This is a genomic window from Ensifer sp. ENS08, assembly GCF_014852195.1.
GTDB lineage: Bacteria > Pseudomonadota > Alphaproteobacteria > Rhizobiales > Rhizobiaceae > Ensifer > Ensifer adhaerens.
Window position 1 is genome coordinate 964,886 of record NZ_JACVBF010000001.1, and the last position, 55,378, is coordinate 1,020,263.

The 55,378-nt window shown below is 63.2% G+C and carries 56 protein-coding genes, 2 tRNA genes and 1 pseudogene (1 of these 59 only partly in view); 24 read left to right on the top strand and 35 right to left on the bottom strand.

Going from position 1 to position 55,378, the window contains the following annotated elements:
- Positions 1-418 carry the 5' portion of an OmpA family protein gene (locus IB272_RS04590; RefSeq protein WP_029742421.1) on the bottom strand. 245 nt of this gene lie to the left of the window's left edge, so only the first 418 of its 663 coding nucleotides appear in the window; its start codon is at positions 416-418; its stop codon lies off the left edge, out of view.
- A 203-nt stretch (positions 419-621) separates the two neighbouring features.
- On the opposite strand from IB272_RS04590, the gene IB272_RS04595 reads away from it, so the two are divergent.
- Positions 622-1,260, top strand: coding sequence for an exopolysaccharide biosynthesis protein (locus IB272_RS04595; RefSeq protein WP_034804677.1), 639 nt, complete (start codon positions 622-624; stop codon positions 1,258-1,260).
- A gap of 112 nt (positions 1,261-1,372) precedes the next feature.
- Here the strand turns inward: IB272_RS04595 and IB272_RS04600 are convergent, their stop codons facing one another.
- The 4 genes from IB272_RS04600 to IB272_RS04615 form a co-directional block, all read right to left on the bottom strand.
- A complete protein-coding gene (locus IB272_RS04600; protein WP_029742419.1) occupies positions 1,373-1,720 on the bottom strand; it encodes a hypothetical protein in 348 nt (115 codons plus the stop codon).
- Between the two features lie 99 nt (positions 1,721-1,819).
- Positions 1,820-2,845 (bottom strand): histone deacetylase family protein, encoded by a 1,026-nt coding sequence (locus tag IB272_RS04605; RefSeq protein WP_060580588.1) that lies wholly within the window; start codon positions 2,843-2,845, stop codon positions 1,820-1,822.
- A gap of 263 nt (positions 2,846-3,108) precedes the next feature.
- Positions 3,109-3,636, bottom strand: coding sequence for a GNAT family N-acetyltransferase (locus tag IB272_RS04610; protein ID WP_060580587.1), 528 nt, complete (start codon positions 3,634-3,636; stop codon positions 3,109-3,111).
- Between the two features lie 2 nt (positions 3,637-3,638).
- Complete coding sequence (locus IB272_RS04615; protein WP_082566367.1) at positions 3,639-4,217, bottom strand: helix-turn-helix domain-containing protein; 579 nt, start codon at positions 4,215-4,217, stop codon at positions 3,639-3,641.
- Positions 4,218-4,435: 218 nt separating this feature from the next.
- On the opposite strand from IB272_RS04615, the gene IB272_RS04620 reads away from it, so the two are divergent.
- Both IB272_RS04620 and lepA read left to right on the top strand, forming a co-directional pair.
- Positions 4,436-5,677, top strand: a complete 1,242-nt coding sequence (locus IB272_RS04620; protein ID WP_029742415.1) for an MFS transporter — start codon at positions 4,436-4,438, stop codon at positions 5,675-5,677.
- A 61-nt stretch (positions 5,678-5,738) separates the two neighbouring features.
- Entirely contained in the window at positions 5,739-7,574 is a 1,836-nt protein-coding gene (gene lepA, locus IB272_RS04625) for a translation elongation factor 4 (protein WP_029742414.1), read from the top strand.
- A 176-nt stretch (positions 7,575-7,750) separates the two neighbouring features.
- Here the strand turns inward: lepA and IB272_RS04630 are convergent.
- Positions 7,751-9,217: pseudogene (locus IB272_RS04630) on the bottom strand (MFS transporter).
- 145 nt (positions 9,218-9,362) lie between these two features.
- Between IB272_RS04630 and IB272_RS04635 the strand changes: the two are divergent.
- On the top strand, positions 9,363-9,965 hold the full coding sequence (locus tag IB272_RS04635; protein ID WP_246810300.1) for a helix-turn-helix domain-containing protein: 603 nt from the start codon (positions 9,363-9,365) through the stop codon (positions 9,963-9,965).
- Positions 9,966-10,156: 191 nt separating this feature from the next.
- Here IB272_RS04635 and IB272_RS04640 read toward each other — a convergent pair whose 3' ends face one another.
- Genes IB272_RS04640 through IB272_RS04655 form a run of 4 tightly spaced genes read right to left on the bottom strand, consistent with a single transcriptional unit; the run spans position 10,157 to position 12,486 of the window.
- Positions 10,157-10,669 (bottom strand): GNAT family N-acetyltransferase, encoded by a 513-nt coding sequence (locus IB272_RS04640; protein WP_060580584.1) that lies wholly within the window; start codon positions 10,667-10,669, stop codon positions 10,157-10,159.
- Between the two features lie 25 nt (positions 10,670-10,694).
- Entirely contained in the window at positions 10,695-11,258 is a 564-nt protein-coding gene (locus IB272_RS04645; protein ID WP_060580583.1) for a sugar O-acetyltransferase, read from the bottom strand.
- Positions 11,255-11,734, bottom strand: coding sequence for a GFA family protein (locus IB272_RS04650; RefSeq protein WP_060580582.1), 480 nt, complete (start codon positions 11,732-11,734; stop codon positions 11,255-11,257). The genes IB272_RS04645 and IB272_RS04650 overlap by 4 nt, the downstream gene beginning before the upstream one ends.
- The gene (locus IB272_RS04655) at positions 11,731-12,486 is read right to left on the bottom strand and encodes a type 1 glutamine amidotransferase (RefSeq protein WP_060519873.1); all 756 of its coding nucleotides are present in this window, start codon (positions 12,484-12,486) and stop codon (positions 11,731-11,733) included. Before IB272_RS04655 ends, IB272_RS04650 begins: the two co-directional genes overlap by 4 nt.
- Positions 12,487-12,840: 354 nt before the next feature.
- Here IB272_RS04655 and rnk point away from each other — a divergent pair, with 354 nt between their 5' ends.
- Positions 12,841-13,245, top strand: a complete 405-nt coding sequence (gene rnk / locus IB272_RS04660; protein ID WP_192444222.1) for a nucleoside diphosphate kinase regulator — start codon at positions 12,841-12,843, stop codon at positions 13,243-13,245.
- A 95-nt stretch (positions 13,246-13,340) separates the two neighbouring features.
- Here the strand turns inward: rnk and IB272_RS04665 are convergent, their stop codons facing one another.
- Complete coding sequence (locus IB272_RS04665; protein WP_029742404.1) at positions 13,341-13,796, bottom strand: DoxX family protein; 456 nt, start codon at positions 13,794-13,796, stop codon at positions 13,341-13,343.
- Positions 13,797-14,010: 214 nt separating this feature from the next.
- On the opposite strand from IB272_RS04665, the gene IB272_RS04670 reads away from it, so the two are divergent.
- Both IB272_RS04670 and IB272_RS04675 read left to right on the top strand, forming a co-directional pair.
- Complete coding sequence (locus IB272_RS04670; RefSeq protein ID WP_029742402.1) at positions 14,011-14,292, top strand: SelT/SelW/SelH family protein; 282 nt, start codon at positions 14,011-14,013, stop codon at positions 14,290-14,292.
- Positions 14,293-14,375: 83 nt separating this feature from the next.
- Positions 14,376-14,720, top strand: coding sequence for a YqaA family protein (locus tag IB272_RS04675; RefSeq protein ID WP_082566375.1), 345 nt, complete (start codon positions 14,376-14,378; stop codon positions 14,718-14,720).
- 14 nt (positions 14,721-14,734) lie between these two features.
- On the opposite strand, the gene IB272_RS04680 is transcribed toward IB272_RS04675, so the two are convergent.
- Positions 14,735-15,361 (bottom strand): ribonuclease D, encoded by a 627-nt coding sequence (locus IB272_RS04680; RefSeq protein WP_060580681.1) that lies wholly within the window; start codon positions 15,359-15,361, stop codon positions 14,735-14,737.
- 107 nt (positions 15,362-15,468) lie between these two features.
- Here IB272_RS04680 and IB272_RS04685 point away from each other — a divergent pair, with 107 nt between their 5' ends.
- From IB272_RS04685 to IB272_RS04695, 3 genes are all read left to right on the top strand, one after another.
- Positions 15,469-15,780, top strand: coding sequence for a hypothetical protein (locus tag IB272_RS04685; RefSeq protein ID WP_029742399.1), 312 nt, complete (start codon positions 15,469-15,471; stop codon positions 15,778-15,780).
- 208 nt (positions 15,781-15,988) lie between these two features.
- Positions 15,989-17,017 (top strand): hydroxyacid dehydrogenase, encoded by a 1,029-nt coding sequence (locus IB272_RS04690; RefSeq protein WP_060580580.1) that lies wholly within the window; start codon positions 15,989-15,991, stop codon positions 17,015-17,017.
- Between the two features lie 149 nt (positions 17,018-17,166).
- Positions 17,167-19,173: an adenylate/guanylate cyclase domain-containing protein gene (locus IB272_RS04695; protein WP_083523744.1), complete on the top strand. Its 2,007-nt coding sequence runs from the start codon at positions 17,167-17,169 to the stop codon at positions 19,171-19,173.
- 3 nt (positions 19,174-19,176) lie between these two features.
- On the opposite strand, the gene IB272_RS04700 is transcribed toward IB272_RS04695, so the two are convergent.
- From IB272_RS04700 to IB272_RS04710, 3 genes are all read right to left on the bottom strand, one after another.
- Positions 19,177-20,124, bottom strand: a complete 948-nt coding sequence (locus IB272_RS04700; protein ID WP_192444223.1) for an adenylate/guanylate cyclase domain-containing protein — start codon at positions 20,122-20,124, stop codon at positions 19,177-19,179.
- Positions 20,125-20,403: 279 nt separating this feature from the next.
- Positions 20,404-20,490: transfer RNA gene (locus IB272_RS04705), tRNA-Leu, on the bottom strand.
- A gap of 77 nt (positions 20,491-20,567) precedes the next feature.
- Positions 20,568-21,995 carry a phosphomannomutase gene (locus IB272_RS04710; protein ID WP_192444229.1) on the bottom strand — a complete coding sequence of 476 codons (1,428 nt, stop codon included), beginning with the start codon at positions 21,993-21,995 and terminating at the stop codon, positions 20,568-20,570.
- A gap of 223 nt (positions 21,996-22,218) precedes the next feature.
- Here IB272_RS04710 and IB272_RS04715 point away from each other — a divergent pair, with 223 nt between their 5' ends.
- Both IB272_RS04715 and IB272_RS04720 read left to right on the top strand, forming a co-directional pair.
- Positions 22,219-22,746 carry a BA14K family protein gene (locus IB272_RS04715; protein ID WP_113135476.1) on the top strand — a complete coding sequence of 176 codons (528 nt, stop codon included), beginning with the start codon at positions 22,219-22,221 and terminating at the stop codon, positions 22,744-22,746.
- A gap of 233 nt (positions 22,747-22,979) precedes the next feature.
- Positions 22,980-23,735: a hypothetical protein gene (locus IB272_RS04720; RefSeq protein ID WP_060580577.1), complete on the top strand. Its 756-nt coding sequence runs from the start codon at positions 22,980-22,982 to the stop codon at positions 23,733-23,735.
- Here the strand turns inward: IB272_RS04720 and IB272_RS04725 are convergent.
- Positions 23,724-24,065 (bottom strand): DUF6665 family protein, encoded by a 342-nt coding sequence (locus IB272_RS04725; RefSeq protein WP_060580576.1) that lies wholly within the window; start codon positions 24,063-24,065, stop codon positions 23,724-23,726. The genes IB272_RS04720 and IB272_RS04725 overlap by 12 nt on opposite strands.
- 340 nt (positions 24,066-24,405) lie before the next feature.
- Between IB272_RS04725 and IB272_RS04730 the strand changes: the two genes are divergently transcribed.
- Complete coding sequence (locus IB272_RS04730) at positions 24,406-25,998, top strand: hypothetical protein (RefSeq protein ID WP_162732961.1); 1,593 nt, start codon at positions 24,406-24,408, stop codon at positions 25,996-25,998.
- Between the two features lie 136 nt (positions 25,999-26,134).
- On the opposite strand, the gene rpsA is transcribed toward IB272_RS04730, so the two are convergent.
- The 4 genes from rpsA to aroA form a co-directional block, all read right to left on the bottom strand.
- A complete protein-coding gene (rpsA, locus tag IB272_RS04735) occupies positions 26,135-27,859 on the bottom strand; it encodes a 30S ribosomal protein S1 (protein ID WP_082005877.1) in 1,725 nt (574 codons plus the stop codon).
- A 149-nt stretch (positions 27,860-28,008) separates the two neighbouring features.
- Positions 28,009-28,647, bottom strand: a complete 639-nt coding sequence (cmk, locus tag IB272_RS04740) for a (d)CMP kinase (RefSeq protein WP_060580574.1) — start codon at positions 28,645-28,647, stop codon at positions 28,009-28,011.
- Complete coding sequence (locus IB272_RS04745; RefSeq protein WP_060580573.1) at positions 28,644-29,450, bottom strand: hypothetical protein; 807 nt, start codon at positions 29,448-29,450, stop codon at positions 28,644-28,646. Before IB272_RS04745 ends, cmk begins: the two co-directional genes overlap by 4 nt.
- A 23-nt stretch (positions 29,451-29,473) precedes the next feature.
- Positions 29,474-30,820 (bottom strand): 3-phosphoshikimate 1-carboxyvinyltransferase, encoded by a 1,347-nt coding sequence (gene aroA, locus IB272_RS04750; protein ID WP_060580572.1) that lies wholly within the window; start codon positions 30,818-30,820, stop codon positions 29,474-29,476.
- 297 nt (positions 30,821-31,117) lie between these two features.
- On the opposite strand from aroA, the gene IB272_RS04755 reads away from it, so the two are divergent.
- Both IB272_RS04755 and IB272_RS04760 read left to right on the top strand, forming a co-directional pair.
- The gene (locus IB272_RS04755) at positions 31,118-31,510 is read left to right on the top strand and encodes a TIGR02300 family protein (protein WP_029742385.1); all 393 of its coding nucleotides are present in this window, start codon (positions 31,118-31,120) and stop codon (positions 31,508-31,510) included.
- 200 nt (positions 31,511-31,710) lie between these two features.
- Positions 31,711-31,786: transfer RNA gene (locus tag IB272_RS04760), tRNA-Ala, on the top strand.
- Positions 31,787-31,818: 32 nt separating this feature from the next.
- On the opposite strand, the gene IB272_RS04765 is transcribed toward IB272_RS04760, so the two are convergent.
- Entirely contained in the window at positions 31,819-32,349 is a 531-nt protein-coding gene (locus IB272_RS04765; RefSeq protein WP_162732960.1) for a hypothetical protein, read from the bottom strand.
- Here IB272_RS04765 and IB272_RS04770 point away from each other — a divergent pair.
- The 3 genes from IB272_RS04770 to IB272_RS04780 all read left to right on the top strand — a co-directional run bounded on the left by IB272_RS04770 (position 32,318) and on the right by IB272_RS04780 (position 34,376).
- The gene (locus tag IB272_RS04770; protein ID WP_060580571.1) at positions 32,318-33,103 is read left to right on the top strand and encodes a YdcF family protein; all 786 of its coding nucleotides are present in this window, start codon (positions 32,318-32,320) and stop codon (positions 33,101-33,103) included. The genes IB272_RS04765 and IB272_RS04770 overlap by 32 nt on opposite strands.
- A 107-nt stretch (positions 33,104-33,210) precedes the next feature.
- Positions 33,211-33,846 (top strand): trimeric intracellular cation channel family protein, encoded by a 636-nt coding sequence (locus IB272_RS04775; protein WP_034804739.1) that lies wholly within the window; start codon positions 33,211-33,213, stop codon positions 33,844-33,846.
- Positions 33,847-33,950: 104 nt separating this feature from the next.
- The gene (locus IB272_RS04780) at positions 33,951-34,376 is read left to right on the top strand and encodes a plastocyanin/azurin family copper-binding protein (RefSeq protein WP_034804743.1); all 426 of its coding nucleotides are present in this window, start codon (positions 33,951-33,953) and stop codon (positions 34,374-34,376) included.
- Positions 34,377-34,421: 45 nt separating this feature from the next.
- Here the strand turns inward: IB272_RS04780 and irrA are convergent, their stop codons facing one another.
- Positions 34,422-34,844: an iron response transcriptional regulator IrrA gene (irrA, locus tag IB272_RS04785; RefSeq protein ID WP_029742380.1), complete on the bottom strand. Its 423-nt coding sequence runs from the start codon at positions 34,842-34,844 to the stop codon at positions 34,422-34,424.
- Between the two features lie 321 nt (positions 34,845-35,165).
- On the opposite strand from irrA, the gene fabA reads away from it, so the two are divergent.
- From fabA to fabI, 3 genes are read left to right on the top strand one after another with little or no spacing between them, the layout of a single operon-like run.
- A complete protein-coding gene (gene fabA / locus IB272_RS04790; RefSeq protein WP_029742379.1) occupies positions 35,166-35,681 on the top strand; it encodes a 3-hydroxyacyl-[acyl-carrier-protein] dehydratase FabA in 516 nt (171 codons plus the stop codon).
- Between the two features lie 47 nt (positions 35,682-35,728).
- Entirely contained in the window at positions 35,729-36,952 is a 1,224-nt protein-coding gene (fabB, locus tag IB272_RS04795) for a beta-ketoacyl-ACP synthase I (RefSeq protein WP_029742378.1), read from the top strand.
- Positions 36,953-36,956: 4 nt separating this feature from the next.
- Positions 36,957-37,763, top strand: coding sequence for an enoyl-ACP reductase FabI (gene fabI / locus IB272_RS04800; RefSeq protein ID WP_029742377.1), 807 nt, complete (start codon positions 36,957-36,959; stop codon positions 37,761-37,763).
- Positions 37,764-37,876: 113 nt separating this feature from the next.
- Here the strand turns inward: fabI and IB272_RS04805 are convergent, their stop codons facing one another.
- Positions 37,877-39,382: a winged helix-turn-helix domain-containing tetratricopeptide repeat protein gene (locus IB272_RS04805; protein WP_060519517.1), complete on the bottom strand. Its 1,506-nt coding sequence runs from the start codon at positions 39,380-39,382 to the stop codon at positions 37,877-37,879.
- A gap of 139 nt (positions 39,383-39,521) precedes the next feature.
- Between IB272_RS04805 and IB272_RS34845 the strand changes: the two genes are divergently transcribed.
- The gene (locus IB272_RS34845; protein ID WP_060519868.1) at positions 39,522-39,773 is read left to right on the top strand and encodes a DUF1127 domain-containing protein; all 252 of its coding nucleotides are present in this window, start codon (positions 39,522-39,524) and stop codon (positions 39,771-39,773) included.
- A gap of 13 nt (positions 39,774-39,786) precedes the next feature.
- Positions 39,787-40,986, top strand: a complete 1,200-nt coding sequence (locus IB272_RS04815; RefSeq protein ID WP_060580679.1) for an MFS transporter — start codon at positions 39,787-39,789, stop codon at positions 40,984-40,986.
- A 36-nt stretch (positions 40,987-41,022) separates the two neighbouring features.
- Here the strand turns inward: IB272_RS04815 and IB272_RS04820 are convergent, their stop codons facing one another.
- The 3 genes from IB272_RS04820 to pnp form a co-directional block, all read right to left on the bottom strand.
- On the bottom strand, positions 41,023-41,244 hold the full coding sequence (locus IB272_RS04820) for a hypothetical protein (protein ID WP_029742372.1): 222 nt from the start codon (positions 41,242-41,244) through the stop codon (positions 41,023-41,025).
- Between the two features lie 157 nt (positions 41,245-41,401).
- Positions 41,402-42,418, bottom strand: coding sequence for a class I SAM-dependent methyltransferase (locus tag IB272_RS04825; protein ID WP_060580570.1), 1,017 nt, complete (start codon positions 42,416-42,418; stop codon positions 41,402-41,404).
- Positions 42,419-42,499: 81 nt separating this feature from the next.
- A complete protein-coding gene (pnp, locus tag IB272_RS04830; protein WP_029742370.1) occupies positions 42,500-44,653 on the bottom strand; it encodes a polyribonucleotide nucleotidyltransferase in 2,154 nt (717 codons plus the stop codon).
- A 65-nt stretch (positions 44,654-44,718) separates the two neighbouring features.
- On the opposite strand from pnp, the gene IB272_RS04835 reads away from it, so the two are divergent.
- Positions 44,719-45,003, top strand: coding sequence for a hypothetical protein (locus tag IB272_RS04835; protein ID WP_162732959.1), 285 nt, complete (start codon positions 44,719-44,721; stop codon positions 45,001-45,003).
- A gap of 5 nt (positions 45,004-45,008) precedes the next feature.
- On the opposite strand, the gene rpsO is transcribed toward IB272_RS04835, so the two are convergent.
- The 9 genes from rpsO to rimP form a co-directional block, all read right to left on the bottom strand.
- Positions 45,009-45,278 (bottom strand): 30S ribosomal protein S15, encoded by a 270-nt coding sequence (gene rpsO, locus IB272_RS04840; RefSeq protein ID WP_029742369.1) that lies wholly within the window; start codon positions 45,276-45,278, stop codon positions 45,009-45,011.
- Positions 45,279-45,548: 270 nt separating this feature from the next.
- Positions 45,549-47,261 carry a sensor histidine kinase gene (locus IB272_RS04845; protein WP_162251849.1) on the bottom strand — a complete coding sequence of 571 codons (1,713 nt, stop codon included), beginning with the start codon at positions 47,259-47,261 and terminating at the stop codon, positions 45,549-45,551.
- Positions 47,262-47,444: 183 nt separating this feature from the next.
- Positions 47,445-48,380 carry a tRNA pseudouridine(55) synthase TruB gene (gene truB, locus IB272_RS04850; protein WP_034804752.1) on the bottom strand — a complete coding sequence of 312 codons (936 nt, stop codon included), beginning with the start codon at positions 48,378-48,380 and terminating at the stop codon, positions 47,445-47,447.
- A gap of 8 nt (positions 48,381-48,388) precedes the next feature.
- Complete coding sequence (gene rbfA / locus IB272_RS04855; RefSeq protein WP_029742366.1) at positions 48,389-48,796, bottom strand: 30S ribosome-binding factor RbfA; 408 nt, start codon at positions 48,794-48,796, stop codon at positions 48,389-48,391.
- A gap of 79 nt (positions 48,797-48,875) precedes the next feature.
- Entirely contained in the window at positions 48,876-49,328 is a 453-nt protein-coding gene (locus IB272_RS04860) for a hypothetical protein (protein ID WP_034804755.1), read from the bottom strand.
- Complete coding sequence (gene infB, locus IB272_RS04865; RefSeq protein ID WP_034804758.1) at positions 49,328-52,039, bottom strand: translation initiation factor IF-2; 2,712 nt, start codon at positions 52,037-52,039, stop codon at positions 49,328-49,330. The genes IB272_RS04860 and infB overlap by 1 nt, the downstream gene beginning before the upstream one ends.
- A gap of 105 nt (positions 52,040-52,144) precedes the next feature.
- Entirely contained in the window at positions 52,145-52,852 is a 708-nt protein-coding gene (locus tag IB272_RS04870) for an RNA-binding protein (RefSeq protein WP_060580569.1), read from the bottom strand.
- A gap of 5 nt (positions 52,853-52,857) precedes the next feature.
- Complete coding sequence (nusA, locus tag IB272_RS04875) at positions 52,858-54,477, bottom strand: transcription termination factor NusA (RefSeq protein WP_029742362.1); 1,620 nt, start codon at positions 54,475-54,477, stop codon at positions 52,858-52,860.
- Positions 54,478-54,523: 46 nt separating this feature from the next.
- On the bottom strand, positions 54,524-55,144 hold the full coding sequence (gene rimP, locus IB272_RS04880; protein WP_029742361.1) for a ribosome maturation factor RimP: 621 nt from the start codon (positions 55,142-55,144) through the stop codon (positions 54,524-54,526).
- Between the last annotated feature and the right edge of the window lie 234 nt (positions 55,145-55,378).

Here is a 55,378-nt window from a genome sequence, read left to right on the forward strand (position 1 = left end):
ACTTGCGCAGCACGATCGCCACCGAGTTCAGCGTGTCGTAGAAGGCCGGGATCACCTGGTCGCGGTCGGTCGCGAACGTGATGTTGGACGGCATGTTGAGGATGATGCGGTCGCCGGCGCGCGTGACCGATACGCCGGTGCCCTGCAGCTGGGCGCGCAGTTCGGCTTCCTGGTTGTCCATGTAGTTGCCGATCAGGCCGCCGCCGAGACCGCCGATTGCGGCGCCGACGAGTGCGGAGTCACGCCGTCCTGCGGCACTGCCGCCAACCAGCAGACCGGTCGCCGCGCCGAGGCCTGCGCCGATCAGCGCGCCACCGGCCGTGTTCGACATCTTCTGCTCGCCCGTATAGGGATCGGTGGTGGTGCATCCCGAAAGATAGATGGCCGCGACAGCCAGAATGGCGCATTTCTTGATCATGGAATCAGTTGTCCCCATTGGTGCTCGAAGTTGCTTCATACTAGCGATTGCGGCAGGAAGATGAAGAGGCGTCCCATTCACGCCAAGGTTTACCGGCAAATCCAGCTTCGCCAGCGGCTGGCGTGGCCATCAGGGCACACAATAACCGATCCTTCACACGCTCTTGATAGGACGGGCACCAAAGAAAAGAGAGGCAAGCTCCAATGGCAATCGAGTTCGGCGACACGCAACGCAGTCTCAGCGACACGCTCAACGGCATGATTGCCTCGATCCGCGGCGAGACGATCACGCTACGCGAGCTGATGACGGAAATCGGCGAACAGGGCTTCCTGCTGCTGTGTGCCCTGCTGACACTGCCGTTTCTGCTGCCGGTGTCGATCCCCGGCGTCAGCACCGTCTTCGGCGCAGCGATCATCCTGATTTCCGTATCGGTCACGCTCAATCGCCTGCCGTGGATGCCGCAGCGCATTCTCGATCGCCGGATCGAGACCGAGAAGCTGGTGCCGACGCTGCAGAAAGGCGCGAATCTCGTTTCCAAGCTGGATCGTTACGTCCGTCCGCGTCTCGGCTTCCTGACGAAGGGCGCGCTGATGAACCGCTTCAACGGCCTGATGATCATGGCCGGCGGCATTCTCCTGATGTTCCCGCTCGGCCTGATCCCGCTGTCGAACACGCTGCCGGGGATCGCGATCCTCTTACTCTCGCTCGGTATCATTCAGCGCGACGGACTGATGGTGGCCGGGGGCTATCTCTTCCTGATCGCGACCACGGTCTACTTCACCGTGCTTGCCTATATGGCCTTTGCCGCCGGTCAGGGCCTGTCGTCGTTCTTCGTCTCCTGACACCTCATCAGGCGTGTGGATCGGCCCGGCCAACTGCCGGGCCTTTTCGTTCTGACCATCTGTGGCACGCAATTCCGGACCGAAACCGCTGTACACGTTTCCTGGAATTGCTCTAGGCAGCCAGACCGCCGAAAGCCCGGTAGCTGGCAAAGTCGGTGCGGATGCCGAGCATCTTCATCAGCGCCTCGCGATCGAGGCCGAGCTGGCGGTCGAACTCGACAAGCGCGGCTGCGACCTTCGGCGCGACGTCAGCATTGGCGAATTCGATCATGGTGATGAAGTCAAACTGGCCAGGACCGGCGTGCTGCTCCAGGAACAGGTCCTTCACATATCCGTCCTGCTTGCGGATGACGGCCAGCGTCTTGTCGACCAGCTCGACGAACTGCGGCCGCGCTTCCGCCGGCACGGTGTATTTGTTGATGCGGTAAAGCGGCGCCACGCTATTTGATTGACTGCTCATAGCTCTTTTCCTCTCATCTCTTTTTGAACGAGAGCAGTCGTACGACCTCAAGTATAGTTGAGGTCAATAGCGGCAAAACGCTTTTCCGATGACGGAATCCTAGCCGGAAATACCTCTCAGCACGTTGGCGACGTTGAGGCCGATTTCCGGCACGCCGTAGCCCCCCTCCATGCAGACGACGACCGGCAGGCCGGTGCGCCGCAACGCCTCGCCCATGCGCAGATAGTCTTCGGACTTCAGCTGGAAGAACGAGATCGGGTCGCGCTCGAAGGTATCGACGCCGAGCGAGACGACCAGGGCTTCGGCACCGAAGGCCTCGATGCGCGAGAGCGCGTCGGCCATGGCGCCCGACCAGGCATCAAACAGGGTGCCGCGCGGCAGCGGATAGTTTTTCGTCGTGCCGAGCCCGGCACCGGCACCCTCCTCGTCGGCAAAGCCGAGGAAATGCGGGAAGGCCTCGACCGGGTCGCCATGCAGCGAGGCGAAGTAAACGTCGCCGCGTTCGTAGAAAATATCCTGAGTGCCGTTGCCGTGGTGGAAATCGACATCGAGCACGGCGACCTTCTGGGCACCATGATCCCGCAAGCGCTGCGCGGCACAGGCGGCATTGTTGATGAAGGAATAGCCGCCATAGAGATCGATCGCCGCATGATGGCCGGGCGGGCGGCAGAGCGCGAAGGCGGCACGGCTCCCGGTGTGGATGTGGTCGGCCGCCGAGATGGCGCAATCCATCGCCGCGCGGGCGGCGGCGTAGGTACCCTCAGTGATCGCCGTTTCCGCGGCGAAGGAATAGTAACCGAGCGCGCCGTCGATGTCCCTCGGCGGATGCTGGCGCATGCGCCGCGCCGGGAAGCAGGCCGGGATCGCCTCCCCCCTGTAGCCATCGGCAACCCAGCGCGACCAGGCGGTTTCGAGGAAGTCGAGATAATCGGGCGCGTGCAGCTTGAGAGCGACATCGAGACCGTGACGCTCGGGTGCCACGACATCAAGGAAACCCGCTTCCTTCACCGCCGCCAGGATCCATTCGGCGCGGAACGGCGCCTCGAAAGGCGGCACGAGTTCGCCGCCGAAAAGCTCGGTCTTGGCGTCGCGGAGCTTATGGTCTTCGGAGTAGTAGATACGCATGGGGGTATCCTGAAGGGGCAACAGATGGGTGCCGGTACCCTACCCGCGGTTTCAGGCTTGGCAAGTTGCCCCTCATCCGGCCTGCCGGCCACCTTCTCCCCGCAAGCGGGGCGACGGAGACGCGCGGCACCCGCTCGCCTCGACAACAGCACCTCTGAAGGTCCAAAGCTCCGCTCGGCAGCGTCGCTAAGGGGACGCCCCTCTCCGCGCCTGCGGGGAGAGGGTTAGGGTGAGGGGCGATTGCGCCGATCGAAGACCATTCGCTAGGCCGCAATCCGCTTGTAGAAGAATGTCGTGGCGCAGAGGCCGCCTTCCGGCCACATCGCATAGTCGGGGATGACGCCGACGCGCTCCCAGCCCAGGCGCGGATAGATCGCCTCGGCATCGCTGCCGGTCGCGGTGTCGAGCACCAGCAGCGTCTTGCCGCGGGCTGCCGCCTCGCGCTCGACCGCGTCCATCAGCCGGCGCGCCAGCCCTTTGCCGCGGGCGTCGCGATGCACCAGCAGCTTCTTCAGGTCGCCGCGGTGCGGCTGGTTCGGCATCTGCGCGACACCGACCTGCACGGTGCCGAGGATGCGGCCTGCAACCTCGGCCACCATCAGCAACGTCTCGCCGCCAGCAACCGCCTCGGCGACGCCGCGCCAGTAGGCAAGCGCGCTCTCGGGCGGATAGGGCTGCATGAAGCCGACCGAGGCGCCACCCTCGACGCAATCGGACAGCACCTCGGCGAGCGCAGGGATGGCGGCCAGCGCTTCATTCGCAGACAGCAGGCGGATCTGAATATCGGACATGGTCAAACCTTGGTGCGGCAGAGGATGACGGCGTAGTGAGCCGGCTCATCGTGGGGGTTGTGAAAGATGTGTCCCGCCTCCAGCCCCATGAACAGGCAATCGCCTGGCTCGAGCGAATGGAAGCCGGATTCGGTCGTCATTTCGAGCCGCCCGGAAAAGAGCCAGAGGTGCTGGGTAATGCCGCGATCGGAGGGTTGCCTCTCGAAGACGACACGGGCACCGGGCGGAAACTCGACCTCGACGATATCGATCGGCGAGCCAAGACCATCTGGCGAGACGGAGCGGCGCAGATAGCCGGATTCCGGATCGCGCCAGAGCCGCTGGTCGGCGCGCCTGGCAAGCGGTGACGCCTCCTCGGCATCAAAGGCAAAGAGTGCTGAAAGCGTGGTTGAGAGCGCGCTGCAGAGCTTGGCAAGAAGCTGGGCGGTCGGGCTCGCCTCGCCGCGCTCGATGCGCGAGATCATCGCCCGGCTGACACCGGAACTTGCGGCAAGCTCGTCGAGCGTCAGGTTCTGTTGCGTCCGCAGCGTGCGAATGCGCTCGCCGATGGCATGTTCGAGGGGATCGGTGACGTTTTCCATTATTTGAGATTGCATTTCTCATATAGTGGAGTCAAGACTGCGAAAGACCGAAAATACAGGCATGCGATGCCGCTTTGGCGACAGCGCAACAAGGGTATTTCGGCTAAGGTGGCAGCTTCGGACGCAGAAACGAGAAAAGCTTTCACTTCAATACTTTAGACAGCCCTCATCCATCACGCCAGCGCACCCGCACGGGCGGCCTCATCGACAGGTTGGACATGACAAAGCAGCCCTCCTCGCTGACCTCGATCGCCAGTATCGTCGCCTCGATGACGGCGGTGGCGATCGGCAACGGCATGATGCTCGCCTATGTGCCCTTCGCGCTGACGCGCTCGGACGCGCCGGACTGGGTGCCGGGTGCTGCGGTCACGATGATCGCCTTCGGCGGGCTGATCGGCTGCGTCATCGCCGGACCGATGATCCGTCGTGTCGGCCATGCGCGCGCCTTCTCCTGCTCGATGGCGCTCGTCATCCTCTCGGCGCTGACGATCGCGCTCGGCATGCATCCGCTCTTGTGGGTACTGGCCCGCGGGCTTTATGGCGCGTCCGGCAACACCAATTTCATCATCGCCCAAAGCTGGCTCAACCATGCGAGCGAAAACCACTGGCGCGGCAAGGCGATGGCGCTGTTCTACATGGCCTATGTCATCGGGCTCGGCACCGGCGCCTGGCTGTTCGGACAGATCCCGGCCGACGGCAACCTGCCGCCGCTCGTCACCATCTTCTTCACAGCGCTCGCGCTCTTGCCGATCGGGCTGACGCGGCTGCCGACGCCACCGCCGCCGGCCAAAGTGAGCATCGACATCCCGATGGTCTGGCGCAATTCCCCCGTCGCCTTCATCGGCGTGCTTGCCGCCGGCGGCCTTTCGATGGTGGTGCAGGGCTTCACGCCGATCTATGCGGCCGCCAACAATGTCAGTCAGAGCGACGTCGCCAATCTGATGTTCGTCATGCAATTCGGCCTCATCGCCATCCAGTATCCTATGGGAACATTGTCGGACCGGATCGACCGGCGCCTGGTGTTGATCGGCACGTGCCTGTTGATCCTTGCTGCCGGCTTCTTCGCGCTTTCGGCGTCGTTCAGCAATCTGCTCCTTCTGATGCTGGTCTTCGCGCTCTTTGCCGGCGCGGTCGAGACCGTCTATTCGATCGCCAATGCGCATGCCAACGACCGCACGGATCCCGCCGATTTCGTGCCGCTTGCCAGCACCATGCTGGTCGCCTGGTCGATTGCTGCGACCGTCGTGCCGATGCTGGTGACGCTGCTGACACCGGTGTTCGGGCAGCGCACGTTCATCTATGCGGCGATGGCCGTTGCCGCGCTTTATGCCTTCTTCGTGCTGCTCAGGTTGCGCAAACGTGATGAGGTGCCGGCGGCCGAGCGCGAGAGCTTCGAGATCAGGAGCGCGCAGGTGCCCAATGCCGGCGCGCTCGTCGATGCGGAAGCGGGGGCCGAATAGGCCGATTTATAGTGAACGAAGCCTTCATTTCCCGCTTTGCGGCGGTTGAAGGCACTGCTATATGCGGCCCATGAGCACAACATCTTCGAAGACGCCCCTTTCGCATATCCGCAACTTCTCGATCGTGGCCCACATCGACCACGGCAAGTCGACGCTTGCTGACCGGCTGATCCAGTCCACCGGTGGCCTCGCCGAGCGCGAGATGTCCGAGCAGGTGCTCGACAGCATGGATATCGAGCGTGAGCGCGGCATCACCATCAAGGCCCAGACGGTGCGCCTGCACTACAAGGCCAATGATGGCGAAACCTATGTGCTGAACCTGATCGACACCCCCGGCCACGTCGACTTCGCCTACGAAGTCTCGCGCTCGCTGTCGGCCTGCGAAGGCTCGCTGCTTGTCGTCGACGCGTCGCAGGGCGTGGAAGCCCAGACGCTCGCCAACGTCTACCAGGCGATCGACAACAACCACGAACTCGTCACCGTGCTCAACAAGATCGACCTGCCGGCGGCCGAACCGGACCGCATCAAGGAGCAGATCGAGGAAGTGATCGGCATCGACGCTTCGGACGCGGTGCTGATCTCGGCGAAGACCGGCCTCGGTATTCCCGACGTGCTCGAAGCCATCGTCACCAAGCTGCCGGCGCCGAAGAGCGACGGCGGCGATGCGGCGCCCTTGAAGGCGCTGCTCGTCGACAGCTGGTACGACACCTATCTCGGCGTCATGGTTCTCGTGCGTATCATCGACGGCACGCTCAAGAAGGGCATGACCATCCGCATGATGGGCACCGACGCCAAGTACACGATCGAACGTGTCGGCGTGCTGACCCCGAAGATGGTGGCGATGGATGCGCTCGGCCCCGGCGAGATCGGTTTCATCACCGCCTCGATCAAGGAAGTGGCCGACACCCGCGTCGGCGATACCATCACCGAGGACAAGCGCCCGACCGCAACCGCGCTGCCGGGCTTCAAGCCGGCACAGCCGGTGGTCTTCTGCGGCCTGTTCCCGGTCGATGCTGCCGACTTCGAGGACCTGCGCTCGGCGATGGGCAAGCTGCGCCTCAACGACGCCTCGTTCTCGTTCGAAATGGAATCCTCGGCAGCACTCGGCTTCGGCTTCCGTTGCGGCTTCCTCGGTCTGCTGCACCTCGAAATCATCCAGGAGCGTCTCGAGCGCGAGTTCGACCTCGACCTGATCGCGACGGCCCCGTCGGTCGTCTACAAGCTGTTCATGACGGACGGCTCGGAACGCGAGTTGCACAACCCGGCCGACATGCCCGACGTCGTCAAGATCGCAGAAATCCACGAGCCGTGGATCCGCGCGACGATCCTGACGCCCGACGACTATCTCGGCGGCATCCTCAAACTCTGCCAGGACCGCCGCGGCATCCAGATCGAGCTGACCTATGTCGGCACCCGCGCGATGCTGACCTACGACCTGCCGCTCAACGAAGTCGTGTTCGATTTCTACGACCGCCTGAAGTCGATCTCCAAGGGTTATGCCTCGTTCGACTACCAGATCACCGAGCACAAGGAAGGCAACCTTGTGAAGATGTCGATCCTCGTCAACGGCGAGCCGGTCGATGCGCTGTCGATGATGGTGCACCGGATGGCAGCCGAAAAGCGCGGCCGCGAAATGTGCGAAAAGCTCAAGGAGCTGATCCCGAAGCACATGTTCAAGATCCCGATCCAGGCGGCGATCGGCGGCAACGTCATTGCCCGCGAAACCATCTCGGCGCTGCGCAAGGACGTGACCGCCAAGTGCTACGGCGGCGACGCCACCCGCAAGCGCAAGCTGCTCGAAAAGCAGAAGGCCGGCAAGAAGCGCATGCGCCAGTTCGGCAAGGTCGAGATCCCGCAGGAAGCCTTCATCGCCGCCCTCAAGATGGGCGACGAGTAAGCGGCAGCGCTGCATGTTTCAACGTTTGTAAAGGGCGGCCCTCGGGTCGCCCTTTTTGGTTTGTGAAGGTGAGGCGATGCTGGAGCAGCAGGATTGGTCGCACGCAGGCGTGGTTTCCCGGACTAGCTACTCCGTTATTCTGGGCCACGGCGTCTCACAGTGACCTCTCACGACGGTTACTCCGGCAGCTTCTTCGGCAACCAGAGCCAGGCGATGATGCCCAATGCGAGCAGCGACAGTGCGCCGACGCCGGCCGCGATGTGAAGACCGGTGAGGAAGGCGTCCTTGGCCTGCAGCACCGTTTCAGAAGCAAGGCCCGGCTGATCAAGGGTTTCGTTCAGCGTGCCGGCCACGCCGGGGCCGAGCAGCCGGAAGCTGAGTGCCGCCAGTCAACCCAAAAGCGTGATACCGAGTGCATTTCCGAGTTCGTTGCTGGTCTCGGCGATCGAGCCCGCGGCACCGGCGCGTTCCGCAGGCACGGCCGACACGGCGATCTCGGCGACGAGGCTGAAGGAGAGGCCGTAGCCGATGCCCGCAACCACAGTCGAGGCGATGAGGGCTGCCACGCCCGCCTCGGTGCTCGTGAGGAGCAGCAGAAAGAGGCCGGCTGCGATCAGGAGATGCGTCGCAACAAGCGCCGTCTTGCGGCCGACCGCATCGACGATGCGCGCTGTCCCGATGCAGGTCGCCATCAGCACGACGGCGCCGGGCAAGGTCAAAAGTGCTGCGGTAAAAACATCGAAGCCCAGAACCGATTGCAAATAAATGCCCGAGAGGTAACCGACGGCTGACCAGACGACCAGCGGCAGGAGGCCGGTGAGAATGGCGATGGAAAAGATGCGGTCCCGGAACAGACCGAGGTCGAGCAGCGGATAGGCGATCCGCGTTTGCCTGCGAAGAAACAACGCGATGGCGAGGACGCCGACGATCCCGGCAAGCGTCTGCAGCGGCGTGAAGCCGTAGGCGGCCGCGGTCTTCAGCGAATAGGTGGTGAGCAGGATACCGGCAAAGGACAGGACAAGGCTTGGCAGGTCAATGCGGCCATAGGTCGTGGAGCGCACCTCGCGAAGCAGAATGGGTGCGGCGACCAGGAAGCCGAGCACGACGGGAACGTTGATCAGGAACACCACGCCCCACTCGAGCCGCTGCAACACGATGCCGCCGATAACCGGACCGATGGCGAAGCCGGCTGCAAAGGTGGCGGCGAAGATGCCGATCGCCTGCGCCCGCAGTCGCGGATCCGGAAACAGCGCGCTGACGATTGCCAGCCCCGAGGGCAGCAATGTCGCGCCGCCGAGCCCCATCAGTGCCCGGGAAGCAATCAACGCCATGGGCGACTGCGCATAGGCCGCACCGAGCGATCCTGCACCGAAGATCACCGCGCCGATCATGATCAGCTTCAACCGCCCGTAGCGATCGCCGATATTGCCGAAGGCAATCAGCAGCGAACCGACGACGAAACCGTAGATATCGAGGATCCAGAGCGCCTGGTCCGCGGTGGGCAAGAGAGCCGACGTCACGCGCGGCACGGCGAGATAGAGGATGGAGCCGTCCATGGCCACGATGAGGACCAGCGGCAGCACGGCGATGAGGCCGAGCCATGCGCTTCGGCCTTGGGAGTGAGGGAGTGAGACGTCAGTCATTGGGTACGAATCCTTTGCAAACGGCATGCGTCGGCATGCCGCTTCGCCGCCGCCCGTCAGGCAGGCAGGCGGATGGTTGCGGTTAGGAGATATCTTCTATATACTTAAGGTAAGTTACTTTTGGTATATAGTGATGTCAAGCACCATGGAAACAGACACGGTCACCGCCAAACGCGTTCGCCTCACCCGCGAGCAGCGGCTACGCCAGCTGCTGGACGTCGCCTGGAGGCTCGTTCGCGAGGAAGGGACCGATGTGCTGACGCTGCCGCGCCTGGCCGAGGAAGCGGCCGTCGCCAAGCCGGTCGTCTATGATCATTTCGGAACACGCAACGGACTGCTCGCCGCGCTCTACCAGGATTTTGATGTGCGCCAGACGGTGGTGATGGACGCTGCCATTGCCGCGAGCGACCCAACGCTGGAAGCGACAGTCAGGACGATTGCCGCCTCCTATGTCGACTGCGTGCTCACGCAGGGTCGCGAGATGCCCGGCGTGCTGGCGGCCCTCGCCGGCTCGCCCGAGCTTGCGGCCGTCAAACGGGACTATCAGCTGGTCTATATCGAAAAGTGCCGAAAGGTGCTGGGCCCGTTCATCGGGCAGAGGGGCATCGCACAGGCCGGTTTCTGGGCAATGCTCGGTGCAGCCGATGGCTTGTCCCACGCTGCAGCGACGGGCGAAATCACCGCCGACGAGGCTCAGGACGAGCTTTACGAGACGATCATTGCCATGGTGAACAGAAGCAGCCGTTAGAGCGGCACGCTTTCAAGAGGTGCCCTTTGCGAGCGTCGGCGCTCTTTTATCGCCGACGCCTCTCGCCAAGGCGTGGGGCCGATCTCCTCAAGACCGATCCACCCTATGATGTCAGCTGCCTCCCCGGACTGAACTTCAGGCCCGGGGATGAAGACCGGGAGGGTGGCGCTGCCAGAGCGGCAGTGCTCGCCTCATCCGTCCTCAAGCACGTACCGCTTCGAAATGCGATCCACCAACTGCCCGTCCTTCAGCGGCACCGCCTTGTCGACCTTGTAGTCGACGAAACCCATCTTGCCGTAATAGCTGAGCCCGCTGACATTGTCCGCACGGATGGTGGCGTTGAGGGCTTTCAGGCCGATCGAGCGGGCGAAGTCGCAAGTGGCATTAAAGAGCGCCGTGCCGGCGCCGGGCACCTTGTTGTCGGGGCGCGAGAACGTGCCGATGTCGGCCCAATCCTTGGGTATTCCGTCCCAGCGGTCCAGCGCCTGGAAGGCGCAAGGCTCACCCGCATCGTCCTCGGCGACGAAGCAGCTGACGAAGCCCGGGCCGGCGAGATAGTGCGCCACGAAGCTCTCAGGCGTGAACGGCGTCTGATGGGCCGTGGTGCCACCGATTGCGATGATCTCGTTGAGGAAAGCGCACAACGCAGGCGCATCTTCTGGCCGCGCCGGGCGCACGTGGATCGTCTTCATCTCAATCGTCATCAAAAATCGTCCTTCTCCAATCGTCTTACGTCGACGCGCGGCGGAGCGGCCGCGCCGGGTTGCCGGCGACCACGGCGCCGGCCGCCACGTCCTTCGTCACCACCGAGCCCGCACCGACGATCGCGCCATCCCCGATCGTGACACCGCCGAGAATGATCGCGCCGCCGCCGATCCAGACATCGGCACCAATCGTCACCGGCTTGGCGACTTCGAGGCCTTGGCCGCGAAGCACGGCATCCCTGTGGTGCTCGGCGCAATAGATCTGCACGTTCGGCCCCAGCATCGTCCCCGCCCCGATCGCCACGCGGCCGCTGTCGAGGATCGTGCAGCTGGCATTGAGATAGACGCGGGCGCCAAGGTGGATGTTGATGCCGTAGGAGCAATGGAACGGCGCCTCGATGAAGACGTCGTCAGCGACCGCACCGAACAGCACCCGCAGCGCCGACGCCATGTTTCCACGCTCGATCGGCGCCATGGTGTTGTGCTGATGGACAGCAACGCGTGCCGTCATCCGAAGTGCCTCGAGTTCGTCGACGAGGCAGGAGTACCATTCTCCGGCTGCCATCTTGTCGCGTTCGCTGGCTGTCACGCTTTTGCTTTCGCTTCCGCGGCTTCGCGCCGTGCCAGGCTTTCCGGCGGCCACATCGTCTTCATGTCGTAATAAATCTCGAAAGCCGGTGCGCCGCCCTCGAGCGACAGCCAAGAAACCTTGGAGCGGGTGAAGATATGCGCATCCGGCGGGAAGTCCGACGGGCGGTCAAGGCTTGCGATCCGGATGAAGGAAAGCCAGCCGCGCCGGCCGTAGTCGCTCCAGAGGGCGGTCTGGCATTCGGCACAGCGGTAGACATCATGCGGACGGCCGCTATCCGTCGGAAGCGTCACGACGACCGGCTCGCCCTCAATGAGTTCGATATTGTCGCGCTCGATCACGCCGTTGACGACGAAGGCGCTACCGACCTGGCGCTGGCAATCGCTGCAATGGCAGCAGTTGACGAACATCGGCGCCGCCTTCAGCCGATAGCGGATCCGGCCGCAGAAGCAGCCGCCGTTTAGTGCCTCGCTCATCCGGTAACCTCCTCCAACGCCGGTTCCTCATTCACCGCGCCGCCCTGATGGCGAACGATCGTCGCGACCCAGGCGCGAGCAAGAGACAGGCCCGCGGCATCCGCCTGGCGGCCGTGGCGCGCGGCGTGTTCGCGATAGCGCGCAAGCCAGGTCGGATCGAGCCGCTTGATGGTGTCCGGGAAAGCCCGGTTCCAGTCTTCGACCAGGTGTGTGTCGGCCTCGAAGTGGAATTGGGTGCCGTAGGCGGCGCGGCCGACGCGGAACGCCTGATGTCGGGTGACGGCGTTTTCGGCGAGATGGACAGCCCCCTCGGGCAGCGTGAAAGTATCTCCGTGCCACTGGAAGATCGGGAAGCTCTCACCGACGCTGGAAAGGACCGGGTCCTCGGCGCCTTCGCCGCGCACCTGCACCTCGCACCAACCGAACTCCTTGGCCTCGCCCAGCAGGTTCCGGCCCCCATAGGCGCGGGCGAGAAGCTGGCTGCCGAGGCAGATGCCGAGCACGGAACGGCCGCTGTCACCGAAGCGGCGCATCAGCGCGGCAAGATCAGGCAGATAGGGATAGGCGGCATCGTCGAGCGCGCTCTGCTCGCCGCCAAGCACCACCAGTGCGTCGTATCCTTCCGGTGTTTCAGGAACGGCCTCGCCGAGATAGGCGCGGCGGATCTCGATCTCGGCCTTTGCCTCGCGAAGCGCCGTGCCGACCTGGCCGAGCTCGGTCTTCGCCATGTTTTCAACCACCAGCACCCGCATCATCGCATTCCCTTCGCATCGACCGTGGAGATTGACCACGAGCGCGGCCACTGTTCAAGAGGTCACATAGCGATGCGATGATGCGGACGGGTTCATGCGGGCCTTGACTTCGTGAGCGAACTTTCCGACCCTTGGGGCATGATGATGCCGACGATTTCTTCTCATTGCTGCTTCCGGGTGTGCCCGATCGCAGGAACCTGACCCCAGCCCGGACGCTTGCGCTCTCCGGGTCAGGGGAGCCTTTCGCGTCGGCAGAAGAAATTTCCGAGCGCGGCTGAACGAGCGCCTAATCTCCAGAAAACCTATTCGATTGCGCCCTGTCGTGCGCTTCGATTGAACGTGTCAGGTCCCATCATGGCGGCAACCCACAAGAAACTTCCCCCGATCATCATCAATGCCGAAGACCACAAGCGGCTGACGGCGCTCGCCTCCTCCGCGCTCGAGCGCGTGCCTGATGTGGCCGAGGCACTGCTCTTTGAACTCGACCGCGCCCGGGTCGGCGCGCCCGACGCGCTACCCGCCGACAGCGTGCAGATGGGCTCCACCGTCGCCTTCGAGGCGGACAATGGTTTTGCCAAGCAGGTGACGCTCGTCTATCCCGGCGAGGCCGATATCGAGGCCGGCCGCATCTCTGTGCTGACCCCTGTCGGCGCGGCGCTGATCGGGCTCTCCGTCGGCCAGTCGATCGACTGGCACGACCGGACGGGCAAGGTCCACCGGATGACCATTCGCAGCGTGACGGCGAAGGAAAGCGCCTGAGAGATCGCGACGGCGAAAGCCTCACCAGCTGCAAGACGAAAACGGGGAGGCCGGTTTTCACCGCCTCCCCGTTTTTCTAAGCGTCGTTCGTTCAATCAGAACTGCTTGCCGAGCTTGGCGTCGACAGACTGGCTGTTGGCGCCGCGGATGGCGAAGAAGAACAGGATCGCTGCCCAGAGGATCGACTTCTCTGCGCCGAAGAGGCCCTCACCCTGCACGATGCCATGGAAGTAGACGGTGACGAGCAGAACGATCATGCCGGCAAAGGCGGCCGGGCGCGTCAACAAACCGATCGCGATCAAAATGCCGCCGAAGAATTCGGTCGCGGCGAGCAGCGGCGACCAGAAGACGCCGGGATAGAAGCCGAGGCCCTCGACCATGCCAATCGCGCCGAAGGGATTGGTGATCTTGCCAAAACCGTGAACCGCAAGCAGAGCGCCGGCGAGCACACGCAACAGCGTTTCGGCGGATGTATTGAGCGGCAGATAGATCTTTTCCAGCGCCGGCAGGATGGCGCGCGGGCGGGAACTGGAAACGGTGACGTCGGTCATTAAGGGGCCTCTCCGGCGGTTGGGTGCGACAATTTGTGCAATGCCGCATTGTCTCGCCGCGACGACCGCGCAAAGCAAGCTATCCGCCGATAAAAACATGACTAAATTGGTTGACAATCGTGTGAGCGCAGCGTGAGCATGAGCCCCGGAACGCAGTTGTTTCCAACTGAGGCGACCGCTATGGTCGCCGCCCGAAGCACATCCGAGACACCCGATGGACCAGAAGCCGCGCATCACCATCCTTTACTGCACCCAGTGCAACTGGCTGCTTCGCGCCGGCTGGATGGCGCAGGAACTGCTGCAGACGTTCGGGCAGTCGCTCGGCGAAGTGGCGCTCATTCCCGGCACCGGCGGCAATTTCGAGATCCGCGTCGATGACGCGCTCATCTGGGAGCGCAAGCGGGACGGCGGTTTCCCCGGGCCGAAGGAACTGAAGCAGCGCATCCGCGACATCATCGAGCCGGAGCGCGATCTCGGTCATACGGACAGGAGCTGATCCTGGATTTCGGAATTCTTGCCGGCGTCTTTTCCGCGGCCTTCCTGTCGGCGACGTTGCTTTTCGGCATGTCGGAAGCTGCGATCGTGGCCGCCGCCCTGCACGGCGAAACGAGCCGCCCTGCCCTCTTCATCGCCGCGACATCAGGCAACGTGCTCGGCGCCGTCGTCAATTTTGCGCTCGGGCGTTTTCTGATCCGCTTCGAGGGGCGCCGGTGGTTTCCGGTTTCGCCCACCAATCGGCAAAAGGCAGAGGCGCTCTTTGCCCGCTACGGCCAGCCGGTGCTGCTTCTTTCCTGGCTGCCGGTCATCGGCGACCCACTGACGCTGGTCGCCGGATTGCTGCGCATGAAGCTGCCGCTGTTCCTGCTGTTCGTCACCATCGGCAAGGCCGCACGTTATGCGGTCGTCCTTTACCTGACGCCATAACAGCCCCGCGCAACTCAGCTGTGCGCGAAGATATCCGTCTCGTCCCAGCCAAGCAGGTCAAGCTTGGAGCGCGTCGGCAGGAAGGCGAAGCAGGCTCCGGCATGCTCGATGCGACCATCGCGGATGAGGCGCGCCGTCAGCTTGTCGCGCAGCGCATGCAGGTGCAGCACGTCGGAGGCGGCATATTCGAGCTGCGCCTGCGACAGGGTCTCTGCTGCCCAGTCGGACGACTGCTGCTGCTTGGAAATGTCGACGTCGAGCATTTCCTTGAGGTTGTCCTTGAGGCCGTGGCGATCGGTGTAAGTGCGGGTCAGCCGCGAGGCGATCTTGGTGCAGAAGACCGGCGTCGTCGTCACCCCGAAGGTATGGAAGAGGACGGCGATATCGAAGCGGCCGAAATGGAAGATCTTCTGGCGGGCCGGATCGGCAAGCATGGCGACGAGGTTCGGCGCTTGCTTCTGGCCGGCTGCGATGCGGATCACGTCGGCCGTACCGTCGCCCGGAGACAGCTGCACCACGCAAAGGCGATCACGGCGGGGGATGAGGCCGAGCGTTTCCGTGTCGATCGCGATTGCGCCTCGATAACGATCGGCGTCGGCTGCGGAGATATCGCCTTCATGGAACCGTATTGCATTCGCCATCGAAAATCCCCAGATCAAACGAAGTGGTGTGGCCTATAGCGCAAGTTTGGCGTCGGCGATACCGTTGTCACGTTCCGCCCGCCGGCTGCCCTTTGAAAGTCCTGACGATGACGTCTTTTCAACCCGCCCTCGCTCTCTCCACGCTCGCGCTGGCGATCGGGCTGACGGCCATGCCGGCACCGGCGCAGACCTATCGGGACCTGCCGGGCGTGCGCCAGATGGATCCGTTGAACGGTGGTGGCGACCAAACCGTATGCGAGCAGACCTTTGTCGACCGAAACTATCCGTTCGAATCGTCGGCCCGCGGCGGTCCCATCTACGACACGATCTACAACTGCCGCCGTGGCGACGGGCCGGTCTTCCAGGGCAGCGACCTGCCGCCTTCGCTCTATCGGCAGAAGCGTGGTCTCGGCTACTAAGCAAAAACACGACAAGCAATCCTCGTGCGAAGACAGCATCGGGACCGCCACGCCGCTTGGCAAGCGGCGGAACTGTTCCTAGCCCACGGCCAGAGCATGGGCATCCTCCGTCTCAGCGCCGCGCAAAGGTCACGGTAGCGCTTTGAAGTGCTGCATGTTTTTATCCTTCGATCGACCCGATCAAAGGAAACCTGCAGTGGGAGGAACCATGCCCGACAACCGGCCGCTTGCCATCAGTGCACCCGCACCACGCACGCTCGATCTCATCTTCACACCGGAAACCCTCAAGGACCTGCATCGCCGCTACCGCATCGTCGAAGCGGACCCGGAGGATATCGCCGGCCTTGGCGACGACGTGCTCGGCAACGCCCACTACATCATCGGCCAGCCCCCGCTCGACCACGCCACCCTCAGGCGCATGAGCCAGCTGAAAGCGATCCTCAACGTCGAAAGCAACCTGATCAACAACATGCCCTATGAGGTGCTGTTCGAGCGCGGCATTCATGTGGTGACCACCGGGCAGGTCTTTGCCGAGCCAGTGGCGGAACTCGGCCTCGCCATGGCGCTCAACATTGCCCGCGGCGTCGTCGACGCCGACCTTGCCTTCCGTGAAGGCCGCGAACTCTGGGGTGGCGACGGCAACCGTTCGGCGCGCCTGCTTTCCGGCTCCGAGATAGGCATCATCGGCTTCGGCGATCTCGGCAAGGCCCTGAACCGCGTGCTCTCCGGTTTCCGGGCGAAAATCCGCGTCTTCGACCCCTGGATGCCGGCCTCGATCCTGCGGGACAATGGCGTTGAACCGGCATCGCTCGAGACCGTGCTGGGCGAAAGCGACTTCGTCTTCGTGGTTGCTTCCGTTACCAGCGAGAACGAAGGCTTCCTTGGCGAGAAGGCGTTTGCCCGCATGCGTCCGGGTGCCGCCTTCATTCTCCTCAGTCGCGCCGGCGTCGTCGATTTCGAGGCGCTGATGGCCGCGGTCGCAAGCGGCCATATCGTGGCGGCGAGCGACGTCTTTCCGGAGGAGCCCCCGCCGCTCGACCATCCCGTTCGCCGCCTGCCGGGCTTCCTGCGTTCGGCGCACCGCGCCGGCGCGCTCGACAGCGCCTTCAAGAAAATGGGCGATATGGTGCTTGAAGACATGGACCTGATGGATCGCGGCTTGCCACCGATGCGTTGCAAGCGTGCCGAGCGCGAAACCGTCGCGCGCATGCGCTCGAAGCCGGTAACGGTGAACTGAGACATTTTTCGCTGCGGATCTCGGCGGGATCGTGCATCCCGCCGATTAACGTGTTTTATGGGATTCGCATTTAACTTTTCTTGCACATGCGATCAACCTTGCACGTTAAGGTCGTCGCAGAGGCATCGTTACGGAATCAGAGAAACGCGATGGTAGACACGGCGCCCGGCGCTCGACAAGGCAAAGCACGCGATGGCTGGAACAGTTCGCTGCGATCGCTGTTCAGCCTCGTCATGGTCGCCATGCTGATCGTCGTTTCCGCGACGCTTGTCGGGCTCGACTACCATCGCTCGCGCAACGCCGCGATCGCTGATGCCGAGGCCAACATGCGCGGCTTCATGAACCGCCTTGTCGACCGGCTGGGCGTGCTCTCGGGCGACACTTCCGCCCTCGTCAATCTCGTCTCCTCCGTCGCCAATTCCTTCCTCGTGCCCCCGCCTGAGCGCATGAATGACAAGGTGGCGGTGCTTCGTGAAGGCATCACCCGCTCGCCGCACATCGATGGGGTCTATGTCGGCTACCCCAACGGCGCCTTCTTTCAGGTCGTCGACCTCAAGCAGGTTGCCTGGCGCATGGCGCTCGACGCGCCCCGTGGCGCCGCCATTGCGGTGCGCTCGATGGAAAGGGACTCAAACGGCAAGCCGCTCCAGCGCGTTCTCTTCGTCGACAAGGACGGCACGCAATTCTCCGAACGGCGGCTACCGCCATCGAGCTTCGACCCGCGCACGCGACCCTGGTATCGCGCGGCCGTCAACGGCAAGGCCGCGGTCTCGACCGGACCCTATGAAAGCGCCACCACCGAAACATTGGGCATGACCATCTCGCAGGCGCATCGCGGCAATCCGCAGATCGTCATCGGCGCCGATGTCGTGCTCGATACGATCACCGACTTCCTCGCCCGCGAACGGCTGACTGCTGGTTCGGTGTCCTTCATCCTCGATGCCGTCGGCCGGCCGATCATCCATTCCGACCGGGTGATGATGCGACGCATCATGGCGGCCAAGGATAAGGACGCCCCGATCGTGCAGGCCGACAGCGACCCGCTGATCCAGAGCATCCGCCAACATCCGCCAGCGCCCGGGAAGGCCGACTTCGTCCAGGTCGGGGACCGCACCTATCTCGTCATGGTAACGCCGCTCGAATCCGCGCTGCTTCTCTCCGGCAACCGCGCCGTGGTGGCCGCACCGCTCGACGAATTGATGGCGGACGCCAACAAGACGCTCGTTCAGGGGCTGGCGATTTCCGGGGCAGTGGTAGCCTTGGCGGTACTCGCCTCGCTGGTGCTGGCACATCTGATTACCAAGGGGCTCAACCAGCTGACCGCCAGCGCCAACCGGCTGCAGGACCTCGACTTCACCACCCCGATCGATGTTTCCTCGCATGTCAGCGAAATCTCGACCCTCGGCGGCGCCATGAACCGGGCCCGCGATGCAATCTTCACCTTTGCGCTCTATGTGCCGAAGGAACTGGTGCGCAAGGGCATCGAATCCGGCCATTTCAGCGGCCGCTCCGCCTGGCGTCAGGAAGTCACCGCGCTCTTCACCGACATCTACGATTTCACCACGCTCAGCGAACGGCATTCGCCCGAGGAGGTGGTGGCGATGCTGTCGGAGTATTTCGATATCTTCAGCGAGACGGTCGGCGAGCACGACGGCACGATCATCCAGTTCCTCGGCGATTCGGTCTTTGCGATGTGGAACGCCCCGGCACCGGACGACAAACACGCCGAGAATGCCTGTCGGTGCGCGCTCGCGGTCCAGCAGCGCCTCAGCATCTTCAACGAAGCACAGCGCAAGAAAGGACTGCCGGAGTTCCGCACACGCTTCGGCATTCACACCGGCACCGCCGTCGTCGGCAATGTCGGCGCCAAGGAGCGGCTGCAATACACCGCCATGGGCGACACGGTGAACGTCGCCTCGCGCCTCGAGGGCATGAACAAGAACTACGGCACGATGATCATGGCGAGCGGCGCGGTCGTTGCCCATACGGGTGGCACGATCCACTTCCGGCCGCTCGGCACAGCGCAGGCCAAGGGCCGGGCCTCGGCCCTGGAGATTTACGAAGTGCTGGGCGCGGAGCCGAAAGAGCCGGAAGCCCTCGATGACGGCCCGAAGACACACGACAACTTGTCGGCCGGCTCCGAAAGCCGCGAATAGACGTCAGGAGCCGAGGCGGCGGCTCTGCCGGGTGACCCAGCGAATGCCGCCGACCACGGCGAAGGCGAGCAGTGGCCAGACGGCCCAGAAGACGCCGCGCCAGGTCAAGAGATTGATGGTGAGAAGCACCAATCCCGAGAGCACCAGTCTGCCGATGCTGCGGTCCACCCACGGGTTGGTCTTGATCCAGGCAAGGCCGGCAAGGATGGCGAGGCCAAGCAGCGGCCAGACGGACCAGAAGGTTCCGTTCCAGGTCAACAGGTTGAGAGCGACCAAGCCAGCGGCAACGATGCAGAGAACCGGGAGCGATCCGCTCCTGATTGCCGCAATCACGCCCACCGGCTCCGGACGCGGCTTGGCCGCCTCGGCAGCGGCTGCTTCAGCACGGCGGCCGAAGGTCTCTGCGGCAAAGGTCGGACGGGGATCGTCCGCGCCGATGCGCACGGCATAGCTCGGCACACCGCCATCGATGTTCTTGACCTCAAGAGGCCCCAGAAAATCGAAACCGACGGCGACCTTGTTGCGCACCTGGTCGTACACGGTATTGGAGATGACGATGCCGCCAGCCGGCGCGGACGCCTGCAGCCTGGCTGCAACATTGACGCCGTCGCCGTAGAGATCGTCGCCCTCGGCGATCACGTCGCCGAGATTGATGCCGATGCGAAACAGCATCTGCTCGTCGGCCGCGCATTTCTCGTTGCAGCCGGCGAGTTCGTTCTGCACGTCGATCGCGGTGCGCAGCGCTTCCACGACGCTCGGAAACTCGGCGATCAGTCCATCACCCCAGGTGTTGACGACACGGCCCTCATGCGCCTCGATGAGCCTTCCCATGGCATCGCGATGGCGCTTCAACGTGGCGAGCGTGCCCTCCTCGTCGGCGCGCATCAGCCGCGTGTAGTCCTGGACGTCCGCGGAGAATATGGTCGTCAGCTTGCGACGTGTCTCAGACATCGCTTCGTCCTTCTCAAAGCCGCCGCCCCGGCGGACGATAACATGGGGACGGCCCTCACGCGGAAAGCCTGCCCTTCATAGCCGATAGAATATCAATGCTGCCGGCCCAAGCTTCAAGGCGCACCACGCGAAAATATCCTGGGCATGCAACCATCCTGGTCGAAGAGCGAGGCTCGGAAGGCAGGAAATCGCCACGGAATCCGGCCAAACGCCAGAAACGAAAAAACCCCGGCGAACCGGGGTTTTTCAGAACCAAATCAAAGATTTGGTTTGGGAATTTGGTGCCCAGAAGAGGACTCGAACCTCCACACCCTTTCGAGTACCAGCACCTGAAGCTGGCGCGTCTACCAATTCCGCCATCTGGGCGACGAGCGGGTGTGTAAAAGGCTCGAGTCGAAGTGTCAACAGGCTTTTTGAAGTTTTCGTGTCGGAGGACAAAAAACTCAGTTCGAGGCGGTTTTTGCCCAATGCCGGATTGTGGATAGACCGCTCGACAGCAGTCCCTCGGCCGCCTCGGCCGTGTCCGCTTCGACATAGCAACGCATCTCCGGTGCATTTCCGGAGGGGCGGAAGTGAATGATGCGACCGTCGTCAAGCGTCACCCGCAGCCCGTCGATATCGCTGACGGCGACCGGCCGGCCGATCGGCGCCAGGAATGCCGCGAGATTTTCGTCGCCGCCGCGCAAATAGGCCATCAGCCGGGCGCTGGTTTCGACCGGGAAGTTTTCGAGCCGGTCGCTGAGCGCCACGGGAAGCCGATAGGAGGCGGCCAGCACCGACAGCGAGAGTTTGGCCTCTGCCGCCGCAGCCAGTGCGGCGACGATCGGCAGGACGCAATCGCGAGTGGGCAGCGGCTGGAGGGTTGCGCCGTTGACGACGAAGGGGCTGGCCGTCAGCGTGCCGCCATTGGCCTCGAAGCCGGCGACCTTGGTCGACCCCTCGTCCAGGGCCTGCTGCATTCCGGCGATCACGAAGGGCGACCCGACGCGGGTGCGCAGCACGGAGAGCCCTTCCCTGCGCTCCAGGCCCGAATTCGAGGTGACCGGCGTGACGACAAGCGTCGCACCGAGGAAGCCGCAGGCAATCAGCCCGAGGAGATCGCCGCGTAGCGGCAAGCCGTTCTCGTCCGCGACCAGCGGCCGGTCGCCGTCGCCGTCCGCCGATACGATCGCATCGAGCCGGTGTTCGCGGGCCCATTCCTGAAGGCGTTCGATCGTGTCGGTCGACACCGCTTCGGTATCGACGGGGATAAAGTGTTCCGAACGTCCAAGGGCGACGACCTCGGCGCCAAAGAAGGCGATCAGATCGGCGAGAAGATCCCGCGCGACGGTGCTGTGCTGGTAGACGCCGACCTTGAGGCCGGCGAGCGCGCCGGCGGGCAACAACTGCCGGTTTCGCTCGATGAAGAGCGAGGATGCGCGGGACGCATGGTCCTCACCAATGCCCTGATTGGCGACCGGCTCGATCTGCCCGGCGATTTCATCGGCAATCCGGCTGATGGCGACTTCATCTTCCTTGTCGATTTCGCCATCCGGCCGATAAAACTTGATGCCGTTCCGATCAGCCGGGATATGGGAGCCGGTGATCATCAGACCGGCCGCTCCGCATTCGCGGCCATAAAGCGCAAGCGCCGGCGTCGGCACCGTGCCGCAATCGAAGACGCGCAGTCCTTCGCGCGCGAGTGCCGAGGCACAGACTGCGGCGATTTCCGGGCTCGAATCGCGAAAGTCGCGGGCGATCACGATCGGGTCACCCGGCTGGCTGCGCCCGGACGTCAGAAGATAGCGCGCAAACGCGGTCGCGTAGCGGGCCGAAGGCTCACCCTTCAGTTCCTCTGAAAGGCCACGCAGGCCGCTGGTACCAAACTTCAACTGCATCGCATTCTCCGCTGCCCGCTGCCGGGCGAAAAAGGGACAAAAACAAAACGGCGCGCACGCGGGACAAGCGCTTTCCGGGCAAGTTGGCCAAAGGCCGGAGCTCCGAGGCTCCCTTCTGCACGCTCCCTGCCCATTGCCATGAATAAACCAAGAAATGCAAACGTAATACAGGCAGGGACACAACCGGAAGGCAGTGCTTTCCGAAAGCGAGGACAAAATGACGGGATTTCGCAATTTCGTTATCGGCTGCAGCTTGGCCGCCGCCTCCCTGATCACCCCCGTCGGACCTGTGCAGGCGATGCCGCTTCAGGCGCCCGACCTTCAGATCAAGGCACAAGGCGACGTCCAGAATGTGCAGTTTTACCACCGCCGTTACGGCGGATATGGCGGATACGGCTGGCGAGGCGGTTGGGGAGGCCCCTATTACAGACGCGGATGGGGTAGCCCCTACTATGGCGGCTCCGGCCTGACCCTCTACTTCGGCTCGGGCGGATACTACGGCGGCGGTTACTATGGCGGCGGATACTACCCCCGCTACGGCTACTATCCCCGCTACGGCTACAATCGCGGCTATTATCCCCGCCGTTACTACGGCGGCAACTACTACTATCGCGATCGGTATGTCGGTGGCGGCAACGCCCATGTCAGCTGGTGCCTGTCGCGCTACCGTTCCTACAATCCGGCAACCAACCGGTTCTTGAGCTACGGCGGCGCTTACAAGGTCTGCTATTCGCCCTATCGCTAGAGCGCGGCGCGTCCGCATGAACGCACGAGAAACGCTCTAGCGCCCTAATTGGGGCGCGGCCCGGCCGTACCGCCTGCGCACCTTCTCTCCGCCCCGCATTAGCGGGAGTTGGAAGTTTTGCGCGCCATCACCGGCGCTTGCGTGCCCCAACATCTCGGCAGCGCCAGTTAAACCGGCATTAACTGCAAGAGCCTACCGTTTCAAAACGATCCACCGTGCTGCCAGGATGAATCATGCTGCTTCCGACCCAGCAATCTGCCGCCACCGCGACGACCAATCTGGTCGGCTCGATCCTCAAGGACATCGAAAAGCGGCAGACGGAGGAAGAAGAAAAGGCCAAGAGCACAAAGGACGACCGGCTCCTTAGGGCGCAGGTCGAGCCCGATGGCGCTCAAAAGGCCGCCAACGAGAAGATCAACGGCTACTTCTTCGATCATGCTCGCAACGACGCCAACAACAACCGCGCCGTGCTCATCCGTGAGGTCGGAAAATTTTTCGACATCGAGCGCGAAACGTTCAAGTCCGATTCCGCCTTTGCAAGGGAAATCGAGAACCAGCTGAAGCAGCTGGAATCGCCCGCCATTGCGAAAATCGAGGAAGAACTGGGGCTCGACAAGCTCGGACTATCGCTTACGGAGGTGGTCGAGGCGCTCAAGAACCCCGGCGGCCCGGAAAACGACGCACTGAAGGTTGCGCTCGGCGAAACGAGCGACAAGGGACCTCAAAGCGTTGCACAAGCCGCAAATGCCGTCGACCGCCTGAAGAGCGCGACGGAGCCTGCGTCGACTGAGGAAGCCCAGCTCAACAGCCTGCGCGGTGACCCGACGCGCAGAACCGACAAGCTGTCGCTCGACGAAGAGGAGCAGCATCTGCGGGCGCTCCACCTCAAGGACGAGATGGAAGATATCGCGGACCAACGCACGGCAGCCGGCCCCTTTCTGCGCTTCGACGACAACGGCCTCTATAGGCTCGCTGCGCTAAGCCCCTGACGGCTTTCGGCGCACGATGCCGAGCCGCGCCATGACCTCCTTGGGTATGCCATAGCGGCGAACCACATCGCGGCTGTCACGCAGGCCGCAAATCTCCCGCTGAATGAGGAAGGCCCATACGGCATCGGCCGCCTCGTCGAGCACCCGCTCGCGTAGATCCCTCGCCACATCTCCCTTCAATGCCGCAAGCGCTGCAAGCGCCTTTTCGACCTTGAGGCCATGCCGGCCAAGCGCATCGGCGCGCTCGGACATCAGTTCGTATTCGAGCACGTTGAAGGCGCCGGCCGTCGAGAAGTTCGGGCCTAGGGCTTTTGGGGGACGGACTGTCATCCGAAACTCCTGGCACAGACACCATTCGAGCCTGCAGAGCGGCTCCCTTAAAGATAGGCTCCGCCGACCCGTCCGCAAGCTGGGTCGCGACATGCCGGAAGCCGAAACATGGTTAAGAATTCATAAACCTCTTTGCCCTAACCTCAAACCATCATGCCGATTCTCCTATCCGCGGCCGAGCCGCGGCTGTCTGGCCATTCGCCACGACGCGCATGAGGCGCCACCCCGCAAGTGATGAACAGAAAGTCGCGCGCAAGCCGAAAAATCGGACCGCGCCCGAGGGCGTTTCGTCATTCAACGACGAATGGTCAAACCGAGGTCAAGCGAGATGGAGACCAGAATGCTGATACCCATCCAGGCGGCTCGAACCGCGGGCCCCACGGAAGAGACGAGCGCAAGGACGCTGCAGCCTGCAGCACCATTGACCGCCAGCCAGCGTGGCGAAGCCATACAGAAGATCCTCGATGCGCTGACGCGGCATCTTTCCGGTCGTGAGATCCTTTCGAAGGACGCGCTGGTGCGGCTGATGGAGGATCTCGCGCGCATCCTGAAGTTCCCGCCACTCCCGCAGGAGGGGGGGCGCGATTTCGTCCGGCGGTTGGTGGCCTTCCTCGAATCGATGCCGACGTCCGACCGGCTGCTTCTGGAGCGTCAGCTTGGCGGGCGCAATCTTTCAATCCGCGTCGGCCTGCTAGCGGACCTGCCGGCGATCCGCAACGGCACGAGCGCGCCGGGCGGCACCGCGACACCCATGCCGGCACAGGCGCGCGACCTCATCCTGCGCAACCCCTCGCTCCAGCCTGCGCTGCCGTTCAGCCAGACCGCGGCACGCACGCCGCTCGGTGGTGAAGTCGCACTTCTACAGGCTGTGCTGCGCAAGACCTTTGGCGTCGGCAACGATGTGACCGAGCCGCAGGGCGAGGATCTGGACGCGGCCGGAACCGAAGCGCCATCAAAGATCGGAAGCGAAAAGCCCACGGAGCGGGGTGAGGCGCGCGCGAACGCCGCGAAGAGCGCGTCATCGGGCGACACGCCGATCGGGAGCGCTGTCTCGCTGCTTGCGGGCGAAGGCGAGATCGCGGAAGCGGCATCGCTGTCTGGCCCCATCGCCGAGGCCGAGCAGGACCTGCAATCCGGCGAAGTCGGACACGGCGAGACGGAAGCGCCCGCCGGAGAAAGTGCCGCAACACCGCTTGAAGCGCATGGCACCGATGAAATGGAGGCTGCCGACACGATCGAAGGCGAGGATCCCGACGGCACCTACGGCCCGCTGCCCGATGCCGACGAAGAAGATGGCCACAGGACCACCGCTGCCGGTCGCAACGATCCGGAGGTGCGCTCGGCACGCGTGCTCTCCGAGGCCATGAAGACGCTCATCCGCGACAGCGTGGCCTTGCCTGCCGGCGCGGCCGATGGCGATCCGGGATCGGCGACGCAGCAGACGGACGAGCCGGCTACGCAGCCCCAGCCCGCCGCCAAGGAAGCTGGCATGCGCGTCGCTGATGCCGCCGCCCGCCAGCGCGCCGTAACGGACGCCGGCACGACCTTGCCGTCGCTGCTCGACGATCGCTCCGATGAGACCGCTGCACCACCGCGCGGACCCACGGACATTCGCCCGCAACGCGCCACGGACGAGCAGACGGTGCAGCAGATGATCGCCAGGCTGGTGGAAAACGGCCTGCCACGCGAGGCCATCCCCTTCGCGATGATCCCCTATCCAGTGACCGCCGGCGAGGTGGAAGGCGAAGACCATTCGCGCGGCATGCCCGGAGGCGCGGGCGAAGATGCAGCGGGTGAGGAAGAAACGGCACAAGAGGGAGGCGACGGAAATCCGGACGATGGAGAGCCGACCGGCGAAGCCATGCCGGAGGGCGAGGCACCGGAAACGCCCGACGCCTACGATCTTTACCGCAGGCTCGGCGGTCTCGGCTAAGACGCCGGTTCAGCCTTAAGCTCGGGCTAGCCCCATCCAGGGCTGGGGGCCGATTTCACAATTCGGACTTGGTTGGAAAGAAAAACCCGCGGAGATCGCTCTCCGCGGGTTTTCCAATTCAAACGTCAGGCAACGATTACTCGTTGTTCTGGCGGTTCTTCAGAGCAGCGCCGAGGATGTCGCCGAGCGAAGCGCCCGAGTCGGACGAACCGAACTGAGCAACGGCTTCCTTCTCTTCAGCGATTTCCAGAGCCTTGATCGACAGCTGGATCTTGCGGTCCTTCTTGGAGAAGTTGGTGACGCGAGCGTCGACAACCTGACCAACCGAGAAACGCTCCGGACGCTGTTCGTCACGATCACGCGACAGGTCAGCGCGGCGGATGAACGAGGTGATGTCTTCGTGGTTGACGAGCTTCACTTCGATGCCGCCATCGTTGATCGCGATGATCTCGGCCGAAACAACGGCGTTCTTGCGCAGTTCGCCCGAAGCAGCGGCGTCGCCGACTGCATCCTTGCCGAGCTGCTTGATGCCGAGCGAGATGCGCTCCTTCTCGACGTCGACGTCGAGAACAACAGCGCGAACGACGTCGCCCTTGTTGAACTCTTCGATGACCTGCTCGCCCGGACGGTTCCAGTCGAGGTCGGAAAGGTGAACCATGCCGTCAACGTCGCCGTCGAGGCCGATGAACAGGCCGAATTCGGTCTTGTTCTTGACTTCGCCTTCGACTTCGGTGCCAGCCGGATGGCTATGCGCGAATGCCTGCCACGGGTTCTCGAGCGTCTGCTTGAGGCCGAGCGAGATACGACGCTTGGTCGGATCGACTTCGAGAACGACAACGTCGACTTCCTGGCTCGTGGACAGGATCTTGCCGGGGTGTACGTTCTTCTTGGTCCAGGACATTTCGGAGATGTGGATCAGGCCTTCGATGCCCGGCTCCAGCTCGACGAACGCACCGTAGTCGGTGATGTTCGTGACGGTACCGGAGATCTTCTTGCCGACCGGGTACTTCGCACCGATGCCATCCCACGGATCCGACTCGAGCTGCTTCATGCCGAGCGAGATGCGGTGGGTTTCCTGGTTGATGCGGATGATCTGAACCTTGACCTGCTGGCCGATGTTCAGGATCTCCGACGGATGGTTCACGCGGCGCCATGCCATGTCGGTGACATGGAGCAGACCGTCGATGCCGCCGAGGTCGACGAACGCACCGTAGTCGGTGATGTTCTTGACGACGCCTTCGACAACCTGGCCTTCTTCAAGGTTCTGAACGATTTCAGAACGCTGCTCGGCGCGGGACTCTTCGAGAACCGTACGACGCGATACGACGATGTTGCCGCGGCGCTTGTCCATCTTGAGGATTTCGAAGGGCTGCGGGTTGTGCATCAGCGGGGTGACGTCGCGGATCGGACGGATGTCGACCTGCGAGCGCGGAAGGAAGGCAACGGCGCCGTCGAGATCGACGGTGAAGCCACCCTTGACCTGGTTGAAGATGATGCCTTCGACGCGTTCGCCGGCTTCGAACTTCACTTCCAGGCGCATCCAGCTTTCTTCGCGGCGAGCCTTTTCGCGCGACAGAACAGCTTCGCCGAGCGCGTTTTCGATGCGCTCAACGTAGACTTCGACTTCGTCGCCGACCTTGAGCGAGCCGTCCTTCGCCTTCGCGCCGAATTCCTTCAGAGCGATGCGGCCTTCGACCTTCAGACCGACGTCGACAACGGCGACGTCCTTTTCGATGGCCGTGACAATGCCCTTGGCAACATAGCCTTCGGCGAGATCGGTCTTCGCGAAGGATTCTTCGAGAAGCGCTGCGAAATCGTCACGGGTTGGGTTGGTAGCAGACATGGAATCTCCTGCATGCATCTCACGGGGGAGACGCATATGCGCCGGGGGCTGGTGTTGAACAGGCCTGAACCCAGTCCGCCCCATCGAAGGGACAATCCGGCGCGTGGACGGAATTTCAGGCTTATGCAAGAAGAGCGATCCTGACAGTGTCGGGGATGGGCTCTTCTTCAGATCTTCTTGATCAGGGCCGCATCGATCAAAGACTTCGCGGCCTGAAACGCCGCCTCTATACTCATTTCAGACGTATCAAGCAAGTGCGCGTCGTCGGCCGGGCGCAAAGGACTGTCGGCGCGGCCCATATCACGCTCGTCGCGCTTCTTCACATCCTCGAAAATCGTCTGGTAGTCGGCCGGCTGACCATTGCCGGTGATCTCGTCGTAGCGGCGCTGCGCCCGCACTTCCGGCGATGCTGTGACATAGAGCTTCACCGGCGCATCCGGGCAGACGACCGTGCCGATGTCGCGGCCGTCGAGCACCGTGCCGGGCTCGCGCAGCGAAAAAGCCCGCTGCGCCTCGACCAGCGCACGGCGCACGGCCGGCATGACCGCGATCTTCGAGGCGGCCTCGCCGATCGCGTGGGCAGAAAGCACCGAGCGATTGAGCCCGGCCAGTTCAACCTCGCGCGCCACCTTCTCGGCGACCGCCTCGTCGTCGAGCGGCAAGCCGCCATCGAGCAGCGCCTTGGCGGTGGCGCGGTAGGTGAGGCCGGTATCGAGATGATGGAAGCCGTATTCCTCGGCGATGCGGCGCGAGAGCGTGCCCTTGCCGGCTGCGGCCGGTCCGTCGATAGCGATGGTGAACGTCATTTTCCAACCTGCATATGTATATGGTCGTCGTGCCTGGCGGCCCGGCAACCCTGAAACCGAATGGACTCCGCTTCGACGCCAAGTCTCTGCGCCAGATGCGGCTCCACGAAAATCTTCTCGATGCCGAAACCGCCCCCCTCGGCCGAGAGCCAGCGGAGCGCCTCTGCGGTCCGGCCTTCTTCCAGCGGCAAGGGCCGCCACAGCGATTGCAAGAAGTCCAAGTCCCAGCGCAAGGTCAAGAGGTCTTCGCGATCCCGGCATGGGAGAATGCTGTCCGGTCCCGGCTGCTCGAAGGCAAAATAGCCGATTGGCGAGCGGGTCGCCTGATCCTCATAATCGCCCTCGGCATCCTGATAGAAGAACGCGACATCGAGCTTCCGACCGTCCGAATGGGACAAATGCGGGAAGAGCGGAAAACCGTCGAAGAACGGAAAGTTGGCGTCGAGCGCCAAGGTGGTCGTTCCGGGGAATACCTGATCCACATGGCGTGACAGGGCAGCGGCCGCTTCCTTCAGTTCCGGAACGACATATTGGCGGTTCAGGACACAGAAGAGCGGCGACTGCATTTTCAGCCGCGACGTGCCGTCGTCGAAACAGGGTAGAGGAACGCGGCCGAAGATCGGCGCAATGGCATAGCTGAGCGCGGTCCCTGCCGCATAGAGGCCGAGAAAGAGCGCCAGAAATACGGCAACGCCGGCTCTCCTTCGACGCAGGAGCCCAAGAGTGACGATCCAGACGGCGCCACCGATCTGCGTCAGCAACGTCAGAAGAACCACGACCGCGAGTGTCAGCAGCCATCTCATTGTTACCGCCGGAATCGTGGGTCTCACGCGATCCTCGCGCCGAGGCTGGTCATGAGGTCCGTGAATTCAGGAAAGCTTGTCGCGACCATCGACACGTCGTCGACGGTGACCGGATGTTCGGATGCAAGCCCGAAAATAAGGAAGCTCATGGCGATGCGGTGATCGAGATGGGTGTTTACGGTCGCGCCGGCAGCGCTTCCGAGCCCCTTACCGTCGCGACGGCCGCGCACGACCAGCGACGAGGCGCCCTCCTCGCAATCGACGCCATTGCGCTTCAGGCCCGCGGCGATGGCGGCGAGGCGATCGGACTCCTTCACACGCAGTTCGTCGAGCCCGGCCATGACGGTATTCCCCTCGGCGAAGGCGGCGGCGATGGCGAGAGCCGGGTACTCGTCGATCATCGAGGCGGCGCGCTCTTCGGGAACGGTGACACCGCTGAGTTCCGATTGCCGTACGCGCAGATCCGCCACGTCCTCCCCGCCAACCTGCCTGCTGCCGATCACCTCGATATCCCCTCCCATCTCCTTAAGCGTCAGGATCAGGCCCGTGCGCGTCGGGTTCATCAGCACGTTGGTGATCGTGATGTCCGAGCCTGGGACGATCAGGGCTGCGACCAGCGGAAAAGCCGCGGACGAGGGATCGCCGGGCACGTCGATCTCCTGGCCGGTAAGCTTGCCGCGACCATCAAGGCGGATCGTACGGACGCCGCTGACGTCGGTCTCGACAGAGAGTGCGGCGCCAAATGCCTCCAGCATCCGTTCCGTATGATCGCGCGTCATGACCGGTTCGATGACAGTGGTGATGCCGGGCGCGTTGAGACCGGCAAGCAGCAACGCCGACTTCACCTGTGCCGAGGCGACGGGCACGCGATAGGTGATCGGGGCAGGCGTCTTCGGTCCGCGTAGGGTCACCGGCAGGCGATCGCCTGCGGCGGCCCTCACCTGCGTGCCCATTTCACGCAAGGGCTCGAGAACCCGCGCCATCGGCCGGCGGCCGAGCGAAGCATCGCCAAGGAATGTCGTTTCGAAGTCGTAGACGCCCGCCAACCCCATCGCCAGACGGCAGCCTGTGCCAGCATTGCCGAAATCGAGCGGCGCTTCCGGCGCAAGCAGTGCACCGTTGCCGACACCATCGACGATAAAGGTATCGGCCTCCTTACGAATGCGGGCCCCCATCGCCTGCATCGCGCGGCCGGTGGCCAGCACGTCCGCGCCTTGTAGCAGGCCGGTAATGCGCGTCTCGCCGCTAGCAAGCCCGCCCAGCATCAGCGCCCGGTGCGAGATCGACTTGTCGCCGGGGATGCGGATCGAGCCGCGCAGATCGGCGGACTTTCGGGCAGTGGCGGGTCTCGGGCCCGATCCATGAGACATGCGGCATCCTCTGGCCCGAAAGGGCGTTCTCACCGAAGGGCACAACCGCGCCCGCACCGCGGCACTCCTATCACACCCTCGCTGCGTGTTTCCATAAATTGCGGCCGCTCGAGGAGCGCCACAAGGGGCGGGCAAGAGCCGGAAAGCCAGCAACGCCGGGGCTTTGGCGATTTGTCTTTGACAGATGCGGCCAAGACGATTATGGGGACCGGCTAATCATCATAAGCTTGATACCCTTTCCACCCGCCGGCTTTCCGGCAAGCGCCGGCTCGGCCGGCCATTCAAGAGGCTTTGACTGTGGCAAAACCGGAACTTGGAACAAAGCGCATCGACCCGGAAACGGGGCGCAAATTCTACGATCTGAACAGTGATCCGATCGTTTCGCCTTACACCGGCAAGTCCTATCCGCTGTCCTTCTTCGAAGAAACCTCGGTCGCCAAGGTGCTCGAGAAGGAAGAAGAAGAAGAGGTAACGGAAGTCGACGCAGAGAACACCGAAGTCGAACTCGTTTCGCTCGAGGATGCCGATGATGAGGCAGCGGGCGGCGACGACCTGCCGGATCTCGGCGACGACGACGTCGAAATCGACGGCGACGACGATGACGACACCTTCCTGCAGACCGACGACGAAGACGATGACGACGACATGAGCGACCTCATCGGCGTGTCGGACGACGAAGAAGACGTCTAAGCGCTTCAAATGACAAAGAAATGCTCCCGTCCTCGGCCAAAGTGGCCCGGACGGGAGAAAAACGGCCCGGACAAAAAATAAATCCACGGGCCACGCATTTTTCGGCTTGCCATCCTCAAAAAGGGGAAGTAATAAGCCGCCACTCGCCGAGCACAACAGCTCGACGAACTTCCCGGACCGGCCTAGCCGGAACCCGATATGGGGCTATAGCTCAGCTGGGAGAGCGCTTGCATGGCATGCAAGAGGTCAGCGGTTCGATCCCGCTTAGCTCCACCAAAACCTTCCTTCGATTGATCAGTGCCCGGTCCTCAGGGACCTTCGTTCGCGGCCATTTCGTCCAGCGAATCCAGGATCATCGTCAGCAACCGGATGATGTCGGCGGATTCGAGCAGAGCATTGCGGATTTCGCGCTCGGACCGTTTGGGTATGGAACCGGCAATGTCCAGCAGGATGTTGGTCACGTCCGGCGCTTCGGTGTTCGGTTCCATGCCCGTCTGCTCGCGCATGCAGCGGATCAGCGCCACTGCGCCTTCAAGCAAACGCTGTGCCTGCACCGGGGTGAGGTCATGGACCTCGTTGGCGGCACGAAACAGCTGCGATCGGAAGCCGGCTATCGTGGTCATCTCGCGGATGATACTCCTTTCGGCTTCAAATGAAAGTGGTGGCCGGGGCCGCCCACGCAACGTTCGGATGAACATGATGCATGCGTTACCTTGCGCGAACGCGAACAGCCGTTTCGCGCGCAACATCCGGCCGCGCGCCATGCATTCATGATTTGTTAAGCAGCGGAACGCAGAAGCTGATGTCATGTTTCTGATCTCGAAAATCTTCTGGCTCATTGTGCAGCCGCTGTCGTTCTCGCTGCTCGCCGTCATCGCCGGGCTGCTTGCGACGGCCATCGGCTGGCGCCGCATCGGCGCCGTTCTCGGCAGCCTGGGCGCGCTGGTTCTTTTCGTCGGCCTGTTCACCACCGCTGGCCCCTATGCCCTGCAAGCGCTTGAGGATCGATTTTTGCGCCCGACGCCGCCGACAGCGCTTTCCTGCATCATTGTGCTCGGCGGCGCCTTCGAAAACGAAGTCATGGCAAGCCGCGGCGGCACGGAGCTCAACCAGGCAGCAGACCGCTTCATCGAGACAGCGAGCCTCGCCAAGCGCTATCCCGAAGCACGAATCCTCGTCTCCGGCGGCGATGGCTCGATCAGCGGCGCCTACGAGGGCGATGCGCTGGCCTCGAAGGCGTTCTTCGACATCTTCGGCATTGCGGCCGATCGGGTGATCCGCGAGGAAGATTCGCGCACCACCTTCGAGAACGCGCGCTACACCAAGGATCTTCTGGCGGCAAACGGGCTGACGCAATGTGCGCTCGTCACCTCGGCGTATCACATGCCGCGCTCCGTCGGGCTGTTCCGCGCCAACGACATCGACGTCCAGCCCTGGCCGACCGACTACCGCACCAGCGGCAAGGTGCGGCTTGGCTTCGATTTCACCCAGCCCTCGCTGAACGCGCAGCTGACAACGACGGCCGCCAAGGAATGGACCGGGCTCGTCGCCTATTACCTGCTCGGCCGCACTCAGACGGTGCTGCCGCGCTAGACGACCATGACACGCCCCAGTGCAGCAAATGGCAGCGCGCCTCCTGACTTCATCCCGACGGTGCGCTAATGATCTGCGGGAGCCAATCGGGCTGAAACGGAGCGCCCATGCCGATCCTCGAAATCCTCGACTATGCCGGTGTGGCCGTGTTTGCCGCAACCGGGGCGCTGTCGGCCTCGCGCAAGCAACTCGACATCATCGGCTATCTGTTCCTGGCCTCGGTCACCGGCATCGGCGGCGGCACGATGCGTGACGTCGTGCTCGGCGCAACGCCCGTCTTCTGGGTCACCAATCCGACCTATCTTCTGGTCTGCGCGACGGTCGCCGTTCTCCTGTTCTTCACCGCCCATCTCTTCGATTCCCGCTACCGGGTCCTCGTCTGGCTCGATGCGATCGGGCTGTCGGCCTATTGCGTGATGGGTGCGGCGAAAGGCTATGCAGCGACGGGGTCGCCGAGCGTCGCGCTCGTTACCGGCATGCTGACGGCGACGTTCGGCGGCGTGCTTCGCGATCTGCTGGCCGGAGAACCCTCGGTGCTGCTGCGGCCGGAAGTCTATGTGACGGCAGCGCTGATCGGTGCCAGTGCCTACGTGCTGGCGACGATGGCGGGACTACCACTTGTGGCCGCCTCAACGCTCGGCGTGGCCTCGGCCTTTGCCGTGCGTGCCGGTGCGCTCAAGTTCGGATGGACGCTGCCGACCGGCAAGGCGCTGCCGGGCCGCGATCCGGACGACGTGATGTGAGCCTTTCGCACGTGCGTGCCTATGACAGGCGGCGGACAGCGCCGGTATCGTAGTTGATGCGGTGTCGGCCGCCACCCGGGCGGCTTCAGCGAAAGGGATACAGCATGCGTTTCTTCAGCAACAAGCTTGCCGCACTCGCCCTTCTTTGCATGGCCTCGCCGGCATTTGCCGCCACGACCGTCAAGGTCGTCGAAGGTGGTGAAGCGGGCGGCCCGATGACACTGACACTCGACCAGTCGACGATAAAGGCCGGCGAGACTGTCTTCCTGGTGCACAACGACGCCATGACGGAAGAGCACGAGATGGTGCTGGTGAAGCTGAAATCAGCCGACCAGAAGATCAATCTCATCGCGGCCAAGCATCGGGTCGACGAAAAGCAGCTCAAGAGCCTCGGCGAGGTTTCCGAGCTGAAGCCCGGAGCCGACGGCCAGCTGAAAGCCAAGCTCGCGCCGGGCAGCTACGTGCTCCTTTGCAACATCAAGGGACACTACGAGGCCGGCATGCGCGCCAATCTGACGGTGACGGAATAGCGGCGATCGATCGCCATCGCGGCCACCATGACGGTGGCCGCCGGATCAGCGGTCGTTTTTACGGCGCAGACGAATGACCACGTCGACATGGGCGATCTCCATGCCCTCGGGCGGTTCCGGCAGATTGTCGATGTGGATGTTGCTGACCGGAATATCGAGAACCTCGTTCTGGCCCTCGACGAAGAAGTGATGATGGTCCGACACGTTGGTGTCGAAATAGGTCTTGGCGCTTTCCACCGCCAGCACGCGGATCATGCCGGCTTCGGTAAACTGGTGCAGCGTGTTGTAGACGGTCGCCAGCGACACCGGCACGCCGGCCATGACGGCCTCTTCGTGCAGTTCTTCGACGGTCAGGTGGCGATCACCCTTGGCAAAGATCAGATCGGCGAGGGCAACGCGTTGACGGGTCGGACGCAGGCCTGAGTGGCGTAGCCTTTCTTCCGAACTCACTTCTGTTGCTTTCGTCATCAAGGGTCGTTCCATGTATCCCGGCGAAATTCACAATACTTCCTCCGCGATATAACTTTTACGTCCTCGCCTTTCAATAGATTCCAGCCCTGACAGGCGTTGCAAAGCCCGAAAAACCGGTCAAACTCGGGGAATGCTGGCAATTAACTCTGGTCGCGCCCACATTGATCCTGTAAGCGACGGCGGAGTGAAATCGCCATCAGAAGCGATGGAGACCGGACGGAAAACCGCAAGATCCGGGTCGCCACGCTTCATTTCAAGCCGAACTTGCTCTAAAGCAGGTCGGACAACACAATTTGTTACGCGGGGAAACATCTATTCATGACGACCAGACAATCCAGCTTCAGCTATGAGGAAATCCTGGCCTGCGGCCGTGGTGAGTTGTTTGGCCCCGGCAATGCCCAGCTGCCGCTGCCGCCGATGCTGATGGTCCACCGCATCACCGAAATCTCCGAAACCGGCGGCGCCTTCGACAAGGGTTACCTGCGCGCCGAGTACGACGTGCGGCCGGACGACTGGTATTTTCCCTGCCACTTCCAGGGCAACCCGATCATGCCCGGCTGCCTCGGCCTCGATGGCATGTGGCAGCTGACCGGTTTTTACCTCGGCTGGCTTGGCGAGCCCGGCCGCGGCATGGCGCTTTCCACCGGCGAAGTGAAGTTCAAGGGCATGGTGCGTCCCCATACCAAGCTTCTCGAGTACGGCATCGACTTCAAGCGCGTCATGCGCGGCCGGCTCGTGCTCGGCACGGCCGACGGCTGGTTGAAAGCCGATGGCGAGACTATCTATCAGGCAACCGACCTCCGCGTCGGCCTGTCGAAGGATAAGGCCGAGTAAAATCCAGGCCTTTCCGCAGCCAACGAAATAAAGAAAAGGTCAGTACCATGAGACGGGTTGTTGTCACGGGCCTCGGCATCGTTTCCTCGATCGGGAACAATGCAGACGAAGTTACGGCGTCGTTGCGCGATGCCAAGTCGGGCATCACGTTTTCTCCCGATTTCGCCGAGAATGGCTTCAAGTGCCAGGTCTGGGGCGCGCCGTCGCTCGATCCGACCGAACTCGTCGATCGCCGTGCCATGCGCTTCCTGTCTCAGGGCGGCGCCTGGAACCACGTGGCGATGAAGCAGGCGATCGCCGACTCCGGTCTGGAAGAAGCCGTCATCGCCCGCAACGAGCGTACCGGCATCATCATGGGCTCGGGCGGACCGTCCACCCGCACCATCGTTGAAGCGGCCGACATCACCCGCAAGAACGTCAGCCCGAAGCGCATCGGCCCGTTCGCCGTTCCCAAGGCGATGTCTTCGACGGCGTCGGCGACGCTTGCCACCTGGTTCCAGATCCACGGCGTCAACTATTCGATCTCGTCGGCCTGCTCGACCTCGGCCCATTGCATCGGCAACGCCGCCGAGATGATCCAGTGGGGCAAACAGGACGTGATGTTTGCCGGGGGTCACGAAGACCTCGACTGGACAATGTCCAACCTGTTCGACGCCATGGGCGCCATGTCGTCGAAGTATAACGAAACGCCGGCGACGGCTTCGCGCGCCTATGACGCCAACCGCGACGGCTTCGTCATTGCCGGTGGCGCAGGCGTTCTCGTTCTCGAAGAACTGGAGCACGCCAAGGCCCGCGGCGCGAAGATCTACGCCGAAATCGTCGGCTACGGCGCCACCTCCGACGGCTACGACATGGTGGCTCCGTCGGGCGAAGGCGCCATCCGCTGCATGCGTCAGGCGCTCTCGACCGTGAAGGGCGAGGTCGACTACATCAACACCCACGGCACCTCCACCCCGGTTGGCGACAGCAAGGAAATCGGCGCGATCCGCGAAGTGTTCGGCAGCAAGATGCCGCACATCCAGTCGACCAAGTCGCTCACGGGTCACTCGCTCGGTGCGGCCGGCGTGCAGGAATCGATCTACGGCCTGTTGATGATGCAGGCGGGCTTCATCGGCGAAAGCGCGCATATCAGCGAACTCGACCCGGAATTCGATGGCGTTCCGATCGTTCGTAAGCGCATCGACAATGCCAAGATCGATACGGTTCTTTCGAACTCCTTCGGCTTCGGCGGCACCAACGCAACGCTCGTCTTCCAGCGCTACAACGGATAACACCATGACGGGACTGATGACTGGAAAGCGTGGCCTCATCATGGGTGTGGCCAACAACCATTCTATTGCCTGGGGCATCTCCAAGGCGCTTGCAGCGCAAGGCGCGGAACTGGCCTTCACCTTTCAGGGCGAGGCGCTGGGTAAGCGCGTCAAGCCGCTGGCGGCCGAGCTCGGTTCCGACTTCCTGCTTCCTTGCGATGTCGAAGACATTGCGTCTGTCGATGCGGTCATCGATGCGATCAAGGAACGCTGGGGCAAGCTCGACTTCATCGTTCATGCCATCGGCTTTTCGGACAAGAACGAGCTGAAGGGCCTCTACGCCGACACCTCGCGCGACAACTTCAGCCGCACGATGGTGATCTCCTGCTTCTCCTTCACCGAGATCGCCAAGCGGGCTGCCGAACTGATGGATGAGGGCGGCTCGATGCTGACGCTCACCTATGGCGGCTCGATGCGCGTCATGCCGAACTACAACGTCATGGGTGTCGCCAAGGCAGCGCTCGAGGCGTCGGTGCGCTATCTCGCCGCCGACTATGGCGTTCGCGGCATTCGCGTCAACGCGATCTCGGCGGGCCCGATCCGCACGCTTGCCGGCGCCGGCATTTCCGACGCCCGGGCGATGCTGTCCTGGCAGCAGAAGAACTCGCCGCTGCGCCGCACTGTCACGATCGACGATGTCGGCAGCTCGGCCCTCTACCTTCTTTCGGATCTTTCGCGCGGCGTGACCGGCGAAATCCACTACGTCGATTCCGGCTACAACATTACGTCGATGCCGGCACTCGATGCGCTCAGGACCGCCGACGCAGAGTGACGGCAGCGGCAAAGCCGCTGACTGACGACCCAGCTTCTCTAGAAAACCCCGGCGAGACACCTCGCCGGGGTTTCTTTTTTGAGGTCGACAGGGCCCGACGGCCCGAGACAACATCAGTCCGGAAGGCCGGCCTTGTGGAATCCGTCCACGAAGTGCGCGAGCGTCGCTGCGTCACGAAACGGCTCGGTCGTCGCCCAGAAACCGGTCGTGAAATGCGGGTTGGCGACGAGGAACAGGTCGACCTCGGCGCGTGCCTCGTCGAACCGCCCCAATTGCGCGAGGCTCGCCGCCAGGAAGCGACGCGAGCTGGTGCGGTAGGTCTCGTCCTTGCGCAGCGTCTCGACCGCGGCTTCGTAGTCTCCGGCCGCATACTGCGCCTGGCCGAGTGTCAGATAGTACCAGCTTGCCGGATAGGGGTTCAGCCGGAACGCCTTGCGAATGTGCTCGAGCCCTTCCTCGACCCGGCCTGCCAGGATCGTGATGTCGGACAATGTCGCCCAGGTGTCGGCTTCGTTCGGGTCAAGCTCGATGGCCCTGGCAAATTCCGCGTCGGCCTCGGCGAAGTTGCGCTCATAGGCAAGCAGATTGGCCAGCACCCAGCGGCAACCGGCGTCGTTGGGATCGATCGCGACGGCTTTGCGCGCCAATTCCAGGGCGATGCCGCGGGTCGGTACGATCGGCTCGCCCCAGTGCACCCACCCCATCCAGTGGTTCATGGCGAGCCAGCGATAGGCCTCGGCATAATCAGGGTCGAGCGAAACGGCGCGAGTGAGCATCAGATGCGCTTCCCGGGCGGTCTGCGGCGAATCGTCGATCAGCTTGCGCGCCCGCACGCAGAGATCATAGGCCTCGAGGCTCCTGGGGCGATTGCGTGACGGCGGGGTACGCAGCCGACCGAGCAACGCCTCGACGATCTTGGCCGTCACCTCGTCCTGAACGGCAAAGATGTCTTCCAGGTTGCGGTCGAAGCGTTCGGCCCAGAGGTGCTCTCCGCTCAGCGCATCGACCAGCTGGGCGTTGATGCGCACGCGTCCGGAGGCGCGCCTTGCGCTTCCTTCCAGGAGGTAGCGCACGCCGAGGTCTTCGGCGATCGCGCGCACATCCATCGCCCTGCCCTTGTAGGCAAAGGTGGAATTGCGGGCGATGACGAACAGACCACCGCTCCGGGAGAGATCGGTGATCAGATCCTCCGTCAGCCCGTCCGCGAAGGAATCCTGATCGGGATCGTTGCTGAGATTGACGAAGGGCAGCACCGCGATCGAAGGCCGGCCCGGCAACGGCAGCGGCTTTCGCCCGCCTGCCAGCCGCTCGATACTGCCCATGAAACGGTAGCCGATGCGCGGAACCGTTGAAATCCACTCGCCGCCGTCGGCAGCCCGGCCGAGCAGCTTCCTGAGCTGTGCGATCTGTACGGTGAGATTGCCTTCCTCGACGGCCGTACCCGGCCAGGCCGCGTCCATCAGCTCGGTCTTGGCGAGGATTTCGCCCGGCCTTTCCACGAGCGCCGCAAGCAGCTTCACGCCGCGATGCCCGACCGCAACCGGATCATCGTTCCGCAGGAGCGTTCCCGCACCCGGATCAAGCACGAACGGACCAAAGGCAAAACGTGTATCCTGCATGCGGCGATCTATAGCCCGTTTGGAAGTTTTTGAGAACTTTTTGGAAGGGCTTAAGTACGGCGCCGATCCTATTCCGCAGAATCCAACCTCCTTCAGATCGAGGGTCCCCCCGACCCTCAAAGCCGATAGCGAGGTTGTCATGAACAACGCCCCCTTTTCTCCCATTGCATCGCCTCAGGCCGCGGCGCCTGAGACGCCGAGGAGCCCGACGCGTTCGCATTCCCCTGTCGAGACGCTGAAACGGATGGTCGCCGCCTGGCGTGAACGGAACCAATTTCACCTAGAGCTCGATCGAAAGCTCAAGGGCGATCCGCATCTGATCGACGATATCGGCCTGACGCGACGTCAAGTCGAGGAGGAGCTCGCCAGGCCCTTCTGGCAAGTGCTTTGAGGTGAGCCGCGCAATGACATCGGACCAGCGACCGCCACCGGCGCCGACCCTTGGCGAGGTGATCACGACGTTCCGCGAGGATCAAGCCCCCTGGGCGGCGATGGCGGGTATCATCGCCACCGTTACCGTCTTTGCGGTGGCGCAAGGGCTCACCTATCCGCTGCTCAGCTTCATCCTGGAGCGGCAGCGAACCGCACCCGCCCTGATCGGCCTGTCGGCGGCCATGACGCCGCTGGGGTTCATCCTGTCGGCGCCTCTGATCCCGATGCTTTCGCGGCGGCTGGGCGGTGCCCGGCTCGCGATCCTCTGTTCGGTGCTGGCCGCCAGCACGCTTGCCGCCATTGCGTGGACTGACGACGTCTGGGCCTGGATGCCGCTTCGCTTTCTGCTGGGCGTCTTCGCCAATCCGCTATCCGTGATCAGCGAGACCTGGCTGGTGGCCATTACGCCCGCGTCCCGCCGGGGCCGCATCATGGGTCTCTATTCCTCGGTCGTTTCAGCCGGTTTCGCCATAGGGCCGCTGTCGCTCGGGATGGTCGGAACGGCGGGCTGGTCGCCGTTCCTGATCGGCATCGTGGCCTTTGTCGCCTGCGGCCTGATCTTGCTTGCCCTGGTGTCGCGCCTGCCGGAGATGCCGCAGGATGGGGAAGCAACGTCCGTCGCCGGGTTTTTCGCGCTGGCGCCTTTGCTGCTGTTTGCGGTCGCAACGGCTGCGGCCTTCGAGCAGACCCTGCTTTCGCTGCTTGCGGTCTATGGCGCAGCGCTTGGCAGCAATGAGGAGCGCGTCGCGCCGCTCATCACCTGCTTCATTGCCGGCAACGCGTCGTTGCAGATCCTGCTCGGGCGCCTCTCCGAACGCAGGGGATCGACGCAGACGATGCTGTTCTGCGTGCTTTCCTCCCTGGTCGGCTGCCTGCTGCTGCCATGGCTGTTCGAAAGCTGGCTCATCTGGCCGCTTGTTTTCGTCTGGGGCGGGGTGACGTTCGGGATCTATACCCTGTCGCTGATCCAGCTCGGCGAGCGGTTCAGCGGCCTGACCCTGATCGCCGGCAACGCCGCCTTTGCCTTCGCCTGGGGCCTCGGCGGCATGGTTGGCTCGCCAGCAACGGGACTTGTCATGCAAGTGACGGGACACCACGGGTTGCCGTTGTCACTCGGCCTGCTCTGCGCCGCCCTTGCGGGGCTATTGGTCGTCGCGAGAAGGCGCGGCTGAGGCGCGCGCCGGTCCGCCTGCCTTTTGCCGGCAAGCTCAAATCAGGACGAACAGCACGAGCAGAGCCACGATGACCGCCAGCACGACGAAGCCCGTATGGGTCCGGCGCGCCGGGTCAAGCGGCGAGCGATAGAGGCTCTGCAAGAACGACATGGGCACCTCGGAGGTCGCGCCATGTCCCTCGCCCTGCTTGATGTCCTTGGCAATAGCTTCGGCCGCATCCTCGCTCAAGGGCGGCCTGTTCACTCCCGACGTCATGGAACTCATCCTCCGGCAGTAAAACCGGGCACATGGTGAGCCGGATCTGCGACGAAGGCAACGGGCTAAGTCTGACTTGCAGCCAGATGCAAAAAAGCCGGGTCATCTGCCCGGCTTTTTCCATTCTCGGATGGCGCAAAATGCGTCCTGCGGCGGCTCAGCGCTTGGCCCAGAGCACCTTGAATCGGGCGTTGCGGCAGGTCTCGCCATATTCCTTGGAATTTTCCGCCAGCACCTGCTCGTAGGGAAGGCCACGATTGGCGACCATCATCAGCTTGCCACCCTGCTTCAGCGCCTTCAGCGCCGTCTTGATGATGGCGACGCCGAGCGACGGCTCAGCCGCGTGGCCTTCATGGAAGGGCGGATTCATGACGATGAGGTCGTACTTGTCGCGCGGCTCTTCGCTCGTCAGGTCGAACCAGTAGAAACGGGCCGGCATGCGCGGCGCGTTCGCCATCATGTTGACGCGGGCCGCCTCGAGCGCCTCGTGATCGGCCTCGAAGAGATCGACCCCCTTGGTACCCGGTGACGCTTCAGCAAGCTTGGCTGCGAGATAACCCCAGCCAGCGCCGAAATCGGCGGCGTGGCCATGGAAATCATTCGGAAGACGCGACGCCAGCAGCTCTGAGCCCGCATCGATGCGGTCGTGCGAGAACATGCCGGGCGAGGCCTCGAACAGGCCGTCGACGCGCACCGGCACCTTGGCAAGCTTTTGTACGGCGTCGGTGACATCTTCCGGGCGAGTGAACCAGAAGGCGACGCCGTGATACTTCGGCAGATGGTCGCCGTCCCATTCGAACTTGGCGATGCGCTTCTTCAGCGACTGGATGCCGTCTTCCTTGCCGCCGGCAACGACGATCAGACCGCCCTCGCGCGTGCGCTTCAGCGCCTCGGCGATCCGGTCTTCGTTCTCGCCCTTGTGCTTGCCGCAGAGGATCAGCGTGACGTCGTAGTCCTCGCCGGTGATTTCAGGCGCCACGTCGGCGCGGGCGGCTTCCAGGGCGCGATAGAGCGGCCGCAGCGGCTGCACCGCCGAGATCGACGCCTCGAAGCCCTGCGGCAGCCTGTAGCCCGCCTCGGCGCCGAGGAACAGCACGCGCTCGCCCTCGCCCGGCGGGTCGATCACGCCGCTGTCGAACGGGTAAAACAGGGTCTTCAACGAATCTCGGCTCATCGGTCTATCCGTCATCTTGCTATAAGAAAGGGGCGCGGAGCGATCCGCCCCGCGCCCCGAATGCATTCGGGTGAAGCGCGCTTATTCAGCGGCTTCGCCGTCGCCCTTCTTTTCAGACTTTTCGGCAACGATTTCCTTGCCGGTGGCCTGGTCGACGACCTTCATCGACAGGCGAACCTTGCCGCGCTCGTCGAAGCCCATGAGCTTGACCCAGACCTTGTCGCCTTCCTTGACGACGTCGGTCGTCTTGGCGACGCGCTCGGAGGCGAGCTGCGAGATGTGGACGAGACCGTCACGGGCGCCGAAGAAGTTGACGAAGGCGCCGAAGTCGGCGGTCTTCACAACGGTACCTTCGTAGACCTGGCCGACTTCCGGCTCGGCGACGATCGAGTGGATCCACTTGCGGGCCGCTTCGATTTCCTTGCCGGACGAGGAGGCGATCTTCACGGTGCCGTCGTCTTCGATGTTGATCTTGGCGCCGGTCTTTTCGACGATTTCGCGGATGACCTTGCCACCCGAACCGATGACTTCGCGGATCTTGTCGACCGGAATGTTCATGACTTCGATGCGCGGGGCGAACTCGCCGAGCTGGCCACGGCTTTCGGAAATGGCCTTGGCCATTTCGCCGAGGATGTGGAGACGGCCGCCCTTGGCCTGGTTGAGCGCGATGCCCATGATCTCTTCGGTGATGCCCTCGATCTTGATGTCCATCTGGAGCGAGGTGATGCCGGCGTCGGTACCGGCAACCTTGAAGTCCATGTCGCCGAGGTGGTCTTCGTCGCCGAGAATGTCGGAGAGAACGGCGAAGCGCTCATCTTCCTTGATCAGGCCCATGGCGATACCGGCAACCGGCTTTGCGAGCGGAACGCCGGCGTCCATGAGAGCGAGCGAGGTGCCGCAGACGGTGGCCATCGAGGACGAGCCGTTGGACTCGGTGATCTCGGAAACGACGCGCAGCGTGTAGGGGAACTGCTCGGCTTCCGGGAGCATCGGGCGGATAGCGCGCCAGGCGAGCTTGCCGTGACCGATTTCGCGGCGGCCCGGGGAGCCCATGCGGCCGGTTTCGCCGACCGAGAAGGGCGGGAAGTTGTAGTGCAGCATGAAGCGTTCTTTGTACATGCCGGTCAGGCTGTCGACGTACTGTTCGTCTTCGCCGGTGCCGAGCGTGGCAACGACGATCGCCTGCGTTTCGCCGCGGGTGAACAGCGCCGAACCGTGGGTGCGCGGCAGAACGCCGACTTCCGACACGATCGGGCGAACGGTTTCCAGATCGCGGCCGTCGATGCGGCTCTTGGTGTCGAGGATGTTCCAGCGAACGATCTTGGCCTGCAGGTGCTTGAAGACGGCGCCGATTTCTTCGGCCGAATGGGCCGGGTTCTCGATGCCCTCAGGCAGGAAGTGTGCCTTCACCTTGGCCTTGACTGCGTCGACGGCAGCGTAACGGGCAGCCTTCTCGGTGATCTTGTAGGCGTTGCGCAGCTCGTCTTCGGCAAGCGAGAGCATGGCGTTTTCGAGAGCGGAATGATCTTCGGCTTCGAATTCGCGCGGCTCCTTGGCAGCGACTTCAGCGAGCTTGATGATGGCGTCGATGACCGGCTGGAAGCCCTTCTGACCGAAGACGACGGCGCCGAGCATGACGTCTTCCGGCAGTTCCTTGGCTTCGGATTCGACCATCAGCACCGCTTCCTGGGTGCCGGCGACGACGAGGTCGAGGGTCGATTCGTCCATCTCGTCGAGATGCGGGTTCAGAACGTACTGGCCGTTGATGTAGCCGACGCGCGCGCCACCGATCGGGCCCATGAAGGGGATGCCCGACAGCGTCAGCGCTGCAGAAGCGGCGACCATCGACAGGACGTCGGGGTTGTTTTCGAGGTCATGCTGCATGACCGTGACGATGACCTGGGTGTCGTTCTTGTAGCCATCGGGGAAGAGCGGACGGATCGGACGGTCGATCAGGCGCGAGACGAGCGTTTCGTTTTCGCTCGGACGACCTTCGCGCTTGAAGTAGCCACCCGGGATCTTGCCGGCGGCGTAGGTCTTTTCCTGGTAGTTGACGGTCAGCGGGAAGAAGTCCTGGCCCGGCTTCGGCGACTTGGCCGAAACGACGGTGGCGAGAACGACGGTTTCGCCGTAGGTGGCGAGAACGGCGCCGTCAGCCTGACGGGCGATCTTGCCGGTTTCGAGCTTGAGCGGACGCCCAGCCCATTCGATTTCAACCTTGTGGGTATCGAACATGTTCTGTCCTTCGTGTGCGGCGGACCTCTCCGCGGCTGTTACAGCGCGGGCGGTCGAAGGGCCGCATGAAATGGCGCATCACGGGCAAGACAACGGGAGGCTTCACGCTTCAATCGGCTGTTTTCCGCTTTGCCCGACCATCCGCTTTCAGCGGCGTTTCCGGCAAGCAGGGGCCGAAGCATCCTGCAATCCTGCCCCATGACGGGCCATCGGTTGATCCGCGATACCGGCCCATCCGGCTCGCTGGATTCTCTCGTTTAGCCACGTTTCCTATGCGGCTGGAGAGTTTAATCGTCGAGCGTTCAACGCTCCATAAAAAAGCCGGCGGGCCGCAAAGACCCGCCGGATAAGTCGCTTAGCGACGGATGCCCAGGGCACCGATCAGCTTGGTGTAGCGCGCTTCGTCTTTCTTCTTCAGATAGTCGAGGAGCGAACGACGGCTGGAAACCATCGCGAGCAGACCACGGCGGGAATGGTTATCCTTCTTGTGGCCCTTGAAGTGTTCGGTCAGGTTGTTGATCCGTTCCGTCAGGATAGCAACCTGGACTTCCGGAGAACCGGTGTCGCCTTCAACGGTTGCAAATTCCTTGATGAGCTGAGCCTTACGCTCTGCAGCAATCGACATCGGATGATCCTTTCGATTTCGAGGATTTCGGGACGCCGTCAGCCGGGATGTCGTCCAGCTGCGGCCGTGAATGCAACGGGCATGCGCCTTTTGCTGGCGTGCCTATAAACGAATTGGATGAAAAAGGAAAGGGTCATGGACCGGCGCCCGGGAGGGCCGGAGGAAGACCTCAATTGCCGGTCGGGAACGGGTGCACCGGCGGCGATTTCATTCGGCCGCGATCGGCAGGAGTGCGGCCCCGATCGAGGGAGAAAAAGTGACGGCGGCAGGTCATGGCGCGTCATCCCCTTCGGCCGGTCGCGGCACGGTGATCCGCCACTCGATGCCGTCGGCATGCATCATCCGCTCGAGCCCCGCATTCAGGGCCATGCCGAGCATGCGTTCGAGCACGAGCGTGCCAAACCCCTTGCGGATCGGATCTGAGGGCTTGCCCGCGAGATCGGCCCCCTCCTCCCGCCAGCGTATGGCAATGCCCTCATCCTCCAGCGACCAGCTCAGCTTGACGACGCCTGAGGTGTTGGCGAGCGCGCCATATTTGGTCGCATTGGTCGCGAGCTCGTGCAGCGCCATGCCGAGCGTCTGGGCGATCTGGGTCTCGAGCCGCAAAGGCGGGCCGGACAGGATCACCCGCCTCGGATCGTCAGGCGTGAATGGCTGAAGCTGGTTCTGGGCCAGTTCCCGGAAATCGACCCCTTGGGCGGCGTTGGCGATCATAAGGTCGGTGGAGCGGGCGAGCCCGGCGATGCGCTTGCGGAAACTGTCGGCGAAATCAGCGGCACTCTCGGCCGAATAGACCGACTGGTTCAGCATGGACTGGATCACTGTCAACTGGTTCTTCGAGCGGTGCGCCACCTCGCGCATCAAGAAACGGATTTCGCTCTCCGCCTTGGTGCGCGCGGCCGCCGCACGGGCCAGAGCTGCCGAGACCTGTTCGACCTCGGCGATCATATGCGGGCGCGGCTCGATCCGCTCGCCGGCGCCAAGGCGGCGGGCATCCTGCGCCACGAGCTTTACGCCCTGCGACAACAGCCGCGCGATTGCCAGCGAACCGGCGATCGCGATGCCGGCAAAGATGATGCCGCCGAGCGAAAGCCACAGGAACGACCAGACGGCCGGAGCATCGACGATCGCCCGCGGTGCCCAGGCGATGATCCGCCAGCCGGTGATCACCGAGAATTCGGTCGCCACCCGGTACTCCGTGCCGTTCTCCTTGATGTTGCGAACGCCGATGCTGATCGCCGGAACCTTGTCGAGGAAGAACGGCTCCCCGGCCTTGACCGCCGCGTCCGAGGAGATGATGACCTTTCCCGCGCCGTCGACGAGGGCCGCGTTCCAACCAGGCGACAGCGTATCGCGGTTGACGGCCTTGGCCATGTTCTCGGCGTTTTGCGTCAACGCCAGCAGATACTCCTCACCGGTCGAGAGTTTTGCCGGCAGATAAACGTTGAACACCCATTTTCCGGCGGTCTTGCCGAAGAAGACGTTGGAGACGAGCGGCGCGCCGCTATTGGTGAAGGCGCGCTCGATGGAGTCCGCATCCGACCCCTTGCCAAGCTCAGTGCCGAAGGGGACGCGGGTGTTAAGCCGCTGCTCGTGCTTGCGATCCATGACGATCAGGTAGGAATCCGTCTGCGCGAGCGCCGTCGAGGCTCTCTCGTAGAAGGCTTGCAAATTGTCGTCCTCAATCGCCCGCGAGGTCGACAGCACCTTCAGCGTCGTCAACATGCCCTCGATATCGCGCTCGACGATGCGCGTCACCGATCCGGTCGAGGCCTGCAGCAGCGAGGTGATGACCTGTTCCTGCGCGTCGACGCTGCGCTTCAGCACGACCAGCGAGAAGATGAAGGCCGGAACGATGGCGACCAGCAGCAGCGACGTCAGATAGAAACTGAACGGGCGGGTCAGCCGATGACGGGCGCGATCAACCATCGCCGCCAGGCCATCGCTTGCCCTGCGCTTTCCTTCCTCCGTCACACCGGTCACCTGCAACGTCCCTTGCGGTTCCCTGTCGGCGGCATCAACGCCTTCGGCGCACGCCGCCGCAAGCGGCGCAACCGCCAAACGGCAACGAAACGCGATACGGAAACGGAATCACCTCGGATGGACTGGGAACCCATGCCGGGATCATGCGTCAAGGATAAAGCAAAGGCAAATGGTTCCGGGTGCTTAGCTTCCGGCGAAGACGCGCTTGGGGCGGAATTCGCCCTCGGCGATCTCACCGATCGCGACCAGCTTGCCGCGCGCCGTGGCATAGGCCTCGGGCGTCGCCAGCGGTGCGTCGCGGCCGCGCAGGATAATGGGATTGCCCATCCTCAGACGGTGCGCCTGGTCGTCATTGACAGGCACGTGCGGCAGGCTGGAAAGCGCCTCGCCGGTCTCGATCAGATAGGCATCGAGTGCCGCCAGACGTTCCTGGTCGTCCTCGATCTTTTCCAACGCCACCAGGTCGGCAAGCGGCACCATGTCCTCTTCGCCGAAGGGCGCGACGAAGGTGCGGCGCAGCGACGCGATGTGGCCGAAACAGCCGAGGTCGCGGCCCATGTCGCGGGCGAGTGAGCGCACATAAGTGCCCTTGCCACATTCGATTTCGAAGTGGGCCAGGTTGGGTGCGGCACCCAGCAGAGTCAGCCGGTGGACCTCGACCTCGCGGGCCGGGATTTCGACCGTCTCGCCGTCGCGGGCGAGATCATAGGCGCGCTCGCCATCGATCTTGATCGCCGAGAACTGCGGCGGCACCTGGCTGATGACGCCGGTGTATTTCGGCAGAAGCGCGCGGATTGCCTCTTCGTTCGGCCGTTCGGCCGAGGAATGGGTTACTTCGCCTTCGAGATCGTCGGTGGAGCGTTCCTCGCCCCAGGCGACGGTGAATTCGTAGATCTTGCGGCCGTCCATGACGTAAGGAACGGTCTTCGTCGCATCGCCAAGCGCGATCGGCAACATGCCGGAGGCCAGCGGATCGAGCGTGCCGGCATGGCCGGCCTTCTGGGCCTTGAACAGCCACTTGATCTTCGAGACAGCTTCGGTGGAGCCGAAGTCGAGCGGCTTGTCGAGGATCAGCCAGCCCGAGATCGGGCGGCCCTTGGGCTTACGCGGTTTGGACATGAAATCTACTATTCTTCGTCTTCGCTGGTCTGGTCGAGATCGCGGCTAACTTCCGGCGAACGCAAGAGCTCGTCGATCTTCTTGTAATTGTCGAAGCTCGTATCGTCGCGGAAACGAACGTCGGGCATGTATTTCATCTGTCGCAGCTGCGGGCCGAGGCGGCCGCGAATGTACTTGGCATTGCGGTTGAGCGCGTCGATGACCTCGGCATGGTTGGGCACGCCAAGCGGCGTGACATAGGCCGTGGCGATCTTCAGATCCGGTGACATGCGCACTTCCGAAATCGCGATGACGGTCTTCTCGATCACCGGATCGCGGACCTCGCCGCGTTGCAGAACCTGGGTGATGGCAGCGCGCACCTGTTCGCCGACGCGCAGCATGCGCTGTGAGGGGGCAGAGGATGTGGCTTTGCTCATGGTCGTTGCTTTCCAAGGTATTGCGCCCGCTCGGGGCGGCAAACCGTTTTACTCTTCAGCGTAATATACCTTCCGTGCCTCAGGCACGGGTAGCTCTGATTGCCTGCGCCCGCTTTCTTCGACGCAGTCCCAGAAAGACGCCCGTAGCCGTCAACACGAGCGCGGACAGCAGTTGGATCAGTTCGAACTGCGGATGTGCGCAACCCTCATTGATGGCCGACTGCCATACCTGGTGCTCGGCATCTCCCCAGGACATGATGGCCACCAGGAGGAGGAGGCCGCCGAGAAGGCTCCCGACCCAAAGCAGCGCCCGAAGGCGCAAAACCGCTGAACCGGTAACCAGACAGAAAAGCGCCGCCAGGCCGACCCAATTGGTCAGAAAAGCGGCCACCTCGTTGAGAACCGAGAATTTCTGACCATCCCATTCGGGATAGATCTTGTCGCAGACTTCCGCGAAGACCGGCGTCCACCAAAACGACACAACAGCGGCCAAGGCCGCCGTTGTGCAGATTTGCCGGGCTTTCAGGCCCATTAGAGCGTCCGGGTGATATGCTCGACGCGGAAGCACTCGATCGTATCGCCGGCGCGGATGTCTTCGTAGTTCTCGAAGGCCATGCCGCATTCCTGACCGACATTGACTTCCGAGACTTCGTCCTTGAAGCGCTTGAGGGTCTTGAGCTTGCCTTCGTGGATAACGACGTTGTCGCGAACCAGACGGACGCCGACGCCACGCTCGACCTTGCCTTCGGTGACGCGGCAACCCGCGACCTTGCCGACCTTGGTGATGTTGAACACCTCCAGGATCTCGGCGTTGCCGAGGAAGGTTTCGCGACGCTCTGGCGAGAGCAGGCCCGACATCGCCGCCTTCACGTCATCTACCAGATCGTAGATGATGTTGTAGTAGCGGATTTCGATGCCGGCACGCTCGGCGGCCGAACGGGCCTGCGAGTTGGCGCGGACGTTGAAGCCGATGATCGCGGCGTTCGATGCCTCGGCGAGCGAGATATCGGACTCGGTGATACCGCCGGCACCCGAATGCACGATGCGCGCACGCACTTCGTCGGTTCCGAGCTTGTCGAGAGCACCGGCGATCGCTTCGATCGAACCCTGCACGTCACCCTTGATGACCAGCGGGAACTCCTTGAGACCGGAGGTCTGGAGCTGGGTCATCATCTGCTCGAGCGAACCGCGCGAGCCGGACTGACGGGCAACCTGCTTCTCACGGGCGAGACGCTGGCGGTACTCGGAGATCTCGCGAGCACGGCTTTCGTTCTCCACGACGGCGAACTTGTCGCCGGCTGCCGGCGTACCGGACAGGCCGAGAACCTCGACCGGCATGGACGGACCGGCTTCCTTGACGTGTTCGCCCTTGTCGTTGACGAGCGCGCGCACACGGCCCCACTGGTCACCGGCGACGATGATCTGGCCCGGACGCAACGTGCCCTTCTGTACGAGGACGGTGGCAACCGCACCGCGACCGCGGTCAAGCTCGGCTTCCACGACCGTACCTTCGGCCGTCCGGTTCGGATTGGCGCGCAGGTCGAGGATTTCCGCCTGAAGCAGGATCGCTTCGAGCAGCTTGTCGAGGTTGGTGCCGTTCTTGGCGGACACTTCCACGTCGAGGACTTCACCGCCCATGGATTCGACGAAGACTTCGTGCTGCAGCAGTTCGGTGCGAACCTTCTGCGGATTTGCCGACGGCTTGTCGACCTTGTTGATCGCCACGATGATCGGAACACCGGCCGCCTTGGCGTGGTTGATCGATTCGATCGTCTGCGGCATCACGCTGTCGTCAGCCGCAACCACCAGGATCGCGATGTCGGTCGCCTGGGCACCGCGAGCACGCATGGCGGTGAACGCCGCGTGGCCGGGGGTGTCGATGAAGGTGATCTTGTTGCCGTTCTGCTCGACCTGGTAGGCACCGATGTGCTGGGTGATGCCACCGGCTTCGCCGGCCACCACGTTGGCGTGGCGGATCGCATCGAGCAGCGACGTCTTACCGTGGTCGACGTGACCCATGATCGTGACGATCGGCGGACGCGGTTCCATTTCTTCGTCCGTGTCCGAAACGTTGAAGATGCCCTCTTCGACGTCGGATTCCGAAACGCGCTTGACCGTGTGGCCGAATTCGCCGGCGATGAGTTCGGCCAGGTCGGCATCGATCAGATCTCCGGGCTTCATCATCTGACCTTCCTTCATCAGGAACTTGATGACGTCAACGGCGCGCTCAGACATGCGCTGCGACAGCTCCTGAATGGTGATGGTCTCGGGCAGGATGACTTCGCGCGAAATCTTCTCGCGGGTTTCCTGCATCTGGCTGCGCTTGAACTTCTCCTGGCGGCGACGCATGGCCGACAGCGAACGGGCGCGCTGGCCGCTATCCTCGTCGGCAGCGGTGGTCAGTGTCAGCTTGCCCTGGCGGCGGCCGTCGTCGCCCTTCGGGCGGGCCGGAACCTTGGCAGGCTCGGGACGCACGACCTTGCCGCGCGCCGGACCTGCGCCGGGACGCGGACCACGATCGTCATCCTTTTCGTTGTCGACCTTACGGCCGCGCAGTGCGCCGGCCGGAGCCGGGGTCGGAAGTCCACCTGCCTGGTCGGCGGGCCGTCCGGCCTGCGGGCGGCTGTCAACGCGACGCTCGGTGGAAGCCGGTGCGCGAGCAGCCACGGGGCGCTCTTCAACAACCTCTGCGGCCTTAACTTCGGCTTTGGCTTCGGGCTCGGCCGCCGCGCGGGCTGCTTCCTCGGCAGCGCGGCGTGCGGCTTCTTCCTTCTCCTGCTGGAGACGGGCTTCTTCCTCACGCTTGCGGCGTGCTTCGTTCTCAGCGCGGATGACCGCTTCTTCGGCGTCCCGGATCTGGGCTTCGGCCAGAGCACGGCGGCGCGCATCGATCTCACCGGCGGATAGCTGGTTCAGAACGACACCGACGCGCGGACGATTGGCCTGGTTGGCTTCCTGACGCGTCGAATGCTGCTGCGGCTGCGGTGCCGGGCGACCCGAAGGCTGCGGCTGAGCCGGGCGCTGATCGGCCGGGCGCGCAGCGGGAGCTGCAGCAACCGGTGTGATCGGACGCTCGTCCTTGGGGCGGTGGAAGGGGCGTTTCTTGGTTTCGACCACGACCGCCTTGGTGCGGCCACGGCCCATGTCCTGACGCACGGTCCCCTGCGAAACCCCGTGGGGCTTCAGGGTCAGCGTCTTCTTGCCCGCTGCGCTGCCTGTCTTGTCGTCGTTGTTGTCGGTCATTCCGTTCCGTTCCTAGCGATCAGGGCCGGATGCGTATCACCTGACCCTGTCTTCCAAATTGTCTCAAACAATGTACGCGATGCCAGACTGTGCCGGTGACGCGGGTCATTGCTGTGGCTTGCCAGCGCCGCCGTCGGCCCGGACCGGGACGGATCCTCGGTACTTTTCGAGCATGATTGCGCGCTTCACTACACCTTCACCCGCCTGCCCTGCAAGCGCTGCGGCATGGATAAAAGCATTACTTCCTAAAAGGCCCTCCATTTCCGCCCCGGTGAAGGGACGGAACGAAGGTATTTCCATTTCATCGTCGGCCACAAAGCTCATCGCCTTGCGGGCCTGGTCTATCTTGCGCACGCCGTCGGCCGCAGCGTCGGACGCGTGAAACACGGCGAGTGCCGCCAGTCCCCTGACGGCCTGCTCCGTCTTCGTTGCGCCGGAGATGAACTGGGCCGCCTTGCGCGCCATGTTCATCATTCCGGCCAGCTGCTCGGCGAGCAGCCGGTCGACATCGTCGGCGAGCGTCGCGTCGGCCTTGACGTCCGCCTTCAGGGCGCGGGCGAAGAACTTCTTCGCCACCGCCTTCTCAATCAGCGTCCGCTCGGCCTTGACCCAGCAGCCGCGCCCCGGAAGCTGACGCTTCAGATCGGGAACGACGCGACCGTCTGGCCCAGCCACGAAGCGGATCAACTCGTCTGGCGAACCGCTTTCACGAGTGACGATGCAGGTCCGCGTGCCGCCGCTGCGATCCTTCGGCCCCCCATCCGTGGGCAGGGCGTCCGAAGGCAGGCTGTCGGCATGATCAGAGGCGATCATCGTCCTTAAGCGTCCTGCTCGGCGCCTTCGGCAACGTCGATCGGCTCTTCACCTTCGACCTCTTCGCTTGCCAGGTCCTCTTGCGTGATCCAGCCGGCTGCCAGGCGGGCCTGAACGATCATGGCTTCGGCTTCGGCGCGCGAGACGTCGAACTTCGAGAAAGTGCCTTCGAAACGCTTGGTCTCGCCGTCCTTGCGTTCGCTCCAGCCGACGAGATCGTCAGCGGCGCAACCAGCAAAGTCCTCGACCGTCTTGATGCCTTCTTCGCCCAGCGCAACGAGCATCTGGCTCGTCAGGCCGTCGATTGAGCGCAGTTCGTCGGCAACGCCGAGTTCGCGGCGCTTGGCATCCATTTCCGCCTCGATCCGGTCCAGGTACTCGCGAGCGCGGGTCTGGATTTCGTTGGCGGTCTCGTCGTCGAAACCGTCGATCGACGCAATTTCGTCGAGATCGACATAGGCAAGCTCCTCAACGGCGGCAAAGCCTTCCGAAGCCAGCACCTGACCGACCATTTCGTCGACGTCGAGCGCATCCATGAAGAGGTTGGTGCGCTCGGTGAATTCCTTCTGGCGGCGCTCGCTCTCTTCCTGCTCGGTCAGGATGTCGATATCCCAGCCGGTCAGCTGCGAAGCGAGGCGAACGTTCTGGCCGCGTCGGCCGATGGCGAGCGACAGCTGCTCGTCGGGAACGACCACTTCGATGCGCTCGGCGTCTTCGTCGAGAACGACCTTGGCGACTTCCGCCGGCTGCAGCGCGTTGACGATGAACGACGCCGGATCCTGCGACCACGGAATGATGTCGATCTTTTCGCCCTGCAACTCGCCGACGACGGCCTGAACGCGCGAACCGCGCATACCGACGCAGGCGCCGACCGGATCGATCGAGCTATCGTTGGAGACGACCGCGATCTTGGCGCGCGAACCCGGGTCGCGGGCAACCGACTTGATCTGGATGATGCCGTCGTAAATTTCAGGCACTTCCATGGTGAAGAGCTTCACCATGAACTGCGGATGGGTACGCGACAGGAAGATCTGCGGGCCGCGCTGTTCGCGGCGAACGTCGTAGACGAAGGAGCGGACGCGATCACCGTAGCGCATGTTTTCGCGCGGGATCATCTCGTCGCGACGGATGATGCCTTCGCCACGGCCGAGGTCGACGATGACGTTGCCGTATTCGACGCGCTTGACCGTGCCGTTGACGATTTCGCCGACGCGATCCTTGAACTCGTCGAACTGACGGTCGCGCTCGGCCTCACGCACCTTCTGCACGATGACCTGCTTGGCCGACTGGGCGGCGATGCGGCCAAAATCCATCGGCGGCAGCGGGTCGGCGATGAAGTCACCGAGCTTGGCGTCCGGATTGCGATCGCGAGCAAGCTCGAGCGGGATCTGCGTGGAGTAGTCGTCAGCCTTCTCGACCACTTCCAGAAGACGCTGCAGGCGGATTTCGCCAGTCTTGGAGTTGATGTCGGCGCGGATGTTCGATTCCGACCCATAGCGCGAGCGGGCGGCCTTCTGGATCGCGTCGGCCATCGCGGCCAGAACGATCTCGCGGTCGATCACCTTTTCACGCGCGACAGCATCCGCGATCTGCAGAAGCTCGAGCCGGTTAGCACTGACTGCCATGTCTTGTCTCCGTTGGGTTGCAGGGGGCTTTCAAGCTCCGCCCGACTTATTCCTCAATAGGTGAATCTTCGTCTTCGAAATTCTCGTTCGCGGCACGCGCAGCCTTGGCCTTCTTGTCGGCCGTCAGCGCATCGCGGATCAGATCGTCGGTCAGGATCAGCCGCGCTTCGGAAAGCGTGGTGAACGGGATCACGACGACGGGCTCCTCGCCATAGGCCACCTGGTCGCGCTCAAGCCGGAAACCGTCGTCATCGACAGAAACGATCTTGCCGCGGAACCGCTTGCGGCCATCGACCAGAACCGACGTCTCGCATTTCAGCAGGTGACCCTGCCAGCGGAAGAAGTCGGACTTGCGCACCATCGGGCGGTCGATGCCCGGCGACGACACTTCGAGATGATACGCCTTGTCGATCGGATCTTCCACATCGAGCACCGGCGAAATGGCCTTGGAGATCTCTTCGCAGTCCTCGACGGTCATGGTGCCGTCGGTGCGCTCTGCCATGATCTGCAGCGTCATGCCGTTCTGGCCCGACATGCGCACGCGCACGAGCTGGTAGCCCATCGGCACGATCACCGGCTCGATGATGTCGGCGACGCGCTGGTCGAGACCGGTTTCGGTGATCAGGCGGGGTTCATTTGCATTTTCAGCCGTTGTCGTATCGGACAAACGATCATCTCCTCATCGGACCGGCTAATAAAAAAGAGCGGGTCCTGACGGGCCCACTCTTCATCTACCGATCAAGAATTTGAGGCTCATATACGCCCCATCGCCACAAATTGCAAGGCATTGGGCCGTCCGACGCAAATGGCCGGACGAACCGCCGGCGAGCATCTTCGCCAACAAGGTCAGTTTCAGCGGGTGGCACTTCGCGTTGTCGGGCCTATAACAGGAGACGAACCG

What these genes read in the sequence shown, in the direction of transcription:
- IB272_RS04595 (WP_034804677.1), top strand. Translation starts at nt 622, where the DNA reads ATGGCAATCGAGTTCGGCGACACGCAACGCAGTCTCAGCGACACGCTC.
- IB272_RS04600 (WP_029742419.1), bottom strand. Translation starts at nt 1,720, where the DNA reads ATGAGCAGTCAATCAAATAGCGTGGCGCCGCTTTACCGCATCAACAAA.
- IB272_RS04605 (WP_060580588.1), bottom strand. Translation starts at nt 2,845, where the DNA reads ATGCGTATCTACTACTCCGAAGACCATAAGCTCCGCGACGCCAAGACC.
- IB272_RS04610 (WP_060580587.1), bottom strand. Translation starts at nt 3,636, where the DNA reads ATGTCCGATATTCAGATCCGCCTGCTGTCTGCGAATGAAGCGCTGGCC.
- IB272_RS04615 (WP_082566367.1), bottom strand. Translation starts at nt 4,217, where the DNA reads ATGGAAAACGTCACCGATCCCCTCGAACATGCCATCGGCGAGCGCATT.
- IB272_RS04620 (WP_029742415.1), top strand. Translation starts at nt 4,436, where the DNA reads ATGACAAAGCAGCCCTCCTCGCTGACCTCGATCGCCAGTATCGTCGCC.
- lepA (WP_029742414.1), top strand. Translation starts at nt 5,739, where the DNA reads ATGCGGCCCATGAGCACAACATCTTCGAAGACGCCCCTTTCGCATATC.
- IB272_RS04635 (WP_246810300.1), top strand. Translation starts at nt 9,363, where the DNA reads ATGGAAACAGACACGGTCACCGCCAAACGCGTTCGCCTCACCCGCGAG.
- IB272_RS04640 (WP_060580584.1), bottom strand. Translation starts at nt 10,669, where the DNA reads ATGACGATTGAGATGAAGACGATCCACGTGCGCCCGGCGCGGCCAGAA.
- IB272_RS04650 (WP_060580582.1), bottom strand. Translation starts at nt 11,734, where the DNA reads ATGAGCGAGGCACTAAACGGCGGCTGCTTCTGCGGCCGGATCCGCTAT.
- IB272_RS04655 (WP_060519873.1), bottom strand. Translation starts at nt 12,486, where the DNA reads ATGCGGGTGCTGGTGGTTGAAAACATGGCGAAGACCGAGCTCGGCCAG.
- rnk (WP_192444222.1), top strand. Translation starts at nt 12,841, where the DNA reads ATGGCGGCAACCCACAAGAAACTTCCCCCGATCATCATCAATGCCGAA.
- IB272_RS04665 (WP_029742404.1), bottom strand. Translation starts at nt 13,796, where the DNA reads ATGACCGACGTCACCGTTTCCAGTTCCCGCCCGCGCGCCATCCTGCCG.
- IB272_RS04670 (WP_029742402.1), top strand. Translation starts at nt 14,011, where the DNA reads ATGGACCAGAAGCCGCGCATCACCATCCTTTACTGCACCCAGTGCAAC.
- IB272_RS04680 (WP_060580681.1), bottom strand. Translation starts at nt 15,361, where the DNA reads ATGGCGAATGCAATACGGTTCCATGAAGGCGATATCTCCGCAGCCGAC.
- IB272_RS04685 (WP_029742399.1), top strand. Translation starts at nt 15,469, where the DNA reads ATGACGTCTTTTCAACCCGCCCTCGCTCTCTCCACGCTCGCGCTGGCG.
- IB272_RS04690 (WP_060580580.1), top strand. Translation starts at nt 15,989, where the DNA reads ATGCCCGACAACCGGCCGCTTGCCATCAGTGCACCCGCACCACGCACG.
- IB272_RS04695 (WP_083523744.1), top strand. Translation starts at nt 17,167, where the DNA reads ATGGTAGACACGGCGCCCGGCGCTCGACAAGGCAAAGCACGCGATGGC.
- IB272_RS04700 (WP_192444223.1), bottom strand. Translation starts at nt 20,124, where the DNA reads ATGTCTGAGACACGTCGCAAGCTGACGACCATATTCTCCGCGGACGTC.
- IB272_RS04715 (WP_113135476.1), top strand. Translation starts at nt 22,219, where the DNA reads ATGACGGGATTTCGCAATTTCGTTATCGGCTGCAGCTTGGCCGCCGCC.
- IB272_RS04720 (WP_060580577.1), top strand. Translation starts at nt 22,980, where the DNA reads ATGCTGCTTCCGACCCAGCAATCTGCCGCCACCGCGACGACCAATCTG.
- IB272_RS04725 (WP_060580576.1), bottom strand. Translation starts at nt 24,065, where the DNA reads ATGACAGTCCGTCCCCCAAAAGCCCTAGGCCCGAACTTCTCGACGGCC.
- IB272_RS04730 (WP_162732961.1), top strand. Translation starts at nt 24,406, where the DNA reads ATGCTGATACCCATCCAGGCGGCTCGAACCGCGGGCCCCACGGAAGAG.
- rpsA (WP_082005877.1), bottom strand. Translation starts at nt 27,859, where the DNA reads ATGCATGCAGGAGATTCCATGTCTGCTACCAACCCAACCCGTGACGAT.
- cmk (WP_060580574.1), bottom strand. Translation starts at nt 28,647, where the DNA reads ATGACGTTCACCATCGCTATCGACGGACCGGCCGCAGCCGGCAAGGGC.
- IB272_RS04745 (WP_060580573.1), bottom strand. Translation starts at nt 29,450, where the DNA reads ATGAGATGGCTGCTGACACTCGCGGTCGTGGTTCTTCTGACGTTGCTG.
- aroA (WP_060580572.1), bottom strand. Translation starts at nt 30,820, where the DNA reads ATGTCTCATGGATCGGGCCCGAGACCCGCCACTGCCCGAAAGTCCGCC.
- IB272_RS04770 (WP_060580571.1), top strand. Translation starts at nt 32,318, where the DNA reads ATGTTTCTGATCTCGAAAATCTTCTGGCTCATTGTGCAGCCGCTGTCG.
- IB272_RS04765 (WP_162732960.1), bottom strand. Translation starts at nt 32,349, where the DNA reads ATGAGCCAGAAGATTTTCGAGATCAGAAACATGACATCAGCTTCTGCG.
- IB272_RS04775 (WP_034804739.1), top strand. Translation starts at nt 33,211, where the DNA reads ATGCCGATCCTCGAAATCCTCGACTATGCCGGTGTGGCCGTGTTTGCC.
- IB272_RS04780 (WP_034804743.1), top strand. Translation starts at nt 33,951, where the DNA reads ATGCGTTTCTTCAGCAACAAGCTTGCCGCACTCGCCCTTCTTTGCATG.
- irrA (WP_029742380.1), bottom strand. Translation starts at nt 34,844, where the DNA reads ATGACGAAAGCAACAGAAGTGAGTTCGGAAGAAAGGCTACGCCACTCA.
- fabA (WP_029742379.1), top strand. Translation starts at nt 35,166, where the DNA reads ATGACGACCAGACAATCCAGCTTCAGCTATGAGGAAATCCTGGCCTGC.
- fabB (WP_029742378.1), top strand. Translation starts at nt 35,729, where the DNA reads ATGAGACGGGTTGTTGTCACGGGCCTCGGCATCGTTTCCTCGATCGGG.
- fabI (WP_029742377.1), top strand. Translation starts at nt 36,957, where the DNA reads ATGACGGGACTGATGACTGGAAAGCGTGGCCTCATCATGGGTGTGGCC.
- IB272_RS04805 (WP_060519517.1), bottom strand. Translation starts at nt 39,382, where the DNA reads ATGCAGGATACACGTTTTGCCTTTGGTCCGTTCGTGCTTGATCCGGGT.
- IB272_RS34845 (WP_060519868.1), top strand. Translation starts at nt 39,522, where the DNA reads ATGAACAACGCCCCCTTTTCTCCCATTGCATCGCCTCAGGCCGCGGCG.
- IB272_RS04815 (WP_060580679.1), top strand. Translation starts at nt 39,787, where the DNA reads ATGACATCGGACCAGCGACCGCCACCGGCGCCGACCCTTGGCGAGGTG.
- IB272_RS04820 (WP_029742372.1), bottom strand. Translation starts at nt 41,244, where the DNA reads ATGACGTCGGGAGTGAACAGGCCGCCCTTGAGCGAGGATGCGGCCGAA.
- IB272_RS04825 (WP_060580570.1), bottom strand. Translation starts at nt 42,418, where the DNA reads ATGAGCCGAGATTCGTTGAAGACCCTGTTTTACCCGTTCGACAGCGGC.
- pnp (WP_029742370.1), bottom strand. Translation starts at nt 44,653, where the DNA reads ATGTTCGATACCCACAAGGTTGAAATCGAATGGGCTGGGCGTCCGCTC.
- IB272_RS04835 (WP_162732959.1), top strand. Translation starts at nt 44,719, where the DNA reads ATGAAATGGCGCATCACGGGCAAGACAACGGGAGGCTTCACGCTTCAA.
- rpsO (WP_029742369.1), bottom strand. Translation starts at nt 45,278, where the DNA reads ATGTCGATTGCTGCAGAGCGTAAGGCTCAGCTCATCAAGGAATTTGCA.
- truB (WP_034804752.1), bottom strand. Translation starts at nt 48,380, where the DNA reads ATGTCCAAACCGCGTAAGCCCAAGGGCCGCCCGATCTCGGGCTGGCTG.
- rbfA (WP_029742366.1), bottom strand. Translation starts at nt 48,796, where the DNA reads ATGAGCAAAGCCACATCCTCTGCCCCCTCACAGCGCATGCTGCGCGTC.
- IB272_RS04860 (WP_034804755.1), bottom strand. Translation starts at nt 49,328, where the DNA reads ATGGGCCTGAAAGCCCGGCAAATCTGCACAACGGCGGCCTTGGCCGCT.
- infB (WP_034804758.1), bottom strand. Translation starts at nt 52,039, where the DNA reads ATGACCGACAACAACGACGACAAGACAGGCAGCGCAGCGGGCAAGAAG.
- IB272_RS04870 (WP_060580569.1), bottom strand. Translation starts at nt 52,852, where the DNA reads ATGATCGCCTCTGATCATGCCGACAGCCTGCCTTCGGACGCCCTGCCC.
- nusA (WP_029742362.1), bottom strand. Translation starts at nt 54,477, where the DNA reads ATGGCAGTCAGTGCTAACCGGCTCGAGCTTCTGCAGATCGCGGATGCT.